At 71.7% G+C, this 52,505-nt stretch carries 75 protein-coding genes, 3 tRNA genes and 1 pseudogene (2 of these 79 running past the window's edge); 68 read left to right on the forward strand and 11 right to left on the reverse strand.

Going from position 1 to position 52,505, the window contains the following annotated elements; translation table 11 throughout:
* The 5 genes in view from serS to QMC84_RS16510 are tightly spaced (at most 18 nt apart) and all read left to right on the forward strand, a layout consistent with a single transcriptional unit that may run on beyond the window.
* On the forward strand, positions 1-730 hold the 3' portion of the coding sequence (serS, locus tag QMC84_RS16490; RefSeq protein WP_300376545.1) for a serine--tRNA ligase. 545 nt of this gene lie to the left of the window's left edge; the window shows 730 of its 1,275 coding nt (coding positions 546-1,275); its start codon lies beyond the left edge, outside the window; it ends in the stop codon at positions 728-730.
* Positions 727-1,614: an HAD family hydrolase gene (locus tag QMC84_RS16495; RefSeq protein WP_300376547.1), complete on the forward strand. Its 888-nt coding sequence runs from the start codon at positions 727-729 to the stop codon at positions 1,612-1,614. Before serS ends, QMC84_RS16495 begins: the two co-directional genes overlap by 4 nt.
* Positions 1,614-2,102 carry a GNAT family N-acetyltransferase gene (locus QMC84_RS16500; RefSeq protein ID WP_300376549.1) on the forward strand — a complete coding sequence of 163 codons (489 nt, stop codon included), beginning with the start codon at positions 1,614-1,616 and terminating at the stop codon, positions 2,100-2,102. The genes QMC84_RS16495 and QMC84_RS16500 overlap by 1 nt, the downstream gene beginning before the upstream one ends.
* A 10-nt stretch (positions 2,103-2,112) precedes the next feature.
* Complete coding sequence (locus QMC84_RS16505; protein WP_300376551.1) at positions 2,113-2,916, forward strand: HAD family hydrolase; 804 nt, start codon at positions 2,113-2,115, stop codon at positions 2,914-2,916.
* A gap of 18 nt (positions 2,917-2,934) precedes the next feature.
* Positions 2,935-3,519, forward strand: coding sequence for a hypothetical protein (locus QMC84_RS16510; protein WP_300376553.1), 585 nt, complete (start codon positions 2,935-2,937; stop codon positions 3,517-3,519).
* A gap of 64 nt (positions 3,520-3,583) precedes the next feature.
* Here QMC84_RS16510 and QMC84_RS16515 read toward each other — a convergent pair whose 3' ends face one another.
* Genes QMC84_RS16515 through QMC84_RS16530 form a run of 4 tightly spaced genes read right to left on the reverse strand, consistent with a single transcriptional unit; the run spans position 3,584 to position 6,225 of the window.
* A complete protein-coding gene (locus tag QMC84_RS16515; protein WP_300376555.1) occupies positions 3,584-4,171 on the reverse strand; it encodes a bacterial proteasome activator family protein in 588 nt (195 codons plus the stop codon).
* A gap of 29 nt (positions 4,172-4,200) precedes the next feature.
* Positions 4,201-5,199, reverse strand: coding sequence for an NAD(P)H-quinone oxidoreductase (locus tag QMC84_RS16520; protein ID WP_300376557.1), 999 nt, complete (start codon positions 5,197-5,199; stop codon positions 4,201-4,203).
* A 35-nt stretch (positions 5,200-5,234) separates the two neighbouring features.
* Positions 5,235-5,603: a DUF6457 domain-containing protein gene (locus QMC84_RS16525; protein ID WP_300376559.1), complete on the reverse strand. Its 369-nt coding sequence runs from the start codon at positions 5,601-5,603 to the stop codon at positions 5,235-5,237.
* 52 nt (positions 5,604-5,655) lie between these two features.
* Positions 5,656-6,225, reverse strand: a complete 570-nt coding sequence (locus tag QMC84_RS16530) for an NTP transferase domain-containing protein (protein WP_300376561.1) — start codon at positions 6,223-6,225, stop codon at positions 5,656-5,658.
* Positions 6,226-6,259: 34 nt separating this feature from the next.
* Here QMC84_RS16530 and QMC84_RS16535 point away from each other — a divergent pair, with 34 nt between their 5' ends.
* The 3 genes from QMC84_RS16535 to QMC84_RS16545 are packed head-to-tail and all read left to right on the forward strand — an operon-like array spanning position 6,260 to position 8,394.
* Positions 6,260-7,045, forward strand: a complete 786-nt coding sequence (locus tag QMC84_RS16535) for a carbon-nitrogen hydrolase family protein (protein ID WP_300376563.1) — start codon at positions 6,260-6,262, stop codon at positions 7,043-7,045.
* 11 nt (positions 7,046-7,056) lie between these two features.
* The gene (locus QMC84_RS16540) at positions 7,057-8,127 is read left to right on the forward strand and encodes a hypothetical protein (RefSeq protein ID WP_300376565.1); all 1,071 of its coding nucleotides are present in this window, start codon (positions 7,057-7,059) and stop codon (positions 8,125-8,127) included.
* A gap of 33 nt (positions 8,128-8,160) precedes the next feature.
* Positions 8,161-8,394 carry a biotin/lipoyl-binding carrier protein gene (locus QMC84_RS16545; RefSeq protein ID WP_300376567.1) on the forward strand — a complete coding sequence of 78 codons (234 nt, stop codon included), beginning with the start codon at positions 8,161-8,163 and terminating at the stop codon, positions 8,392-8,394.
* Positions 8,395-8,518: 124 nt separating this feature from the next.
* Here QMC84_RS16545 and QMC84_RS16550 read toward each other — a convergent pair.
* Positions 8,519-8,603: transfer RNA gene (locus QMC84_RS16550), tRNA-Ser, on the reverse strand.
* A gap of 61 nt (positions 8,604-8,664) precedes the next feature.
* On the reverse strand, positions 8,665-9,048 hold the full coding sequence (locus QMC84_RS16555) for a hypothetical protein (RefSeq protein ID WP_300376569.1): 384 nt from the start codon (positions 9,046-9,048) through the stop codon (positions 8,665-8,667).
* Positions 9,049-9,158: 110 nt separating this feature from the next.
* On the opposite strand from QMC84_RS16555, the gene QMC84_RS16560 reads away from it, so the two are divergent.
* The 3 genes from QMC84_RS16560 to QMC84_RS16570 all read left to right on the forward strand — a co-directional run bounded on the left by QMC84_RS16560 (position 9,159) and on the right by QMC84_RS16570 (position 10,658).
* Positions 9,159-9,632 (forward strand): hypothetical protein, encoded by a 474-nt coding sequence (locus QMC84_RS16560; RefSeq protein WP_300376571.1) that lies wholly within the window; start codon positions 9,159-9,161, stop codon positions 9,630-9,632.
* A gap of 52 nt (positions 9,633-9,684) precedes the next feature.
* Positions 9,685-9,777, forward strand: a tRNA-Ser gene (locus QMC84_RS16565).
* A 116-nt stretch (positions 9,778-9,893) separates the two neighbouring features.
* On the forward strand, positions 9,894-10,658 hold the full coding sequence (locus QMC84_RS16570; protein ID WP_300376573.1) for a helix-turn-helix transcriptional regulator: 765 nt from the start codon (positions 9,894-9,896) through the stop codon (positions 10,656-10,658).
* A gap of 583 nt (positions 10,659-11,241) precedes the next feature.
* Here the strand turns inward: QMC84_RS16570 and QMC84_RS16575 are convergent.
* Both QMC84_RS16575 and QMC84_RS16580 read right to left on the reverse strand, forming a co-directional pair.
* The gene (locus QMC84_RS16575; RefSeq protein WP_300376575.1) at positions 11,242-12,261 is read right to left on the reverse strand and encodes a LuxR family transcriptional regulator; all 1,020 of its coding nucleotides are present in this window, start codon (positions 12,259-12,261) and stop codon (positions 11,242-11,244) included.
* Positions 12,262-12,400: 139 nt separating this feature from the next.
* The gene (locus tag QMC84_RS16580; RefSeq protein WP_300376577.1) at positions 12,401-14,260 is read right to left on the reverse strand and encodes a phosphoenolpyruvate carboxykinase (GTP); all 1,860 of its coding nucleotides are present in this window, start codon (positions 14,258-14,260) and stop codon (positions 12,401-12,403) included.
* 430 nt (positions 14,261-14,690) lie between these two features.
* Here QMC84_RS16580 and QMC84_RS16585 point away from each other — a divergent pair.
* Positions 14,691-14,763 (forward strand) — tRNA-Arg (locus tag QMC84_RS16585).
* On the opposite strand, the gene QMC84_RS22430 is transcribed toward QMC84_RS16585, so the two are convergent.
* A complete protein-coding gene (locus tag QMC84_RS22430; RefSeq protein WP_366145761.1) occupies positions 14,722-15,072 on the reverse strand; it encodes a helix-turn-helix transcriptional regulator in 351 nt (116 codons plus the stop codon). The two genes, QMC84_RS16585 and QMC84_RS22430, sit on opposite strands and share 42 nt — an antisense overlap.
* A gap of 124 nt (positions 15,073-15,196) precedes the next feature.
* Between QMC84_RS22430 and QMC84_RS16590 the strand changes: the two genes are divergently transcribed.
* The 43 genes and pseudogenes from QMC84_RS16590 to QMC84_RS16800 all read left to right on the forward strand — a co-directional run bounded on the left by QMC84_RS16590 (position 15,197) and on the right by QMC84_RS16800 (position 44,676).
* Positions 15,197-15,430: a helix-turn-helix transcriptional regulator gene (locus tag QMC84_RS16590; protein WP_300376579.1), complete on the forward strand. Its 234-nt coding sequence runs from the start codon at positions 15,197-15,199 to the stop codon at positions 15,428-15,430.
* Positions 15,430-15,798: a hypothetical protein gene (locus tag QMC84_RS16595; RefSeq protein ID WP_300376581.1), complete on the forward strand. Its 369-nt coding sequence runs from the start codon at positions 15,430-15,432 to the stop codon at positions 15,796-15,798. Before QMC84_RS16590 ends, QMC84_RS16595 begins: the two co-directional genes overlap by 1 nt.
* Positions 15,799-16,018: 220 nt before the next feature.
* Positions 16,019-16,711: a hypothetical protein gene (locus tag QMC84_RS16600; protein WP_300376583.1), complete on the forward strand. Its 693-nt coding sequence runs from the start codon at positions 16,019-16,021 to the stop codon at positions 16,709-16,711.
* 56 nt (positions 16,712-16,767) lie between these two features.
* A complete protein-coding gene (locus QMC84_RS16605) occupies positions 16,768-17,208 on the forward strand; it encodes a hypothetical protein (RefSeq protein WP_300376585.1) in 441 nt (146 codons plus the stop codon).
* The gene (locus QMC84_RS16610) at positions 17,205-17,492 is read left to right on the forward strand and encodes a hypothetical protein (protein ID WP_300376587.1); all 288 of its coding nucleotides are present in this window, start codon (positions 17,205-17,207) and stop codon (positions 17,490-17,492) included. Before QMC84_RS16605 ends, QMC84_RS16610 begins: the two co-directional genes overlap by 4 nt.
* On the forward strand, positions 17,489-17,980 hold the full coding sequence (locus QMC84_RS16615) for a hypothetical protein (RefSeq protein WP_300376589.1): 492 nt from the start codon (positions 17,489-17,491) through the stop codon (positions 17,978-17,980). Before QMC84_RS16610 ends, QMC84_RS16615 begins: the two co-directional genes overlap by 4 nt.
* 860 nt (positions 17,981-18,840) lie before the next feature.
* Positions 18,841-19,095 (forward strand): annotated as a pseudogene (locus QMC84_RS16620) (DNA translocase FtsK); the annotation flags it as partial.
* Positions 19,095-19,448 (forward strand): hypothetical protein, encoded by a 354-nt coding sequence (locus tag QMC84_RS16625; protein ID WP_300376590.1) that lies wholly within the window; start codon positions 19,095-19,097, stop codon positions 19,446-19,448. The pseudogene QMC84_RS16620 and the gene QMC84_RS16625, both read left to right, overlap by 1 nt.
* Positions 19,445-20,107, forward strand: coding sequence for a helix-turn-helix domain-containing protein (locus tag QMC84_RS16630; RefSeq protein WP_300376592.1), 663 nt, complete (start codon positions 19,445-19,447; stop codon positions 20,105-20,107). Before QMC84_RS16625 ends, QMC84_RS16630 begins: the two co-directional genes overlap by 4 nt.
* Positions 20,104-21,369 carry a hypothetical protein gene (locus QMC84_RS16635; RefSeq protein WP_300376594.1) on the forward strand — a complete coding sequence of 422 codons (1,266 nt, stop codon included), beginning with the start codon at positions 20,104-20,106 and terminating at the stop codon, positions 21,367-21,369. The genes QMC84_RS16630 and QMC84_RS16635 overlap by 4 nt, the downstream gene beginning before the upstream one ends.
* The gene (locus QMC84_RS16640) at positions 21,369-21,524 is read left to right on the forward strand and encodes a hypothetical protein (RefSeq protein WP_300376596.1); all 156 of its coding nucleotides are present in this window, start codon (positions 21,369-21,371) and stop codon (positions 21,522-21,524) included. Before QMC84_RS16635 ends, QMC84_RS16640 begins: the two co-directional genes overlap by 1 nt.
* Positions 21,521-21,685: a hypothetical protein gene (locus tag QMC84_RS16645; RefSeq protein ID WP_300376598.1), complete on the forward strand. Its 165-nt coding sequence runs from the start codon at positions 21,521-21,523 to the stop codon at positions 21,683-21,685. The genes QMC84_RS16640 and QMC84_RS16645 overlap by 4 nt, the downstream gene beginning before the upstream one ends.
* Positions 21,682-21,819: a hypothetical protein gene (locus QMC84_RS16650; RefSeq protein ID WP_300376600.1), complete on the forward strand. Its 138-nt coding sequence runs from the start codon at positions 21,682-21,684 to the stop codon at positions 21,817-21,819. Before QMC84_RS16645 ends, QMC84_RS16650 begins: the two co-directional genes overlap by 4 nt.
* 145 nt (positions 21,820-21,964) lie before the next feature.
* The gene (locus tag QMC84_RS16655) at positions 21,965-22,198 is read left to right on the forward strand and encodes a hypothetical protein (RefSeq protein ID WP_300376602.1); all 234 of its coding nucleotides are present in this window, start codon (positions 21,965-21,967) and stop codon (positions 22,196-22,198) included.
* 32 nt (positions 22,199-22,230) lie between these two features.
* Complete coding sequence (locus QMC84_RS16660) at positions 22,231-23,691, forward strand: ParB N-terminal domain-containing protein (RefSeq protein WP_300376604.1); 1,461 nt, start codon at positions 22,231-22,233, stop codon at positions 23,689-23,691.
* Entirely contained in the window at positions 23,688-24,002 is a 315-nt protein-coding gene (locus QMC84_RS16665; protein ID WP_300376606.1) for a hypothetical protein, read from the forward strand. The genes QMC84_RS16660 and QMC84_RS16665 overlap by 4 nt, the downstream gene beginning before the upstream one ends.
* Positions 23,995-24,330: a hypothetical protein gene (locus QMC84_RS16670; RefSeq protein ID WP_300376608.1), complete on the forward strand. Its 336-nt coding sequence runs from the start codon at positions 23,995-23,997 to the stop codon at positions 24,328-24,330. Before QMC84_RS16665 ends, QMC84_RS16670 begins: the two co-directional genes overlap by 8 nt.
* Positions 24,327-24,641: a hypothetical protein gene (locus QMC84_RS16675; protein ID WP_300376610.1), complete on the forward strand. Its 315-nt coding sequence runs from the start codon at positions 24,327-24,329 to the stop codon at positions 24,639-24,641. Before QMC84_RS16670 ends, QMC84_RS16675 begins: the two co-directional genes overlap by 4 nt.
* Positions 24,638-24,973, forward strand: coding sequence for a hypothetical protein (locus tag QMC84_RS16680; protein WP_300376612.1), 336 nt, complete (start codon positions 24,638-24,640; stop codon positions 24,971-24,973). Before QMC84_RS16675 ends, QMC84_RS16680 begins: the two co-directional genes overlap by 4 nt.
* A 502-nt stretch (positions 24,974-25,475) precedes the next feature.
* Positions 25,476-25,793, forward strand: a complete 318-nt coding sequence (locus QMC84_RS16685) for an HNH endonuclease (RefSeq protein WP_300376613.1) — start codon at positions 25,476-25,478, stop codon at positions 25,791-25,793.
* An 84-nt stretch (positions 25,794-25,877) separates the two neighbouring features.
* Positions 25,878-26,270 carry a hypothetical protein gene (locus QMC84_RS16690; protein WP_300376615.1) on the forward strand — a complete coding sequence of 131 codons (393 nt, stop codon included), beginning with the start codon at positions 25,878-25,880 and terminating at the stop codon, positions 26,268-26,270.
* Positions 26,227-27,804, forward strand: coding sequence for a hypothetical protein (locus QMC84_RS16695; RefSeq protein WP_300376617.1), 1,578 nt, complete (start codon positions 26,227-26,229; stop codon positions 27,802-27,804). The genes QMC84_RS16690 and QMC84_RS16695 overlap by 44 nt, the downstream gene beginning before the upstream one ends.
* A gap of 17 nt (positions 27,805-27,821) precedes the next feature.
* Positions 27,822-29,129: a hypothetical protein gene (locus QMC84_RS16700; RefSeq protein WP_300376619.1), complete on the forward strand. Its 1,308-nt coding sequence runs from the start codon at positions 27,822-27,824 to the stop codon at positions 29,127-29,129.
* Positions 29,126-30,451: a head maturation protease, ClpP-related gene (locus QMC84_RS16705; RefSeq protein ID WP_300376621.1), complete on the forward strand. Its 1,326-nt coding sequence runs from the start codon at positions 29,126-29,128 to the stop codon at positions 30,449-30,451. Before QMC84_RS16700 ends, QMC84_RS16705 begins: the two co-directional genes overlap by 4 nt.
* Before the next feature lies 1 nt (position 30,452).
* The gene (locus tag QMC84_RS16710) at positions 30,453-30,878 is read left to right on the forward strand and encodes a hypothetical protein (protein WP_300376622.1); all 426 of its coding nucleotides are present in this window, start codon (positions 30,453-30,455) and stop codon (positions 30,876-30,878) included.
* An 11-nt stretch (positions 30,879-30,889) separates the two neighbouring features.
* Positions 30,890-31,804 (forward strand): hypothetical protein, encoded by a 915-nt coding sequence (locus QMC84_RS16715; RefSeq protein ID WP_300376624.1) that lies wholly within the window; start codon positions 30,890-30,892, stop codon positions 31,802-31,804.
* Entirely contained in the window at positions 31,774-32,280 is a 507-nt protein-coding gene (locus tag QMC84_RS16720; protein WP_300376626.1) for a hypothetical protein, read from the forward strand. Before QMC84_RS16715 ends, QMC84_RS16720 begins: the two co-directional genes overlap by 31 nt.
* Entirely contained in the window at positions 32,280-32,489 is a 210-nt protein-coding gene (locus QMC84_RS16725) for a hypothetical protein (protein WP_300376628.1), read from the forward strand. The genes QMC84_RS16720 and QMC84_RS16725 overlap by 1 nt, the downstream gene beginning before the upstream one ends.
* 19 nt (positions 32,490-32,508) lie before the next feature.
* Positions 32,509-32,964 (forward strand): hypothetical protein, encoded by a 456-nt coding sequence (locus QMC84_RS16730; protein WP_300376630.1) that lies wholly within the window; start codon positions 32,509-32,511, stop codon positions 32,962-32,964.
* Positions 32,964-33,383: a hypothetical protein gene (locus QMC84_RS16735; protein ID WP_300376632.1), complete on the forward strand. Its 420-nt coding sequence runs from the start codon at positions 32,964-32,966 to the stop codon at positions 33,381-33,383. The genes QMC84_RS16730 and QMC84_RS16735 overlap by 1 nt, the downstream gene beginning before the upstream one ends.
* Positions 33,380-33,934, forward strand: a complete 555-nt coding sequence (locus QMC84_RS16740; protein ID WP_300376634.1) for a hypothetical protein — start codon at positions 33,380-33,382, stop codon at positions 33,932-33,934. Before QMC84_RS16735 ends, QMC84_RS16740 begins: the two co-directional genes overlap by 4 nt.
* 34 nt (positions 33,935-33,968) lie before the next feature.
* Positions 33,969-35,096: a hypothetical protein gene (locus tag QMC84_RS16745; RefSeq protein ID WP_300376636.1), complete on the forward strand. Its 1,128-nt coding sequence runs from the start codon at positions 33,969-33,971 to the stop codon at positions 35,094-35,096.
* Positions 35,093-35,500: a hypothetical protein gene (locus QMC84_RS16750; RefSeq protein ID WP_300376638.1), complete on the forward strand. Its 408-nt coding sequence runs from the start codon at positions 35,093-35,095 to the stop codon at positions 35,498-35,500. The genes QMC84_RS16745 and QMC84_RS16750 overlap by 4 nt, the downstream gene beginning before the upstream one ends.
* Positions 35,500-35,991 (forward strand): hypothetical protein, encoded by a 492-nt coding sequence (locus QMC84_RS16755; protein ID WP_300376640.1) that lies wholly within the window; start codon positions 35,500-35,502, stop codon positions 35,989-35,991. The genes QMC84_RS16750 and QMC84_RS16755 overlap by 1 nt, the downstream gene beginning before the upstream one ends.
* Positions 35,992-36,056: 65 nt before the next feature.
* Positions 36,057-36,239: a hypothetical protein gene (locus QMC84_RS16760; protein WP_300376642.1), complete on the forward strand. Its 183-nt coding sequence runs from the start codon at positions 36,057-36,059 to the stop codon at positions 36,237-36,239.
* Between the two features lie 6 nt (positions 36,240-36,245).
* A complete protein-coding gene (locus tag QMC84_RS16765; protein ID WP_300376644.1) occupies positions 36,246-38,261 on the forward strand; it encodes a hypothetical protein in 2,016 nt (671 codons plus the stop codon).
* 44 nt (positions 38,262-38,305) lie between these two features.
* Positions 38,306-38,803, forward strand: a complete 498-nt coding sequence (locus QMC84_RS16770) for a hypothetical protein (protein ID WP_300376646.1) — start codon at positions 38,306-38,308, stop codon at positions 38,801-38,803.
* Positions 38,800-40,089 (forward strand): NlpC/P60 family protein, encoded by a 1,290-nt coding sequence (locus QMC84_RS16775; RefSeq protein WP_300376648.1) that lies wholly within the window; start codon positions 38,800-38,802, stop codon positions 40,087-40,089. The genes QMC84_RS16770 and QMC84_RS16775 overlap by 4 nt, the downstream gene beginning before the upstream one ends.
* 13 nt (positions 40,090-40,102) lie before the next feature.
* On the forward strand, positions 40,103-40,909 hold the full coding sequence (locus QMC84_RS16780; protein WP_300376650.1) for a hypothetical protein: 807 nt from the start codon (positions 40,103-40,105) through the stop codon (positions 40,907-40,909).
* Positions 40,910-40,913: 4 nt separating this feature from the next.
* Positions 40,914-41,240: a GPW/gp25 family protein gene (locus QMC84_RS16785; RefSeq protein WP_300376652.1), complete on the forward strand. Its 327-nt coding sequence runs from the start codon at positions 40,914-40,916 to the stop codon at positions 41,238-41,240.
* Between the two features lie 3 nt (positions 41,241-41,243).
* A complete protein-coding gene (locus QMC84_RS16790) occupies positions 41,244-42,386 on the forward strand; it encodes a baseplate J/gp47 family protein (RefSeq protein ID WP_300376654.1) in 1,143 nt (380 codons plus the stop codon).
* Positions 42,386-43,018 carry a hypothetical protein gene (locus tag QMC84_RS16795; protein WP_300376656.1) on the forward strand — a complete coding sequence of 211 codons (633 nt, stop codon included), beginning with the start codon at positions 42,386-42,388 and terminating at the stop codon, positions 43,016-43,018. Before QMC84_RS16790 ends, QMC84_RS16795 begins: the two co-directional genes overlap by 1 nt.
* Positions 43,018-44,676 (forward strand): right-handed parallel beta-helix repeat-containing protein, encoded by a 1,659-nt coding sequence (locus QMC84_RS16800; protein WP_300376658.1) that lies wholly within the window; start codon positions 43,018-43,020, stop codon positions 44,674-44,676. The genes QMC84_RS16795 and QMC84_RS16800 overlap by 1 nt, the downstream gene beginning before the upstream one ends.
* Before the next feature lie 144 nt (positions 44,677-44,820).
* Here QMC84_RS16800 and QMC84_RS22435 read toward each other — a convergent pair whose 3' ends face one another.
* Entirely contained in the window at positions 44,821-45,447 is a 627-nt protein-coding gene (locus QMC84_RS22435; RefSeq protein ID WP_366145759.1) for an SEC-C metal-binding domain-containing protein, read from the reverse strand.
* 143 nt (positions 45,448-45,590) lie between these two features.
* On the opposite strand from QMC84_RS22435, the gene QMC84_RS16805 reads away from it, so the two are divergent.
* From QMC84_RS16805 to QMC84_RS16825, 5 genes are all read left to right on the forward strand, one after another.
* Positions 45,591-46,013: a hypothetical protein gene (locus QMC84_RS16805; protein WP_300376660.1), complete on the forward strand. Its 423-nt coding sequence runs from the start codon at positions 45,591-45,593 to the stop codon at positions 46,011-46,013.
* Positions 46,014-46,687: 674 nt separating this feature from the next.
* A complete protein-coding gene (locus tag QMC84_RS16810) occupies positions 46,688-47,413 on the forward strand; it encodes a hypothetical protein (RefSeq protein ID WP_300376662.1) in 726 nt (241 codons plus the stop codon).
* Between the two features lie 4 nt (positions 47,414-47,417).
* Complete coding sequence (locus QMC84_RS16815; RefSeq protein WP_300376664.1) at positions 47,418-47,624, forward strand: hypothetical protein; 207 nt, start codon at positions 47,418-47,420, stop codon at positions 47,622-47,624.
* Positions 47,624-48,379: an endonuclease/exonuclease/phosphatase family protein gene (locus tag QMC84_RS16820; RefSeq protein ID WP_300376666.1), complete on the forward strand. Its 756-nt coding sequence runs from the start codon at positions 47,624-47,626 to the stop codon at positions 48,377-48,379. Before QMC84_RS16815 ends, QMC84_RS16820 begins: the two co-directional genes overlap by 1 nt.
* Positions 48,376-48,702 carry a hypothetical protein gene (locus QMC84_RS16825; protein ID WP_300376668.1) on the forward strand — a complete coding sequence of 109 codons (327 nt, stop codon included), beginning with the start codon at positions 48,376-48,378 and terminating at the stop codon, positions 48,700-48,702. Before QMC84_RS16820 ends, QMC84_RS16825 begins: the two co-directional genes overlap by 4 nt.
* Positions 48,703-48,909: 207 nt before the next feature.
* On the opposite strand, the gene QMC84_RS16830 is transcribed toward QMC84_RS16825, so the two are convergent.
* Positions 48,910-49,098, reverse strand: a complete 189-nt coding sequence (locus QMC84_RS16830) for a hypothetical protein (protein WP_300376670.1) — start codon at positions 49,096-49,098, stop codon at positions 48,910-48,912.
* 171 nt (positions 49,099-49,269) lie between these two features.
* Between QMC84_RS16830 and QMC84_RS16835 the strand changes: the two genes are divergently transcribed.
* The 8 genes in view from QMC84_RS16835 to QMC84_RS16870 are tightly spaced (at most 3 nt apart) and all read left to right on the forward strand, a layout consistent with a single transcriptional unit that may run on beyond the window.
* Complete coding sequence (locus QMC84_RS16835; protein ID WP_300376672.1) at positions 49,270-49,695, forward strand: hypothetical protein; 426 nt, start codon at positions 49,270-49,272, stop codon at positions 49,693-49,695.
* Positions 49,692-50,204, forward strand: coding sequence for a hypothetical protein (locus tag QMC84_RS16840; RefSeq protein WP_300376674.1), 513 nt, complete (start codon positions 49,692-49,694; stop codon positions 50,202-50,204). The genes QMC84_RS16835 and QMC84_RS16840 overlap by 4 nt, the downstream gene beginning before the upstream one ends.
* Positions 50,201-50,539, forward strand: coding sequence for a hypothetical protein (locus tag QMC84_RS16845; protein WP_300376676.1), 339 nt, complete (start codon positions 50,201-50,203; stop codon positions 50,537-50,539). Before QMC84_RS16840 ends, QMC84_RS16845 begins: the two co-directional genes overlap by 4 nt.
* Entirely contained in the window at positions 50,536-50,877 is a 342-nt protein-coding gene (locus tag QMC84_RS16850; protein WP_300376678.1) for a hypothetical protein, read from the forward strand. Before QMC84_RS16845 ends, QMC84_RS16850 begins: the two co-directional genes overlap by 4 nt.
* The gene (locus tag QMC84_RS16855; protein WP_300376680.1) at positions 50,874-51,344 is read left to right on the forward strand and encodes a hypothetical protein; all 471 of its coding nucleotides are present in this window, start codon (positions 50,874-50,876) and stop codon (positions 51,342-51,344) included. Before QMC84_RS16850 ends, QMC84_RS16855 begins: the two co-directional genes overlap by 4 nt.
* 3 nt (positions 51,345-51,347) lie before the next feature.
* A complete protein-coding gene (locus QMC84_RS16860) occupies positions 51,348-51,917 on the forward strand; it encodes a DUF1643 domain-containing protein (protein ID WP_300376682.1) in 570 nt (189 codons plus the stop codon).
* A complete protein-coding gene (locus QMC84_RS16865) occupies positions 51,914-52,234 on the forward strand; it encodes a hypothetical protein (protein ID WP_300376684.1) in 321 nt (106 codons plus the stop codon). Before QMC84_RS16860 ends, QMC84_RS16865 begins: the two co-directional genes overlap by 4 nt.
* Positions 52,231-52,505 carry the beginning of a tyrosine-type recombinase/integrase gene (locus tag QMC84_RS16870; RefSeq protein WP_300376686.1) on the forward strand. It continues 532 nt past the right edge of the window, so the window shows 275 of its 807 coding nt (coding positions 1-275); it begins with the start codon at positions 52,231-52,233; the stop codon falls past the right edge of the window. Before QMC84_RS16865 ends, QMC84_RS16870 begins: the two co-directional genes overlap by 4 nt.

Raw genomic sequence — 52,505 nt, forward strand, 5'->3', positions numbered from 1 at the left:
GCAGCAGGCCCGCGAGGCGGGCTTCACGCCGGTCATCGCGCCGTCGATGGTCAAGCCGCGCGCGATGGACGGCACCGGGTTCCTCGGCCAGGCCGCCGACGACGTCTACCGGATCGAGGGCCAGGACATGTACCTCGTCGGGACCTCCGAGGTCCCGATGGCGGCCTACCACTCCGACGAGATCCTCGATGGCGCCGCGCTGCCGCTGCGCTACGCGGCGTTCAGCCCGTGCTTCCGCAAGGAGGCCGGCTCGCACGGCAAGGACACCAAGGGCATCATCCGGGTGCACTGGTTCGACAAGGTCGAGATGTTCGTCTACACCACGACCGAGGAGTCGTACGCCGAGCACCAGCGGCTGCTCGCGTGGGAGAAGGAGTTCCTCGAGAAGCTCGAGCTGGCCTACCGCGTGATCGACGTGGCCGCCGGCGACCTGGGCCTCTCGGCGCAGCGGAAGTTCGACTGCGAGGCGTGGATCCCCACCCAGGGCCGCTACCGCGAGCTCACCTCGACGTCGAACTGCACCGAGTTCCAAACCCGGCGCCTCGACACCCGGGGCCGGTTCGGGTCGGAGATCAAGCCGATCTCGACGCTCAACGGGACGCTCTGCGCGATCACCCGCACGATCGTCGCCGTACTCGAGACCCACCAGCAGGCCGACGGCTCGGTGCGCGTGCCGAAGGCGCTCCAGCCGTGGCTCGGCCGCGACGTCCTGGAGCCGGTCACCACGTGAGCGCGCCTGCGGACGGCTGGCGGCCCCGCCTGGTCGCCCTGGACATCGACGGCACCATCTTGAAGTGGGTTGAGGGCTCGGGCACCACCCGCGAGGAGATCTCCCCCGCGGTCAAGGCGTCGGTGCGCCGCGCCCTGGACGCCGGAGCCCACGTGGTGCTGGCGAGCGGTCGCTCGCCGCACGGCATGACCAACGTGGCCGACCTGCTCGAGCTGCAGGGCGCCGACCGCGACCGGCTGTGGGTGGTGGCGTCCAACGGCGCCGTGGTGTTCCGCTACCCGCCCCTCGAGGTCGTGCACGAGGAGACCTTCGACGCCCGGCCCGCGGTCGAGGCGATCCTCGACCGGCACCCGACGGCGCTGGTCGCGGTCGAGGAGCGCGGCGTCGGCTACCGGGTCAACTCGCACTTCCCCGACGGCGAGCTCTCCGGCGACATGATCGTCACCGGGATCGACGAGCTGCTGGCCATCGAGGTCAGCCGGGTCATCATCCGCGACCCCGAGTCGACCGCCGACGAGTTCGTGGCCCTCGCCGCGGGGCTCGGGCTGCAGGGCACCAACTACGTCGTCGGCTGGACCGCGTGGCTCGACCTCGCCCCGGTCGGCGTCTCCAAGGCGTCCGGGCTGGAGTACGTCGCCAAGGAGCTCGGCGTCTCCTCCGACGAGACGCTCGCAATCGGTGACGGCCGCAACGACCTCGAGATGTTCGAGTGGGCCCACCGCGGGGTGGCGATGGGCCAGGCCATCGAGGACGTGCTGGCCGCCGCCGACGACGTCACGGGCACCGTCTACGACGACGGCGTCGCCACCGAGCTCGACCAGTGGTTCGGCGACGGGCGCAGCACGCCCTCCTCGACCCAGGGGCTCGGGGACGGGCGCTCCTGATGCTGCCCGAGGTCGTCACCAGCGAGCGGCTCCGGCTGCCGCTGTGGACGCCGCAGGACGCCGCCGACATCCGCGCGGGCCGACACCGGGACGGCTGGCACCGCGACTACCCGCGGCGCGACGACCGGGACGCCGCGACGATCTACCGGCCCGACGACCCGTGGGCGCCGCGCCACGTGGTGCGGGGCGAGACCGCGCTGGGGTCGATCGGCTTCTTCGGGCCGCCGCAGCCGGCCGGCGACGGGGTCCCCGAGGCCGAGGTCGGCTTCGGCCTCGTGGCGGAGGCCCGCGGCTGGGGGTTCGCGACCGAGGCGCTGCGCGCCCTGCTCGCCGAGACCGACCGCGTGGGCGTCCGGGTCCGCGCCAGCGTCGACCCCGCGAACACCGCGAGCGTCCGGGTGCTCGCGAAGTGCGGCTTCACCGAGCTGCGCGGCAGCAACGAGGACGGCGAGCTCGTGATGGCGAGGCCGCTGCCGACCGGTGGCTGAGGTGCGGGCGGTGCGAGCCTCGAGACCACCGCGCCTGGTCGCCACCGACCTCGACGGCACCCTGGTCCGCTCCGACGGCACGGTCTCGCAGTACACCCGCCAGGTCCTCGCCGCCGTCGAGGCGACCGGCACGGTCGTGGTGTTCGTGACCGGCCGGCCGCTGCGCTGGGCCGAGGAGGTGTTCGACTACGTCGGCGAGCACGGCCTCGCGGTCGTCGCCAACGGCGCCCTCGTCTGGGACGTCGGCCGCCACGACGTGCACCTGCTCCGCCCGATCGACCCGCGGCTCGGGCTCGAGGCGTGCGAGCTGCTGCGTGCCGCCCTGCCCGGTACGACGTTCGCGGTCGAGACCGTGGACGGCATCGGCCTGGAGCCCGCCTTCCTCGAGCGGCACCCGCTGCCGGACGACGCCCGGCGGGCACCGCTCGCCGAGCTGTTCGACCGGCCGGCGGTCAAGCTGCTCGCCCGCCACGAGGAGCTGGCGCCGCAGGAGTTCTGGGACCTCGCCGAGGAGGCGCTCGGCGGCCGGCTGGTGATCACCTGGTCCTCCGCGAGCTCGCTGCTCGAGATCAGTGCCCCCGGGGTGACCAAGGCGTCCACGCTCGCGCTGCTGTGCGCGGACCTCGGGGTCGAGGCGGATGAGGTGATCGCCTTCGGGGACATGCCGAACGACCTGCCGATGCTCGCCTGGGCCGGCACGTCGTACGCCATGGCCGACGCCCACCCCACCGTCACCGCAGCCGCCGACCACGTCGCGCCCGGGCACGACGAGGACGGCGTGGCCCGGGTCCTGGCTGGTGTCTTCGACCTGTGATCTGTTGAGATGGTCGCCGTGTCCCCGACCCGTCTGCCCCGAGTCCTGCTGGCCGCGCTGCTGCTGGCCGGCGGCGGGGTCGTGGCGACCGGTGCCACGGCTGCGCCCGCCCTGGCCTGCCCGGCGTCGCGGACCGGCCTGGGCCAGCAGGCCATGCAGGCCGACGACGTCTTCGCCGGCTCGGTCGAGGAGCGGGCCGAGCAGGGCCGGACGGTGGTCTACACGGTCCGCATCGACCGGCTCTACAAGGGCGACCTCGACGGCACCGAGGCGACGGTCACGAGCCCGGCCCGGTCGCGAGCCTGCGGGCTGCCGGACCTGAGCACCGGCACCGACTACGTGTTCTTCACGCAGGGCGCCGACCTCGAGACCACCAGCACCGCGGGGACGGCGCCCGCGACCGACGCCCTGGTCCGTCGCGTGGAGCGGCTGCTCGGCGAGGGCCGTCCGGCCACGCCGCCCGAGCCGCCGGAGGCCACGTTCACGGTGGTCGGCGAGCAGCCCACCAGCTTCGAGCGGGTCGCCGCGCCCGGGGCCGCGCTCGTCATCGCGGGTGTGCTCGGTCTGCTGCTCGTCGCCGGCCTGGGCCGCCGTCGGGCCTAGCGATCCGGGCGCTTGCGGGTTCCGGCCGCCAGGTGCGAGCCGGACGACCACCTGCTGGGACGGACTAGAGGTACATGCCGCCCGAGTCGCCCGGGCGCGGAGCCTGCCCGTCGGCGGTGGGTTGGCCGGGGGCAGGGGTCATCCCCTGGGGGAGCGCCCGGCGGATCTGCTCGAACTGGGCGCGCGCGGCCATCTGCTGGGCGTAGATCGCGGTCTGGATGCCGTGGAAGAGGCCCTCGAGCCAGCCGACCAGCTGGGCCTGCGCGATCCGCAGCTCCCCGTCGGAGGGGACCGTGTCCTCGGTGAACGGCAGCGTCAGCCGGTCCAGCTCCTCGACCAGCTCCGGCGCGAGCCCGGCCTCGAGCTCCTTGATCGAGGCCTGGTGGATCTCCTTGAGCCGGTTGCGGCTCGCCTCGTCGAGGGGCGCGGCCTTCACCTCCTCGAGCAGCTGGCGGATCATGCTGCCGATCCGCATCACCTTCGCCGGCTGCTCGACCAGGTCGGTGAGGGCCCGCTCGTCGTCCTCGTCGCCGCCCTCGCCGCCCTCGCCGCGGTCGAGCGCGGACGCCGGGACGGAGCCCATCGGCTGGCCGTCGGGGCCGATGATCACGACCTGCTGCTCCTGCTCGTCCTGTCCGGGCTGCTCGCTCATGGGACCACCGTATCCACCCGGTGCGCGCTTCACCCGGGGTCGGCCTCGGGCCGGACGGTGAGCAGGATCTTCCCGCTGTGCTCGCCCGACTCCATCAGGGCGTGCGCGGCAGCGACCTCGGCGATCGGCCGGGTGCCGTGCACCACCGGCCGGACCAGGCCCTCGGCCACCAGCGGCCACACGTGCTCGACGACCGCGGCGCAGATCGCCGACTTCTCCTCGGTGGGCCGGGCCCGCAGCGTGGTGGCGATGATCGCGGCGCGCTTGCGCAGCAGCTTGTTGATGTCCAGCTCGGCCCGGGTGCCGCCCTGCATCCCGATGATCACCAGCCGGCCCTCGGTGGCGAGCGCGTCCAGGTTGCGGTCCAGGTACTTCGCCCCCATGTTGTCGAGGATCACGTCCACGCCCCGCCCCTCGGTCGCGGCCCGGGCCTCCTCGACGAAGTCCTGGTCGCGGTAGTCGATCGTGACGTCGGCGCCGAGGGCCGCGCACGCGGCGCGCTTCTCGGCGGTGCCGGCCGTGGTGAGGACCCGGGCGCCGAGCCGGTGCGCGAGCTGGATCGCGAAGGTCCCGATGCCGCCGGCGCCGCCGTGCACCAGGATCGTCTCGCCGGGCGTGAGGCCGGCGACCATGAACACGTTCGACCACACGGTGCACGCCACCTCCGGCAGCGCGGCGGCGGTGACCAGGTCGACGCCCTCGGGCACCGGCATCAGCTGCCCGGCCGGTACGGCGACCAGCTCGGCGTACCCGCCCCCGGCGAGCAGCGCGCACGCCCGGTCGCCGACCGTCCAGCCCTCGACCCCCTCGCCGACGGCGGCGACGGTCCCGCTGCACTCCATGCCGATCACGTCGGAGGCGCCCGGCGGCGGCGGGTAGAAGCCCTGCCGCTGCAGCAGGTCCGCGCGGTTGAGGCCGGCGGCCGCGACCGCGAGCACGACCTCGCCGGGGCCCGGCTCGGGGTCGGGGAGCTCGGCGACGGACAGGACCTCGGGGCCGCCGGCCCCGCTGGCGATCACGGCACGCATGGGGTCAGCCTAGGAGTCGGCTGCGCAGGCCGGCGTCAGTCCTCCCGGTCGTCGCCGGCGTCCCCGTCGTCCGCGGCGCTCTCGTCGTCGAAGACGTCCCCGGTGTGGTCCACGACGCTGTCGTCCGGGACCGGGTCGTTGATGTCGTCGGGGTCGGGCGCGTTCGCCGGACGGTCCCAGCCGTCGGCGAGGGCCTGTGCCTTGGCGGCGAGGGCCTCCACGGCGTCGGGGTCGGCGTCCTGCGACCCGGCGGCGAACCCGAGGAGGAACGTCGTGATCGGCGCCGCCGGTCGCGCGACGTTGTGGGCGGCGGCCCGGGCCAGGTCGAGGATCAGCGCCTCGTCCAGCTCGGTGTCCACATCGAGCACGTCGCTCAGCTCGTCGATCCAGTCGTGGAGGTTCACAGGGGCCAGATTTCCGGTAACCCGGCCGGCTCGCAACCCCTCGTCAGCAGCGTCACAGGTCGCGCAGGTCGGTCCACGTGTCGACGTCGCGTCCCTCGTCGCCCTCGGGGGGCACGTCGACGAGGTCCAGACCGCTCAGCAGCCGGCGCAGGGCCATGCCGTGCTGGCCCTCGTAGTCGGGTCGCACCTGGTCGAGACGGGCGGCGTCGAGGACCCCGGCGAGCTGACGGTACCCGTCCTGGTCGGTCAGGAACGCCCCGTCGCGCCCGACCGCGGCCTCGTGCAGCCGCCGGAACGTCCACGAGGTCACCCGGGGCATGTCCACCGCGAGCACGCCGAGCGTCCGGGGCGTGCGGACCAGGGCGTCGCGGCCGGTGAGCAGCCCGGCGACCGGGCCGCCGTACCGCGGGCTCTCGCGGGTGAACGTCACCGGCCGGGTGGTCGGCACCGGGTCGCCGACGACCACGACCTCCGAGGCGTCCAGGAGCGCCTCGATCGCGTGCTCGAGGAGGGTCCGGCCGCGGTACTCGACCGACGCCTTGTCCGCGCCGTCCAGGCGCTCGGCACGGCCGCCGGCGAGGACGATCGCGCAGAAGCCCGTGGTGCCCGGGGGGAGGACCATGCGGTCAGTCTTCCACCGGTGGCACCCTGGGTGCGTGCCCCCCGTCGCCCCCGCACCCCGCCTGCGGATCACCCTTGTCCAGCACGCCTCCGGCCTCGAGCCCGAGGCGAACCGCCGGCTGCTGGCCGAGCTCGCTCCGGCCGGCTCCGACCTCGTGGTGTTCCCCGAGGCGTTCGCCCGCGACTTCGGGGAGGCGGGCTCGGACGTGAGCGCGTACGCCGAGCCGCTCGACGGGCCGTTCGCGGTCGAGGTGGCGCGGGTGGCCGCCGAGCGCGGGACCACGGTCGTGGCCGGGATGTTCGAGGCCGGCGACGACCCGGCCCGGCCGTTCAACACCCTGGTGCTGCGCGGCGCCGCGGACGCGTCGTACCGCAAGGTGCACCTCTACGACTCCTTCGGCTACCGCGAGTCCGACCGGCTCAGCGCGGGACCGACGGGGCCGGCGGTGGTGGTCGGGATCGGCGGGGTCCGAGTGGGCCTGATGACCTGCTACGACCTGCGCTTCCCCGAGATGGCCCGGGCGCTGGTCGATGGCGGGGCGCAGCTGCTCGTCGTGCCGTCGGCCTGGGTCGCCGGGCCGCGCAAGGTCGACCACTGGCGCACCCTGGTGCGCGCCCGGGCGATCGAGAACACCGTGTTCGTCGCCGCCGCGGGCCAGCCCGGACCGCGCTACGCGGGGCACTCGATGGTGGTCGACCCGCTCGGCGACGTGCTGGCGGAGGCCGGCGAGGACGCGGCGGTCCTGACCGCGACGGTCGACCTCGAGGAGCTCGCGGCCGCCCGCCGGACCAACCCGTCCCTGGCGAACCGGCGTCTGTAACCTCACCTCTCGTGTCCAGGTCCGCCCCGCGTCGTCGAGCCGAGCGGCCGCCGTCGCGCCGGACGCGGGCCGCGACCGGGCTGCGCACCCGTGCCGAGCGGGTCGCCAGCTCGTGGGTCCCGGTCGTCGTGTGGGTGCTGGTCGTGCTCGCCGGGCTGGGGGCGCTCGTGTCCTGCCTGGCCGAGGTCGGCCCCGGCTGGCTGTGCGGCTACGGGTCGGTCGCCGTGGTGACGGCGTACGCCTGGGCGCTCGCGGCGCGCACCGGCGGCCGTCCGGTCGTGGTCGGGCTGCTGGCCCTGGTCCTCGGGGTGGTCGTGGTCGTCAGCGACGACGACTCGCTGCGCACCGGCGCGGCCGTGCTGACCTGTGCGGTCTCGGCGGTGCTGGCCGTGATGGCGACGGTGCCGGCGGTCCGCTTCGTGCACGTGGTGCGCGAGGTGTCGCTCGCCGTCGTCGTCGCCGCGATCGGCGCCCTGGCGACCGTCGGGTTCGAGCCGGTGGTCACCGTGGAGCGGTTCGAGTACGCCACCCTGTCGCTGTCCTTCTTCGGCGCCCTGGTGATCGTCTACCGGCTCGGCGCCGGCCTGCACGGGCTGGGCCGGCGCGGCGTGGTGACGGTGCTGATGGGCAGCGTCCTGCTCGCGGTGACCTTGGCGTACGCCGAGCTCCTGCGCCGCTACGGCACCCCGGGCCTGGTCGACAGCCTGCTCGGCGTCGTCGACTGGAGCCGCGACCACCTCGGCGCGTTCCCCCGGCCGCTCGAGGCGCTGCTCGGCGTCCCGGCGCTCGCCTGGGGCACCCACATGCGGGCCCGGCGACGGCAGGGCTGGTGGGTCTGCGCGTTCGGGGTGGCGGCGACGCTGCCGGTCGCGGTGGCGCTGGTGAACCCGCGGATCACGCTCCTGGAGAGCGGGCTCTCGGCGGTGTACGGCGTGGTCGTCGGCCTGGTGCTCGGCTTCGTCGTGATCCGGCTCGACCTGGCCCTCACCGGCCCGCGCGGCGGCGGGGGCCGTCGCGGCCGGCGCGCCGAGGAGGCGACCGCGCTGCGCCCCGAACCGAGCCGCACCCGGGCGCTGCGGTGAGCCTACGGGCGAGTAACGACTAGGTTCACGATCATGGCGCGTGAGCAGGTGACCGAGGTCGTGGCGGAGATGGTGGCCAACGTGCTGAGCGTTGCCGTGGCTCCAGGCGATCCGGTCGCGGCGGGGGACACGGTCGTGCTGCTGGAGTCGATGAAGATGGAGATCCCGGTCCTCATCGAGGCGTCCGGCACCGTGCGTGCGGTGAAGGTCGCCCCGGGCGACGTGGTCCAGGAGGGCGACGTGCTCGTGGAGATCGTCGCCGGCTGACCTCCTCCGCTGCGGCGGTCGGTCTCGATATGCCGGTCGCGGCCTCGTCCCTCGGCCGCGCGGCTACTCGACCTCGCTGCTGGACCCCGGACTCCGCGGGCTCGGTCCGGGGCAGCAGACAGCGCAGAGGGGGCGGGATTCGAACCCGCGGTAGGTCTCCCTACGACCGCTTTCAAGGCGGTTCCGATCGGCCACTCCGGCACCCCTCCGTGCCCGGGCGGGCCCGGGACACCCGACGAGTGTAGGGGCGTGCGGCCGAGAGCTCGGTGGCTACTCCGAGCCGCCGAGCTCGAGCTCGACCTCGTCGTAGGCCAGGTCGTGCAGCCGCTGGGCGTGCCGACCGAGGTCGACCAGCAGCCGGTCGAGCTCGGCGCGGACCGCGTCGACCTCGTCGCTCTCGAGCACCGGGGTGCCGAGGGCACTCAGCCGGGTGAGGAGCATCGTGCGCTCGCGGAGCACGCTGCCCTTGCGGGCGACCAGCCAGCCCTCGCCGGCGTGCTCCGCCTCGGCGAGGAGAGCGTCGCGGACCCCCGCCATCTGCTGGCGGACCGACCACCGCCAGCTGCCGAGCGAGGCTCCCGGCTCGCTCAGGGAGTCGAGGGCCTGGCGCAGGCCCTGCAGCGCGAATGACATCCCGGTCGTGGTGACGGTCATCGGAACCTCCCGGCGGCCCGGAGCGGTGGGGGGACTTCGAGTGTCACCCCGGTCGGGCGAGACCACAACCCGCTGCGGGGTGCGAATCCGGTGTCTTGTTCAATCAAGCCATGGCTGACGGCTCCGCTGCCCCCCAGGTGTCCGACTATCGGCTCGCGCCGGCCTTCGCTGCCCGGTTCGTGGGGGGACTCCTGGTCTCTCTCGCCGTGCTGCTGGTGGTGGTGACGGTGCTGGTCGTCGCCCTCCGGCTGCCGGGCGTGCTCCTGCTGGCCGTCGCGGTGGTCGGGGCCGCGGCCACCCTCACCGCCGCCTACGTGATCTCGCAGCGGGTCGCCGTGGTCCACCTCGGGGCCGAGGGCTACCGGGTCCGGCTGGTGCGCGGGGCGGGCGTCACCGCCGCGGGCTGGCGGGAGGTCGAGGAGGCGGTGACCGCCTCGCCGGGCGGTGTCCCCGTGGTCCGGCTGAGGCTGACCGAGGGTCGCACCACCACGATCCCGGTCCACGCCCTGGCGGCGGATCGGGACGAGTTCGTGCGCGACCTCCAACGGCACCTCCAGCACGGCCAGGGCCTGCGGCCGCTGTAGCACCCTGATTGGTCGTCCGCGCCGGGGCCTTGTAGCCTGTGCGGGCTGTCGGGGAGGCGTCGCCTAGTCCGGTCTATGGCGCCCGCCTGCTAAGCGGGTTGAGGGCAAACCCCTCTCGCGGGTTCAAATCCCGCCGCCTCCGCCAGCCGAACCGCCCCGGCGCCGCCTCGCGTGTCGGGGCGGTTCTCTCGTTCTTCCGCGCCCGCCGAGGCCCCCGGCTACGGTGAGGTGCAGCGAGGATTTCGGGGGTTCCAACGTTCGATGGTCGAGCAGGTCGGGGTCGGTATCGGCCCGCACAGTCGGATCCGCGAGGCACAGCGTCAGGCCGCGCTGGACGCCGCCGCCGCGCTCCAGGTCCGGCGCAGCGAGGTCGCCGCGGCGCTCGCTCGTGGGGAGTCGCGCGGCGCGGAGGTCGTTGCGCGCACCTACTCCGGCATCAACGAGTGGATGCGGGAGGACATTCGCGGTTGGCGCGAGCTGATGTCGGTGCGTCCCTCCGGGACGATGCCCCAGATGCGGGTCAGCGTGCCTTACAACCGGTGGCTGATCGAGCACGGCCTGCGGATGGTCAGTCTGTTCGACCACGACGGTTGCGACCCAGAGGCGCGACTGTTCCTGGCCAGCGAGGAGCCGGGCTGCTACCGCTTCGGCGTCGGCCCGGTGCAGATGAAGATCGTCGACCGGCGCTACGTCCTGCTCCAAGGGCCGTTCATCGACGACGAGCCGACGCTGATGGCCGTGACCGCGCCCGGCTGCCTGGCTGCGGCGTGGCACTACTGGCATGTCGCGATGACCTCCTCCTTCCCGGCCGAGGAGGCGGTTGCCGGCGGGTTGTCCCAACTCACCCCACGGCAGCGCCAGGTGGTGGTCCTGCTCGCGGAGGACACGAGGGACGCGGCGATCGCGGAGGCGTTGGGTGTGAGCGTCCGCACCGTCCGGTCCGACCTCGCCGAGCTCATGGAGGCGCTGGGTGTGCGCTCGAGGTTCGCCGCCGGGGTTCGGGTCAGGGCGCTTCTCCGCGCCTGATCGCTGAGCGGATTGCAGGTTGTTGCAACTCGGGCGACGTCCGGCCGCTCTCCCCGGTACGCTCCCGACCGGCGTCGGCGCAGCCGGCGATGGGACTGCCACGGGGGACAGTCCGACCGCCAGGCACCCGACTTGCCACCGGATCCGGGCCCATAGCGCCCCGATCCGGGCTGCAGAACCCTGCAGGATTGCAGAAACATGCAATGCAGAATCTTGAGGCACCTGTTCGTTCACAGGTTTGCCGCGTGGGCGCCCACACTAGGGGCACCGGGTCTTCCGTGGGACTCGATGACTTAGAAGGTGGAGAGGGACATGAACATTGCACGAAAGGTTGCCATCGCGGTCGTCACCGCAACGATGAGCATCGGCCTTCTGGGGATCTCGGCTCCGGCGCACGCTGACACCAGCTGGGGCTGGCGCTCGACCCGCTAGGGGCGGCGACCAGCTCGGTCGAGTCGGGGACCCAACTCACCCCCACTTGTTCGGTCCCAGCGCCACCCCCCCGGCCCGACTCGACCTCGCGAGGGCAGTGACCATCGGTCACTGCCCTCGCTGTATTTCCGGTAGTCGTGCTCCTAGGTCGTCAGCCCGCCTCGTCCTCGTCGTCGAGCGGCTCCTCCGTCCCGGAGACGCCCAACCGTCCGATCGTGTAGCCGAGCTGGAACCGGGTCTCCGCCTCGAACTCCTCCTTGAGGTCCGCGACGTACCCGGCATAGGTCCGCGGGCTCACCCCGAGCCGCTTGGCCGAGACCGGGTCGGAGTGACCCTCGATCAGCATCCGCAGCGTCATCGAACGCTGCTCGGCCGCGATGTCCTTCATCACCGAGGCCTCCCGGCTGGTGAACGGGCGGGCCCGCTCCCAGGAGCGCTCGAAGACGTCGACGAGGTAGGCGACGACCGAGGGCTCGCGCACCGCGATCGCGACCTTGAGGTCGTTCGGGCTGGGGATCACCGCCACCCGCCGGTCGATCACGATCATCCGGTTGAAGAACTCGTCGAGGGTGCGCACCTCAGCGCCCCGCTCGGTCACCGCCGCGACGTACTCGCGGGTGACGCTGCTGCGCCGGGCGCTGTGCTGGTAGAGCGTGCGGATCTTCGCGCCGCGCTCGAGGAGCGCGGTGTCCCGGAGGACCGCGAGCGCCAACTTCCCGGAGTCCCGGCCGGCCTGCGGCTGCGCGGTGAGGGCCTCTTCCTCGCACTCACTCACCAGGGCGGCGATGAACGGGTCGATGGCGTGCTCGTGCAGGTAGGTGAACGGGCCGGTGTCGCCGCCCTGCGGTGCGCGTCGCCAGGCCTGGGTGAGCACGCCGAAGGCGTGCGCCCAGTGGGAGGACTCCTCCAGCAGCTTGGCGCCCTCCTGGCTGAGGGGCGAGACCACCCTCGACTGCACGCTGCTCGGATCCTCCGCCACCCAGGTGTTGGTCTCGTCGTCGTGGCGGATCAGGTTGAGGTCGCTCAGCTGCCCGAAGGCCAGGTGCAGCTCGCCGCCCTCGAGGATCCGGGCGTCACCGTCCGGAAGCCCACCCGCGGACACGATCTCCTCGTAGAGAGCCGTGCCCCCCGACTCGAAGAGAGCGCGGTCCTCCGGACCGTAGGTCTCCACCCTGACCCTCCCCTTTCGACCCAACCCCCCGTAGCGCCGAACCTGTGAGCCGATGATCCCACAGGCGGACGACGGAAGGACGCCGTCCGGGTTCCGGACGGCGTCCTCTCGAGGTGATCCCGGCTACTCCGGGCCTGGGTCAGGAGCCGAGGCGGGCGCGCAGGCCGTCCAACTCGGTCCAGAGCACGGCGGGGAGGTCCTCGCCGAACTTCTCGAACCACTCCTGGATCTGGGGGATCTCGGCCTGCCACTCCTCCGGGTCGACCGCGAGCGCCGCGGCGAGGTCGTCGGCCGACAGGTCCAAGCCGTCGGTGTCGAGCGACTCCGGCGTCGGGACGTAGCCGATCGGGGTCTCCACGGCCGCGGCCTGGCCCTCGATCCGCTCGACGACCCACTTCAGCACTCGGCTGTTCTCGCCGAAGCCCGGCCACAGGAAGCCGCCGTCCTGCCCAGAATCCAGCTGAGCGCGACGGAACCAGTTGACGTAGAAGATCCGCGGGAGCTTGGCGGCGTCGTTGTCCTTGCCGATGGTGATCCAGTGGTTGAAGTAGTCGCCCGCGTTGTAGCCGATGAACGGCAGCATCGCCATCGGGTCGCGCCGCACCACGCCGACCGCGCCGACGGCGGCGGCCGTCGTCTCGGAGGAGAGGGTCGCGCCGAGGAACGTCCCGTGGGTCCAGTCGCGGGCCTCGTAGACCAGCGGGACCGTGGTCTTGCGTCGCCCGCCGAAGAGGATCGCGTCGATCGGTACGCCGCGCGGGTCGTCGTACTCCGCTGCGAGGATGTCGCACTGCTTGATCGGGGTGCAGTAGCGGCTGTTGGGGTGGCTGGACAGCTCCTCGGACTCCGGGGTCCAGGGCTCGCCCTTCCAGGAGGTGGCGCGGGCCGGCGGGTTCTCCAGGCCCTCCCACCACACGTCGCCGTCCTCGGTGAGCGCGACGTTGGTGAAGACCGAGTTGCCCTTGTTGATGGTCGTCATCGCGTTCGGGTTGGTGTGTTCGTTGGTGCCCGGCGCGACGCCGAAGAAGCCGTACTCGGGGTTGACCGCCCACAGCCGGCCGTCCTCGCCGATCCGCATCCAGGCGATGTCGTCGCCGAGGGTCTCGACCGTCCAGCCCGGGATGGTCGGCTGGAGCATCGCGAGGTTGGTCTTGCCGCACGCACTCGGGAACGCAGCCGCGACGTACTTCACCGTGCCCTGCGGCGAGGTGAGCTTGAGGATCAGCATGTGCTCGGCGAGCCAGCCCTCGTCGCGGGCCATCACGCTGGCGATGCGCAGCGCGTAGCACTTCTTGCCCAGCAGCGCGTTGCCGCCGTAGCCGGAGCCGTAGGACCAGATCGCGCGCTCCTCGGGGAACTGCACGATGTACTTGGTGTCGTTGCACGGCCACACGACGTCCGCCTCGCCGGGCTCGAGCGGGTGGCCCACCGAGTGCAGCGCCGGCACGAAGTCCGCCTCGAGCTCCTCCATCCGCGCCAGCACGTGGCTGCCCATCCGGGCCATCACCCGCATCGACGCGGTGACGTAGGCGGAGTCGGTGATCTCGACGCCGAACATCGGCTTCTCGGCGTCCAGGTGGCCCATCACGAACGGGATGACGTACATGGTCCGGCCGCGCATGCACCCCCGGTAGAGGTCGCGCATCAGCGCCTTCATCTCCTGCGGGTCCATCCAGTTGTTGGTCGGCCCCGCATCCCGCTCGTCCACCGAGCAGATGAAGGTGCGGTCCTCGACGCGCGCGACGTCGATCGGGTCGGAGGCGGCGTGGAAGGAGTTCGGCTTGAGCGCCGGGTTCAGCCGGGTGAACGTCCCGGTCGACACCAGGGCGTCGGTGAGGACGGCCCACTCCTCGTCCGAGCCGGTGCACCAGTGGATGCGGTCCGGCCGGGTCAGCTCCGCGACCTCGGTGACGAAGTCGAGGATGCCCGGGTGGCTGGTCGGCGGACCCGACACCTCGGTCGTGGGCGTGGTGATCGGAGCCTGTGTCTCGGCGGTCATTGCCTGGTTCCCTCTCGCGGATTCGCGGTGGCCGTCCGAGGAGTCGGGGCCTCCGGCCGTCGACACGGTCGACGGGCTGTCGTGGAGTCGGTCTGGATCGCTCGGCGTCGTTGGCGGCGACATCGTGTGCCCGGGAGCCGACGGTGGACCGACGTCGGGGGCCCGGGGTGCGGCGACAGTACCCGTGCCGATCACGGGCAGCACATTGGATCGTTCAACGCCCCGTGGGCCGGATCACAGCGTCGGCCGAGGAGTACGAATCAGGCTCTGTTGAGCCTTTTCGGGATCAAAGTCTGACCTCATCGAGGTCGTGTTCCGAGGCCCGCGGCGGGACCCGCCGACCGGTCTCCGAACCGGGGTCGGCACCGATTTCAGCCGTGACCGAGCGGTCGGCTATCCTCGTCGGGTCGCTCACCCCGGTGTGCGGCGAGCGCCCGTAGCTCAACGGATAGAGCATCTGACTACGGATCAGAAGGTTTGGGGTTCGAATCCCTACGGGCGCGCAGCTGGTCCCGGCCCTCCGAGACCGCGAACATGGAGCCTCCGCCAGGCGCAACCCGGCGGGGGCTCCTGTCATTTGTCAGCCCGAGCAGGTACTCGATCGACGTGCCGAGCACATCAGCGAACGCCGGCAGCTCGTCGACGTTGACCGGCTTGATCCCGGCCTCGCGGTCGGAGACCGCCGTGCGGGAGAGACCCACCTGACGGGCCAGCTGAGTCTGGTTGAGACCAGCCTCAGCGCGCAGGCCGCGGATGCGTGCCGCGGCGACGGAGCTGAGAGACCGGACGCTCTCGGCGGCTGTTGAGGTCATACCCGCACGCTACCGGATAACCCGGCACCCCGCGACGCCTTGACTCGGAATTCCCCAATTTGCGACACGCTGATGCGCGGCCCCTTCCCACAATCTGCCGGATATTCCTGCAATCGTCGCCGTCATGCCGCAAGTCACCGACCAGGAGGCGATCGCCGCGAACGTCCGCGCCGCCAAGGCGCGCCGGCGTGTCACCGACGCTGACATCGCGAACGCCATCGGCGCATCCCGCTCCGCGATCAACGACCGGATGAACGGCCGCGCCAAGTTCCAGATCGACGAGCTCCAGCGCATCGCCGCCTTCCTCGACGTCCCGCTCGAGCAGCTGCTCGCACCGGCCGAGGCGGCGGTCTCCTGATGCGTGGGAACTGGCGAGCCGCGCCCGACGGCGGCGTGAACTTCGTACTCGACCCCGACCACGAGGACGAGGTCACCTACGAGCAGATCCTCAGCACCCTGGTCGAGGTACGTCGCCGGTCGCTCGCCGACCCAGGAGACCGGGTGATCGGCCCGAGCAACCAGCTCGCCGACAGGCTCGCCGAGGAGATCGCGAAGATCCTTCCCGACGTCGACCGCGAGCTCGTGTGCCGCGTCGGCCTGCTCCTGCTCTCGCGGGCCGGAGCGATGCTCGTCGAAGGCGTCCCGCCCACGACGTTCATGAACGTCTCGGCGATCGCGCTGGCCAAGCACGCCGGCCACGTCCCCCCAGGAAACCGCGTCCGATGACCGGTCTCCTCCTCCAGCACCCGTCCGGCGTCAGCGTCTCCATGTGCCGTCGCCGGACGGGCCAAGCCGCGCACACCCGCCGGGCCGCGACCTTCCACCAGCGGTGCACATCGCTGGGTTCTCGCGTCCCCGGTTCGTCGTGGTCGTGCGCCCGCCACGCGGTGACCCTGGCCTCCCCCGTCCAGGGTCACCGCCTGGCCACCAGCACGAGGCGGCCGACGTGACCATGCCCGCCGCCCTGGTCGCCGCGCGAGCACACGCCGTGCTCGTCGCCCGCCCTCGCTCGTCGGTGTTCCACGCCTACACCGGCCCGATCACACCATCTGGACGTACTTCCCGGGGCGTCCGGCCGGTGTGCGAGGCGCGAACCCGTCCCCTGCTCGTGCTCGAGCGTCTCGCTGCTGCGCTCGACCTCGCAGGCCGGCGGATCTGCGCACGCTGCTCGGCCCGGCTGTCCGCCACAGCGCGCCGGGCCGAGCAGCCCCCGAACCGTCTCGACGACCGAGCCCGGTTCTTCGCCGGCCTGAGCATCGACGACCTTCTCGTAGCGGTCGCGATAGCCGGCACCGTCGACGACACCTACGCGGTCGGCCTGGTCGCGAACCAGCTGCACGGCCGCGTCCCCACCATCACCCGCCACCGACCGGACGACCCGGCCGCGGCCGACCGGTTCGACCTCGAGGTCGCGATCATCCGGCGCCGCGACCACCTCCGCGTCGCCGGCCTCACCCCCGAGCAGCGGGCGGCCCGCGACGCGGCGCACGCGGCCGAGACCGAACGGTCCCTGCGCGCCCAGGCCGAGCGCCGCAAGGCCGCCGCGATGGACCGCGCGATCGACAGGGCGAACACAGGCCGCTACCTCACCCGGCGGGACCGCGAGCTCGCCGCGGCCGCCGGCATCGACACCAGCTGACCCGCCCGCGACCAGCCGACCTCAACCACTTCGAGACGACAACCAAGGAGCCCCCCTTGAAGACACGACACAAGCCCACCGCCGCCCAGCGATACGAGAAGCGCCTGAAGCGCGCCGAGCTCCGTGCCGCCGCCGCCCGGAAGGTCGAGGCGCTCCGCGAGTGGCGCGCAGCCCGCGCCCAGGCCGCCAACGACAAGGCCCGGGAAGCCGCCGCGGCCCGCAACGCCCAGCCCCGCGGCGTCGACCGGGTCCCCGCTCACCTGGACGGCAACCCGCTCCAGCGGAACCCGCGGCCCACCAGCGCGGAGACTCGTCAGCAGCGGCGCCAGGCCGAGCGCCAGGCCGAGCCGAAGCAGCGCGGCGACGAAGTCACCCTCCGCGACCCCACGCCGCACCGGCGTCCCCCGCGCCGCAGGTTCATGCCCGCCGCCGAGGCCCGCTGCCTCGAGCGGGCCCGCAAGCAGTGGCTCGCCGCGCAGGACGGACCGAAGTCGTGACCAGCCGCCCGTTCTTCTCCCCGTGGTGGGACGACGCCATCACCCTGGCTCGCGCGCTCGCCGACCAGACCATGCTGCGGCACAAGGTCACGGCCGTCCGCGACACCGTCGAGGGCGAGGTCGTGATCGTCGGCTGGCTGGTCGACCTCGCGGACGGCGAGCACCGCCGTGCCGCCGCCACGGTGGACGCCGAGTTCTGGGCGATCGTCGGCACCCCGGCTGAGCGCCGGTCTCACCTGGACAAGACGATCGCCGGCGCCTCCTCACCGGAGCCGGCCCCGTGACCGCCACCGCGGTAGAGACCGCGCCGATCACGCGGGCCCGCGCCAGCGAGCTGATCGCGGAGGCGTGCGCGCTGCGTGACGCCGGCATGGCCCAGGCCGAGGAGAACGCCTCGGACTGGGACAAGGCGCTGTACGACCAGGCGATTGGCTGGATGGCGCAGACGGGGCAGCCGTTCTCCGCGAACGACATCCGCGACCTGCTCCCGCCCGACATCAACTGCCGCGGCCTCGCCGGCGGCCGGTTCTCCGCGGCCTACACGCGCCAGGAGATCCGGCCCGTGGGGGAGCGGTCCTCGCTCAAGCCGAACACCCACAACAAGCGGATCAACGTGTGGGTCGGCGCGTGGGTCGACGACACGCAGTCGCCGCCGGTGCCTGCCGGTTCCGTGTCCGGCGACGTCGCCGACGACGACTGCTGCCCGTCCCCGCGGCCGCCGGTACCCCAGACCCGGGACCGCGATGCCCACATCTCCAAGGGAGTCCGCTGATGAGGTTCGATGCCCCCACCCTGGCCCACGCGTGGCTCGCGGTCGCGAACGCCGCCGGCACCGAAAAGCTGTTCCCGCTGACGTTCAAGACGGTCGCGATCGAGGAGTACGACGCCGGCGTCCGGCTCATCGCCACGGACCGCCACACCATGCTCCTGACCGCCTGGGTCCCCGAGCTGCGCGAGTGGGCCAACGAGCCCGAGATCTCCGAGCTCCCCCTGCGCACCGTGGTCGCCGCGGACACCGACGGCCGCGGCCGGTCCATGCTCGGCTACCTGGTCTCGCTCGCGAACCGCTACCCGCCCGAGGAGTACGTCGAGGGCCAGGTCGAGGCCGAGCTGATCTTCGACGTCCGCCTCCCGGCCGGCCAGCAGGGCACCCAGGCGACCCTCGAGGGGATGGAGCCGACGTTCTGCGTCATCGACTCCAAGGACGTCGAGCGGGTCTACCTGCCTGTCGTCGAGGCCGACTACGTGGACTGGCGCCGCGCCCTGGACGCCTTCACCCCCGGCACCACCCGCCGGGTCCTCATCGACCCGTCGGTCGCCGAGCGGCTCGGGAAGGTCGCCAAGCACGCACCCGGCCCCATCCAGTGGACGTTCTCCACCGCCCGCGGCGCCGCCCTGGTCGTGTTCACCAAGAGCGACCCCGAGGTCCGCGGCCTGGTGCTGCCGGTGCCCCCGGAGAACCCTGACGAGCAGGAGTGCTCGACGTGCGCCGAGGGCGGGTTCTGCCTACGCCACGCGGCCGGCGTCATCACCGCCGGCGACGTTCCATCGAACGTCACCAAGCTCCCGACCAGCGTCACGTTCACCAAGGACGACGTCCCGAAGCTCGCCGCGATCGCGGATGCGCTGAAGGGCGGCGACGTCGACCTCTACCGGCAGGCCGCCGAGCTCGTGGTCTCCACGCAGTTCGGGTCCGCGTCGATGCTCCAGCGCAAGCTCCGGGTCGGGTTCGCGAAGGCCGGCGCGATCATGGACGAGCTCGAGGCCCAGGGCATCGTCGGCCCCTCCGACGGCCCCAGGGCTCGCGATGTGCTCGTGCGCCCGGACCAGCTCGAGGAGGTCCTGGACGCGGCGTGGCCACGCCATGACCCCGCCGGGGGCACCTGATGGTCACCGGGCGCACCACCAGGAACCGGCGGACCCGTGGGCGGCTGATCCGCTGCCACGGCTGCCACTTCCCGATCAAGTGGTTCCGGTACGGCGTCCGGGGCGGCTGGCGCAAGTACGAGCCCGCCCCGGTCGACGGCCGCACCCACGCCGGCGCGCCCGCACACCCCGTCGAGGGCATCCGCGCCTGGCCCGTCCGCGACCTGGTCGAGGACCTCATGGTCCGCCGCCGGATCGGGTGGGCCGAGGCCGAGGACGAGGTCTACGCGATGCCCTGGCACGTCCCCCACGTCTGTCCGCCCGCCGGCGCGGCACCGATCACCAACTTCGAGACCCGGAAGGACCCCCAGTGAGCGTCGAGGCGATGGCGGTCGTGCTGCATCACAGCCTGGCCGCAGGGACCGAGAAGGTCGTCATGATCGGCATCGCCAACCACGACGGCGACGGCGGCGCCTACCCCAGCGTCGCGACGCTCGCGAAGTACGCCCGCGTCACCGAGCGCACCGTCCAGCGCGCCATCAACCACCTCCAGCTGCCCAAGGGCGAGCACTGCGCCACGAGCTGCTGCCCCAAGCCCAAGCCCGGCCTCGGGGAGCTCCAGGTCGAGCTCCAGCAGGGCGGCGACCGGGACACACCCGAGCACCTGCGAGCGAACCTCTACAAGATCCTCGTGCGTTGCCCGGACGACTGCGACGGCACGACCCAGCACCGCTCGAAGAGTTATCCACAGGGCCGGGGACGAAAGGCCCGGGACCGGGTGACACAGATGTCACCGGGTGACATAGATGTCACCCCCTCCGGTGACACAGATGTCACCCCACCGGGTGACACAGATGTCACCCAAACCATCCCTACCAACCGTCCCCACAACCGGCCCTCTCCTCGTTCTTCTGCTTCAGTAACTGGTCCGCGCGCGCGAGAGCTCGAGCAGGCCAACCAGCACGCCTCTGCTGCCCGCGCCGAGATCGCACGTCGCCGCCGCGACGCCCAGACCGCCCGGAGCGCGTCGTGAGCCGCCTCGTCGACCGGGCGCTCATCGACGCCGAGTTCGCGACCGCCGCGGTCTACCGCACCGAGATCCACTCGCTGCTCGCCGACCTGCGGATCCTGGCCCCCGACCTGGCGCTCCTGGCCGACACCCGGCAGCGCGGCCAGGGGTTCCTCACCGCGGAAGGCCGCGACGCCCTGGACCGGATGACGACGATCGAGCGCACCGAGCGCCGCTCCCAGCCGCTCCGCCGCGACGACACCGGCCAGCCGATCATCGGCCTGAAGTGGCTCAACCGCACCAGCATCGCCGCCGGCACCGGTGAGATCCCCGCACCCGGGAACTTCCGCGGCATCGCCACCGAGGCCGACCTGGCGTTCGCCCTGCTGGGCCACATCCACCGGATCCGCCGCGTCCTCCTTGCCTCCGGGCACCCCGACCCCGAGCCCGAGCTCCTCGCCGGCGCACGCACCGCGGTCGCGGCCGCGGCCCGGCCGGCCGGGTTCATCGGCCCCATGCCCGCCGTGACCACGATCGTCCCCGCCGACGCCACCGACGAGATCCCGCAGCTCCTGGACCGGCTCGACCGGCTCGTCGACGCCGCACCCTCGGTCACGCTCCTCGCCCCGATCCAACGCGACCTCGAGCAGCTCGCCGACCAGGTCTCGGTCGTCGTCGACGGCAACGACCGATCCCACCGCCCCGACCCGTGCCCGCACTGCGGCAACCACACCCTGATCCGCTACGAGGCCACCCGCCGCCGCCCCCAGCCGTTCATCCGCTGCGAACGCGACCCCCGCTGGACCTCCAAGCACTTCCGCCCCTGCGTCTGCCCCGCCGCGATCTGCCAGTGCAAAACCAACCCCGTCACCTACCGCCACGAGTGGTTCGACAACCCCAAGGACAAGACCCAGCGGCCCGTCTGGGACCTCATCGACCGGATCAAGCTCATCAAGGAGAACACCGTGCTCGAGACCAAGGCCCAGGACGCCGCACGACGCGTCCGGGACCTCCACCAGCGCACCGTCATCTACCAGTGGGCCGAGAACTGCCCCGGCGAGCACTTCGAGCCCGACGAGGCCGAGGCAGCCGAGCGCGGTGTCGAGCAGCAGCTGGTCATCCACCAGCACATCGACGACCCCCAAGGATCCGGCGGCGAAGTGTGCGTCACCTGCGAGCCCGCCGTCATCGCCTGCACCCACTGCACCCACGACACCGACCAGGTCTTCACCGCCTGGCCTTGCGACACCATCCGCGCCCTCGACGACGACCCCAAGGACTCCTGATGAGCAACCTCTTCGACGACCAGCCCAAGACGCCGGCGGCCGCCGACCAGAGCGGCCCGCGGGACGCGATCGCGTTCCTCCTCTGGGTCGTCGAGTTCACCGCCCTCACGATCGCGCCGGCGGTCGTGTACGCCACCTGGCGGTGGTTCCTGTGAGCGAGATCCGCGCCTGGATCACCAGCACCGGATCCGAGGCCCTGACCGCGGGTGAGCTCAAGGCCTACCTCGAGCACGTTCCCGACGCGGCGTCGATGTGCGACGGATCCGACGCCGCTCTCACCTCGGTCGAAGCCGTCTGGGAGGTGAGCAGCGAATGAGGAACCTCCTCGCCTGGCTCGCCGACCTCGTCCTCGGCCCCGCCTGCCCGATCGGCTGCGGCTACCGCGCCCGCGGCTGGCGAACCCTGGCCTGGCACTGCGACTACGACCACCCAGGCGAGGCCACCCGATGACGGCCCCGACGTTCGTGTGTCCGTCCACCACCGGACCCGGGTCCTGCATGAACACCAGCCCGCACACGGCGCCTCGCGACTGCGTCCACCACTCCACCTCCGGTATCCCCGACCGCCACGACAAGCCCGGAAGAGGCGACCACGAATGACCACCACGACCACCAGGCCGCTCCAGGCCCAGGAGAACGCCGCCCGGTTCGCATCACGCGCCGACACCACCGAGACCGCGGTACGACACGACACCGTCCGCACGGCCCTCGCCCTGCTCCGCGGCACCCGAGACACCGTCGGCGCCCACCTGATCCTCACCCACGGCGTCGAACGCCAGGCCCGCATCGCCGGCCTCGGCTCCCTGCACCTGCCGATCCTCGGCGACTGAACACCCACCCACCCGGAAGGAAGCCCCTCCTCATGACCACCACCAACGCGATCGAGCCCGGCACCACCGTCCACGTCCCACCCGGGACCCTGTTGCTCGAGCGGAACATCCGCGACGCCCAGCCCGACCCCGACCTCGTCGCCTCCGTCCGCGCCGTCGGCGTCCTCCAGCCCATCACCGCTCGCGTCGCCCAGGACGGACGCCTCGTCGTCCGCATGGGCTTCCGCCGCACCCTCGCCGCGATCGAGGCCGGCCGCGACAGCGTCCCCGTCTACGTCGCCGGCCACGTCGACGACACCGACGCCGACGAGATCGACCGGATCATCACCCAGCGCGACGAGAACACCCACCGCGCCGGCCTCACCGCCGGCGAAGAGATCGGCGTCGTCGAGCAGCTGGCCGCGTTCGGCCTCTCCGCCGACGAGATCGCCGCCCAGGCGCGCATGGCCAAGGACAAGGTCGAGACCGCCACCCGGGTCTCCGGATCCAAGCTCGCCCGGAAGGCCGCCGCGAAGTACGAGGCCCTCACCCTCGACCAGGCAGCCGTCGTCGCCGAGTTCGAGGACGACACCGAAACCGCGAAGACCCTCATCGTCACCGCGATCGAGCAGCCCGGCCAGTTCGCCCACACCGTGCAGCGCGCCCGCGACGAGCGTCTGATCGACCGCCTCAGCGCCGCGCTGATCGCCGACCTCGAACAGGCCGGCGTCCCCGTGGTCAAGCACCCCAACTACGACGACAAGACCAAGCCCCTGGACCGGCTCCGCAACGACAAGGGCAAGGAGATCACCGCGGCCGCGCACAAGACGTGCCCCGGCCACGTCGCCTGGCTCACCACCAGCTGGAAGTGGGTCGACGCCGACGGCAACCCCTGTCAGGGCAACGAGCGGCCTCCTGGCTCCCGGAACCTCCAGGTCCCCAGGGTCGTGTACGGCTGCAAGGACCCCAAGAAGCACGGTCACACCGACTCATGGGCGAGCAGCAGCGGCAGCCGCCCCGCCGCCGACGACATGACCCCCGAGCAGCGCGAGAAGGCCCGCAAGGAACGCGCACTGGTCATCGAGAACAACAAAGCCTGGGACTCCGCCGAAGCGGTGCGCCGCGACTGGATCGGCAGCTCGCTCGCCAAGCTGAAGACGCCACCCAGGGGGACCGGGGCGTTCATCGCCCGCACCCTCTCCGAGGACCGCTACGTCCTCACCCACGAGGGCAACCAGACGTCCCGCGAGCAGCTGTGCACCACATGGGGCCTCCCGATGAAGGCACACGGCTACGGCCACCGCGTCGAGATCCCGAAGGGCACCACTGAGAACCGAGCACTCGTGATCGCGCTCGTCCAGATCATCGCAGCCCACGAGGCCTCCACGGACCGCATGTCCTGGCGGCGCGACGGCACCAAGAACCGCCACGGCTACTACCTGCGGTTCCTCCAGTCCGCCGGCTACGGCCTCTCCGACGTCGAGAAGTACGCCATCTCGAGCAAGACCGCGTGAAGGGACCCACCGCCGTGACTCACCAGCAACCCGACTACGTCGACGCCACGTTCTATGCCGTCGTCGAGCCGATCTGGGGCCGCCGCCGCGACAGCAGCGGACGCCCAGTCCTTGACGGCGCCAAGGTCGAGCGGATCACCAAGAACCGGCCTCAGCAGATCCGCGGGGACGCGGTCGTCACTCGGCTCACGGTCCGGGTCGACGCCGCTGCGCTGCTGCCGCTCCAGCCCGAAGCCGTCATCCACATCACCCCGACGGACGTCGACGTGATCCACGTCGCGGCCCAGCACCCGGACGGCGAAGATGCCTGACGCGCCGCTCACCACCGAGAAAGCGCAACTCGTCTGGATGCGCTCCGGCGACCGCGAGGGCAACGCGGCGATCTTCGACGGGCACGGTCACACGGCCGAGCACGTCGCGCTGCTGGCGGATCCCGTGATCGGCTCGGGTCCCTACGACGTACACGAGGTGTGGATGCACTACACGCCACGGGTCAAGTGGTGTGAGCGCATCGACGGGTGGGGGTGCGAGAGCAACGGCGAATGGCACGGCCACTGGTCGGAGACGCAGCGCAACCCGTTCCACCCCGAGTCGGGCGCGGTGTCTGTGGTCTTTCCGTCCGGAGGGGAGCGCTCATGACCACCGAGAATGTGCGGGTCTTCGCGGCCACCCGATCGAAAGGGCCGTGCGCTCACACCTGGGTCGAGGGGTCCAAGGTGTGCTCGATATGCGGCGCGGCCCTGACGTTCGAGGATGACTCGGATGGCCTGATTGACGACCTGATCGAAGCCCTGGAGCAGCGGCTCGGCGAGGTTGCCTATGACGGCCTTCGGGCGGTCATCGACCACGTTCCCGAGGCCGAGCGACGCGCGCACCTCATGGAGGCCAGGAAGCGGGTCCTGCGAGACCTCGGACTCGGTGTCATCAGTTCGACCGGAGCGCAGTCATGAGCGGCGTCCAGGTGGGCAGCCGGGTCGAGCAGTTGGAGAGGCTGCTCGCCCGTGTGGAGCAGGAGCTGGCCGCGGAGCGGCTCAAGTTGCGCACCGACGCGGTCGACACGCGTGGAGGCATCCGCACCCACACGGCCGCACCGGCCTCCCGGATCGTGGCCGCGCAACGGCGCGCGAACGAGCCGGTCCCGCTCTGCTCCCGCGTCATCAAGGTCTGGGCGCACGAGCAAGGCCTGATCGAGTACGTCCCCCGCGGCAGGGTGCGTCCGGAGCTCGTCGAGGCCTACGAGAAGGCCCACGGCATCAAGGTCACCATCGAGGCCGCGCGTTGACCGACCGGACCTACACCACCGAGGAGGCCGCACAGGTCCTCGGTGTGCCGGCCGACCTGATCTCGACGTGGCGACACCGCAAGCGCGTCACCCCGGCCGGCCTGGTCCCCGGCCGGGGACGCGGCGGCCTGGTCCCGACGTACCGCCTTGAGGACCTCAGACCGCTCGCCGATGCCCGGGCAGCCCGGCTAGCACGACGCGCCGACAGAGCCGATTCCGGCGGTTAGCGGACAGGAGTAGGTCCGATGATGCAAGATATTGCCAGCGGGAGATCTGTCTCCTCACGAACCCTGAGCCGCATCAGCGCTCGGGGTTCTGTCGTTCTACCCCGTGACCGGAGGGGCTTCCGGCTCGCGGGGTTGGACTGTCTGGTGGTCCGGCGTCGAACGGTGGCCACGTCCCCGGTGCGGATCCACGTGGTGCTCGCGTCGTCAGCAGCCCCGGGACCGGTCAAGACTCGGGCGTGGCATCCGCCGACGCCGGACCACCAGCAGGAGCAACGGTGACCGGTCGTCGCGTGTATCGGTACGCCGGCCGCGACTGGCCGGACCCCCGAAACACCAGGGCATGGCGGACGCTGCGCGACCAGGTCGTGCTCGAGGAGCCGACGTGCCAGCTGCGCATCGCGGGGATCTGCACCATCGTGTCGACCACCGCGGACCACATCGTCCCCGTGGTCCAGCGTCCCGACCTGGCCATGACGCGGACCAACCTCCGCGGCGCGTGCCGCGCATGCAACGACGCCCGCCGCGACCTACCCGACGGGACGCTCGTCACCGACCGCGACCATCGGCCGCCCGCGCTCGACCTGTTCGGCTGAAAAATCTGACGGTCGCAACTCGCCGGAGTGCAAGCTCTCCCCTCTTCTCTCCCCGAGAGGTCGATGTCACGCTAAGGAGCCGCGGTGCAGAAGGCTTGCGCGCAGTGTGGCGAGGCGTTCGAGGCCCGGCGGTCGACCGCGAAGTACTGCGGTGACCGTTGCCGGCAGCAGGCGCGGCGCCGGGCCAAGCCCGAAGACGTCGACCCTCGGCTACCGCGGATCGTCGACCTCACCACCAAGGAGCTCCGCCGGATCGGGAAGCTCGACACCGTGCTCGGCCAGCAGGCGCTCACCCTCGCGCACCGGATGTGCTCGACGAAGGACACGGCCTCGTCGATCGCCGCAGCGTCGCGCGAGCTCGACCGCCTGATGCTGCGACTCGCCGTTGGCGCCGCGAAGCAAGAGGACCAGCTCGCGTCCGCGAGGAGGCGCCGTGACGAGAAGAGGCGCGCGGCGGCCGAAGCTCGCCAAGCGTAAGAACCCGGCGGCCTGGTGCCACGAGGTCGAGTACGTCTACACGCTGGGCCCGGAGGTCGCCGACGTGACCGCGGAAGCCGGTCTGATCCCGGACGGGAACCAGCAGTGGATCCTCGACCAGACCTTCGGCGTCGACGCGCTCGGCCGGCCGGCCGCGTTCGAGATCGACCTGGTCGGGCCGCGGCAGAACATCAAGACGTCCTCCATCATCATGATGGAGATCGGGTGGATGTACGTCACCGAGGAACCGTTCATCCTCCACACCGCGCACGAGCTCGACGCCACCGAAGAGGCGTTCATCGACCTTCGCGAGCGGCTGCTCGACACCCCGCTCCTGCGGGCCGAGCTCAACCCGGCGAAGGGTGACCGCGACACCCCGGGCATCTACACCGGCAACGGGTCCTGGGAGATCTGGCTCCTCAACGGCACCCGGTTGAAGTACAAGGCGCGCGGCAAGGACTCCGGTCGAGCGCTCGCCGCGGACAAGCTGGTGCTCGACGAGGGGTTCGCGCTGCAGAACTCCCAGGTCGGATCGCTCTACCCGATCCTCACCACCATCCCCGACGCCCAGGTCGTGGTCGCCTCATCGGCAGGGAAGCTCTACTCCCAGGTCCTGCGCGACCACCGGCACCGCGGCCGCAACGGGCTGACCGCGCGCCAGTTCTACGCCGAATGGGGCGACCGGCAGCCGTGGATCGGCTGCAAGTCCCGGCACTGCCGGCACGCCAAGGACGCGGTCGGGTGTGCGCTCGACGACGAGAAGCGGTGGGCGGAGATCATGCCCGCCTGGGGCCTGCGCGTGTTCCCCGAGACCATCCGCAACATGAGGCAGGCGATGCCGCCGATGGAGTTCGCTCGCGAGTTCATGGTCTGGTGGGAGGACCCGCCGAACGTCGAGACGTCCGGGGTCATCGACCTCAACCAGTGGGCGAGGCTCAAGGACGCCACCGCGCCGGCACCCGACCAGGTCGTGCTCACCCTCGAGGTCGCACCTGACCGGTCGACCGCGACGATCGCCGCGGCGGGCGCGGGGCCGGACGGCAAGACGCTGGTCATCACCACGACCAAGCCCGGCACCTCCTGGATCGTCGCCGCGCTCGTCGGGCTGTACGGGAAGCGCAACGTCCTCGGAAAGGTCGGGCTCCGGCCGAACACCCCGGCCGGTGGCCTGGTCGCGGACATGACGAAGGCCGGGATCGGCCACGAGCCCATCAACTCCGTGAAGGCCGGCCAGGCATGCGCTGCGTTCATCAAGGCCGTCGAGGAGAAGACGCTCGTGCACGTCGGCCAGGAGGAGCTCGACGCCGCGATCCCCGGCGCGACCACGCACCTCACGAAGAGCAACGCGGAGGTCTGGGACGACGAGGTCGGCACCCCAGTCGTCGCCGCGTCGACGGCCGCCTACCAGTGGATGACCACGGCAAAGCCGCCGCCGCCCGCACCGGTCGGCATCTCCGAGGGGGGCGATGTCGACCGCACCGCCCTGAGCCGTGACCTGCTCGACGCCCCCGACTGGAACAACATCCCGCTCTGACACAAGGAGGACGCCCCGTGGTCGATGCTCCTCCTGCACCCCCGCAGACGACCCCGGTCCCGCAGCGCGAGCTCGGCATCGGGAACACCGGCGCACCCTCGGCCGACTGGTGGGACTCCCTCACTCTCGAGAAGGTCCCCGAACTCCGGTGGCCATTCGCGTACCAGGTGTACGACGACATGCTCACCAGCCCGAACGTCTCGGGCGTGTTCTCCGCTGTCGTCCAAACGATCCTCGGCACCGGGTGGCGTCTCGACGGCACAGGCGTCGACCCCGAGATCACGCGGCACTGCGCGCGCGACCTCGGTGTCCCGATCGTCGGTGTCAGTGACGAGGACGACGACACCAGCTCGCCCTTTGAGGACAAGTTCTCCTGGGACGACCACGCCCCGATCGCCGTCGACGAGTACCTCCGCTACGGCCACTCGATCTTCGAGCAGAAGGCCATCGGTGGCCCCGACGGTCCGGACGGGCTCTGGCACCTGGGAAAGCTCGGCTGGCGCTCCGGGCGCACCATCTCCCGGTTCAACATTGCCGACGATGGCGGACTGATCTCGCTCGAGCAGACCCCCACGAGCCGCCTCCTCAGCACGACCGCCAGGAACAAGCCGCGGTCGCTGCCTGTGTCCCGGATCGTCGTCTACGTCCGCAACCGCCGCGGCGGGAACTGGCGAGGCGAGTCCCTCCTCCGCCCGGGCTACGGCCCATGGATGATGTCCAGCCGCGCGCAGCGCCTGGAGCTCATCCTCGGTGAGCGCGCCGGCGCCCCGATCGTCGTCTACGAAGCCGCCGACGGTGAGACCGACCTGTCCAAGGGAAAGGCGATCGCCACGTCGGTGCGCGTGGGCCGCGAGGCCGGAGTCGCGATCCCGAACGGTGCCAAGCTCACGCTCCAGGGTGTGGAGGGCACTCTCCCCGATCTCGACAAGACGATCCGGCGCCACGACGAGCGGATCGCCGGGTCGATGCTCGCGAACTTCCTCAACCTCGGATCACAGTCCGGGACCGGGTCCTACGCCCTCGGGTCGACGTTCTTCAACGCCTTTCTCCTCGCCCTGCAGAAGACCGCGAAGGACATCGCCCGCACCGCCAGCCGGCACGTCGTCGCCGACCTCGTGCGGTGGAACTGGCCCGGCGAGCGGGCCCCGCGCCTGGTCTTCGACGAGATCGGCGCACGCCGCGACGCGCTGGTCCAGGCCCTCGCCGCCCTCGTCCAGGCCGGCGTGCTGACCGCCGACAAGGACCTCGAGGAGTTCGTCCGCGCCGCCATCGGCATCCCCGCGAAGCAGACCGGCCGACCCGCGGCCCGCCAGGAGGAATCGTGACCAAGCCCGCCACCGTGCTCGCCCCCAAGTACCGGACCCCCGCTCAGCTGCGCGCCGACGCCGCCATGCTCGCCGGCACCCGGTCCCGCGTCGCCCTGGCCGCGGCCGGCGACGACGCTCCGGAGCCCGAGACCGGGACCGTCGCGGAGCTCTGGCTCTACGGCGTCGTCGGTGGCTGGTGGCGCGGCTTCGACGCCGAGTCGGTGTCCCGGGCGCTGCGCGAGATCGACGCCGACGTGATCTACGTGCGGATCCACTCCCCGGGCGGCGTCGCCTACGACGGGGTCGCCATCAGCAACCTGCTGCGCAACCACCGCGCGAAGATCGTCGTCGTCGTCGACGGCCTCGCCGCCTCAGCCGCATCGGTGATCGCGATCGCCGGCGACGAGATCGTGATGTGCCCGGGCTCCCAGATGATGCTCCACGACGCGTCCACCGGCATGTACGGCAACGAGGCTGAGCTGCACCGCGCCGCCGTGTGGATCGGTGGCCAGAGCCGCAACTACGCCGGCGTCTACGCGGGCAAGGCCGGCGGCACCCCCGAGCAGTGGCGCGAGGTCATGCTCGCCAACGACGGCTGGGGCACCTGGTACACCGCAGAGGAGGCCGTCGCCGCGGGCCTTGCCGACAGCGTCGGGAACCGGATCGCCATCGGCAGCCCCCCGGTCGCACCTGAGGACGAGTTCGACGAGCTCGACGAGGAGATGCTCGCCCGCGCGGCGCACGACCTCCAGATCCTCGAGCAGAACGTCCACCCCGCCGCCCGTGCCGCATGGCAGGGCGAGCGCCCCAAGCCCCCGACTGCATCCGCGGGCGGGTCCGTCACCACCGAAGGAGGTCCTGCCGTGGCTTTCAGCGACGAGCAGCTCACCACCATGCGGGACAAGCTCGAGCTCCCCGCGGACGCGGACGAGGCGGCCATCGTCGCCGCGGTCGCCGCAGTCGTCGAGGAGAACCTCGAGGAGCGTCCCGCCAGCCCCACGGCCGCCGTCACCCCCGGTGACGTCGTCGTTCCCGAGGTCCGCCTCCGGGACCTCGAGGCCGCGGCCGCGGCCGGCGTCGCCGCAGCGAAGAAGCTGCACGACATGGAGCGCGACGCGTTCCTCGACGCGAACAAGACGAAGTTCCCGGCCACGTCCCGCGCGGACTGGGCCACGCGCTTCGACAAGGACCCCGAGGGCACGCGCGAGCTGCTGTCGGCCGCCGCCGACCTGGTCCCCACCGGCGAGCACGGTCACGGCGACGCGCCCGACGGCACCGAGGGCCCCACCTCGCTCGCCGAGATCCGTGAGGACCCCACCTACAAGAACTGGGAGATCTGACATGGGTGCCATCCCGCAGGTCCGGCAGACCGGACCCAAGTCCTACCCTGCCCTCGAGGCCATCACTGGTGGCCAGCTCGTCGAGGGCCGCGCCACCGGCACCGGTGGCGCCGGCGTTGCCGCGGCCGGCTCGGCCAAGGTCCTTGGCGTCGCCCTGAACGACGCCGTCGCGACCCTGGTCACCGACCCGGTCAACGGCGTCCTCGACACCGCCCCGACCGGCACGCGGGTCAACGTCGCCAAGAGCGTCGAGGTGCCCGTCACCTACGCCGCGGCCGCTGCGTTCGGCGACAAGCTCGTCGCCGCCGCGAACGGCCACGTCACGCCCGCGGGAGCGACTCCCGACGCCCGGACCATCGTGGGCGAGTGCACCGAGGTCGGGGGCGTCGCCGCCGCCGACACGGTCGCTCTGGCCTGGATCTACTGAGGGAGCACGAGATGACCCAGCTCACCCTCGATGGTGGTCGCAAGATCACCGTCGACGACATCCGCCGGAACCCGCTGTTCCTGCCGGCGCGCATCCTCGAGCTGCTCGACGGGCAGTTCATCGACGACATCATCCTGCGCTACGAGGGCGACGCCTCGACCGTCGCGTTCGAGGAGGGCGCCTCGGTGTTCCTCGACGGGGAGGTCTCCGAGCTCATCGAGTTCGAGGAGATCCCGGTCCTGGGCACCCAGCGCGGTCTCCCGCGGCTCGCGGTCGCCACCAAGAAGGGCGCCGGCGTCCGGATCTCCGAGGACATGAAGCGCGAGAACAACATCGCTGCCGTCAACCGGCAGATCACCGCGCTGACCAACAGCATGATCCGCGCGCGCTTCGTCGCCATGCGGGAGCTCCTGCTGAACCCGGCGATCCCGGCGATCCCGGCCTCGGCCGCGTGGGACACCGCCAGCGGTCGCCCGCGCCGGGACTTCGCCGCCGCCGCCGAGGTCATCGCCTCCGCCGGCGACGACACCGCCGGCACCACCTACGGCTACGAGGCCGACACCACGGTCGTGCCCGGCAGCCTCACCCCCGTCCTGCTCGACAACGAGGACTTCCTCAAGGTGTACGGCGGCAACATCGCCGGCGAGAACATCGCCTACACCGGGAAGCTCCCCCAGGACGTGATGGGGATGCTCGGTCTCAAGGCGCGGTTCTGGCCGCAGGACCGGGTCCTGGTGCTCAAGCGGAAGACCGTCGGGTTCTACACCGACCCGCGGCCGCTCGAGGTCACGCCGCTCTACCCGGAGGGCAACGGCCCGAACGGCGGCCCCACCGAGTCGCACCGGTCCGACGCGACGATGAAGCGCGCCTCGGGCATCGACGAGCCGCTCGCCGCGTGCTGGATCACCGGGGTGGTGACGCCCTGATGGACCTCAACGACGTCAAGGCCGGCAAGTACCAGCTGGTCGCGCCCCGCTGGGACCAGATCACCTCCAAGCCCGGCGAGCCCCTGGAGTTCATCCGGCACCGCCGCGGCGCGATCGTCGAACTCAACACAGAGGACGCCAAGCGCCTCGTCGGGGCCGGCGCCGTGGTCAAGCCCGGCCAGCTCGAGAAGACCAAGGCCGAGCAGGCCCGGGCCATCGCCGAGCGTGCCGCCGCGGAGTACCAGGCGATCCTCGCCGGCCTGCCCGAGGACGTGCGCGCCGACGTCGCCCCGACGACCGTCGCCAAGGACGAGGGCCCGAAGCCGGGCTCGATCGAGGCGATCCTCGCCGAGGTCGGAGACGACGCAGACAAGGCGACGGCCGCGCTCGAGGCCGAGGTCGGCGAGGGCGGCAAGAACCGCGCCGGCCTCGTCAAGAAGCTGCAGGGAGTCATCGAGCGCAGCCAGGGCTCCTGATGGCTCACGTCGTCAACGACTCCCTGGTCGCGTTCGTACGGCTGGCCACCGGCGGGACGGTGAAGCTCCACGCGGGTGACACCGTCCCGGCCGAGGCCGACCCCGCCCACGTCGCCGGGCTCGTCGAGCGCGGCGTCCTGACCGAGGTCAAGGAGCCGAAGGGCAGCCGCGGCAGCGGCGGCGCGGGCAGCTCTGGCGACCAGTCCTGACCGGGGAGAGGAGCAGCGCATGGCGCTCGAAGGCCTCGCGGCCGACGTGGACGTTCAGCAGGTCCACGCGCTGCTCCTCGCCCGTCAGCCCGCGATCCTCGACCCCGCGAGCGAGGAGTACGCGCTCTTCGAGTCCGAGGTCAAGGGCATCACGACCGAGGTCGTCGCGGTCACCGGCGCCGAGCCGCCAGCCGGCGCGTACCGCGACCTCGCCGTGCGGACGATCGAGATCGGCGTGGCCGCGCAGATCGAGTACGCCCTGTTCCCCGAGCAGCAGCTCGGCGACGGCAGCCGCGGCGCGATTCTCCAGGCGCGCTACGAACGGCTCCTGGCCCAGCTCGGCGCGTCGAGCAGCGCCGGCGGCGACGTGCCCACGACGCCCGTCCCGCAGGGCGACTTCCCACCCGCCTGCCCCGACCCACTCGGGTTCTGGCCCTGCTACCCGAACTACTACACACCCGGGTACACCACCTGATGCTCGAGATCGAAGTCGAGGACCGTGCCGCGCTCCGGCTCCTCGACAACATCGGTGACCGCCTCGAGCACCCCGACGGGCTGCTCGGCGCGCTGGTCGAGGAGATGCACGACTACGAGCGCGACGTCTTCGCCACCAGCGGCCACGGCGCCTGGCCGGCGCTGAGCCCGAACACGCTTCGGCAGAAGAGCGGCGGCCAGGTCCTCGTAGACAGCGGCGACCTGCTCCACGACCTGACCAGCAGCAAGGACCTCCTCGGCGACGAAGCGTCCGTCACCACCGACGCCGACCACGCCAGGTTCCACCGGTACGGCACCAGCCGGATGCCGCGCCGCGACCCCACCCCGACCCCGCCGTCCCACGTCGTCGAGGAGTGGGCCCGCACCGCGCTCGACTACATCACGGACGGCCGGCTGTGACGTTCCGGCTGGTCACCGCCGACGACGTCTGCACGGGCGCCGAGACCGTGCTGGTCGCGGCCCTGCCGGTGCTGATCGAGGCACTCGGGCTCGACGAGCCGGCCGACACCAAGCCGTTCGTCATGCCGACGACCTGGTCGCAGGTCCCCACCCTGGAGGCGCTCCAGTCCGCCCGGTTCCCCGCCGCGGCAGTCACCACGACCGGCACCGTCGGTGACACCAGGGAGTCGAGCACCGGCGTCGACGCCGAGTGGCTGGTGCGCGTCGGCATGTTCGACCGCGGCGCCGACTACAACGACACCGCGCACCGGATCCGCACTTGGGCGGCGCTCATCCGCGCCGGCCTGCTGCGCCACCGCACCCTCGGCGGGATCGCCTCCGGTCTCCGGCTCGCCGGCGAGTCCTACAGGAACCTCCCGCAGACCAGCGCCGCGCGCACACTCGGCGGCTGCACCGTCGACGTGCGAGTGAAGGTCCGCAACATCGCCGACCTCGCCGACCTCACGGCGCCGGTGGTGAAGTCCACCGACTCCGCTCTGACCGTCAACTGAACAACTCCGCTACCCGCACCCACCAGGAGTAGGTATGTCCCGTCCTCAGATCATCGTGAACGTCACCGCTGCGCTGCAGCGACGTGGCGCGCCCACGGACACCGGCACCGCCTTTCTGGTGTACGCCGGAGTCACCGGGCCATCGGCGCCGACGAAGTGCCTGTCAGCCGCAGACGCCCTCGCGGCCAACGTTCCTGCCGTCCAGGCCGCGTGGGTGGGCGACGCTCTCACCCAGGGCGCCCCTGCCGTCTACGTCCTCAGGGCCGCAGCGGTCGACAACGCTGCGGTCACCGAGGCGGAGTGGACCACCGCGCTGGATCAGCTCACGGCTGACTTCGGGCCCGGCCAGGTCCTCATCCCCGGCGTCGAAACCGCCGCAGCGCACGCCGCCCTCCTCGCCCACGCCGACGCGACGAAGCGTTGTGTCCTCCTCGACGCTGCCAAGGATGCGACCGCCGCCGACCTGACGACCGCGGCCGCCGGCCTCGCCGCGGGAGCCGGCGCCGAGCGCGCCGGCCTCATCGCCCCGTGGGCCACGGTGCCCGGAAGCGCCGGCCTGGCCCGCGAGGTGCCCGGCTCGGTGATCGCGGCGGGCCTCGCCGCCCGCAGCGACGCCCGCGTTGGTCACGCCAACGCGGCCCCGGCCTTCGACCAGGGTGTCGGCGCGGGTGTCATCTCTCGCGGCATCGCCGTCACCGCGACCTACACCGACGCCGAGCTCGACGACCTGCACGACGCCGGCGTTTCCGTGATCCGCAACATCCGCGGCGTCCCGACGCTCTACGGCTGGGTCTCGATCTCCTCGGATCCGAACTTCCGCCAGCTGAACTGGGGCCGCATGGCCATGCAGCTGCACTACGGGATCTCGGCGCTGGTCGAGCAGTTCCTCGGCCGCCAGATCGACGGCCAGGGCAAGCTCTTCGCCGAGCTCGAGGGCACCCTCCGCGGCTACTTCCTGCCCCTGTGGCAGCGCGACCCCAACCCCGCGCTGTACGGCTCGAGCGCCGACGAGGCCTTCGACGTCGACACCCGCAGCCCGAACACCGGCACCACGATCGCCGCTGGCGAGCTCCACGCACTCGCCGCGGTCGCCCTGACCCCGCACACCGAGAAGGTCATCATCGACGTGACGACCGCGATCGCCGAAGGAGTGGCGGCATGACCACCTCTCAGCAGTTCCTCATCACGGCCACCGTCGACGGACGCCCACTCGGGACGTTCGACACCGCCTCAGGCGGCGAGCCGACCGCGGACGTCGCGAAGCACCGCCCTGGCGGCATGGTGGGTGAGAACTCCTACGGCGCGCTGCCGACATATGGCGACCTCACCGTCGGACGCGAGCTCGACCGTGTCCGCGACGTCGAGGTCTACCGCTCCCTGGTGCCGCGCGTCGGCAGGGCGCTGGCCTCGGTCTCCAAGCAGCCGCTCGACGACGACGGGGCACCCGCCGGCAAGCCGTTCACCTACACGGGCCGCCTCGCCGGCATGAGCGACCCGGACGCCGACTCCAACGATGCGTCGGTCTCCATGTGGCAGATGACCATCGTCGTCACCGGCCGCGCCTGATGGCCACCGAGCACGAGCCCGACGAGGGCGAGCGCGCCGCTGCGCCGGGCTCAGCCCTGGCCGGACTGCGCCGCCGGCGCGAGGAAGCAGCCGCGAAGCTGTACCTGGACCTCGCGGTCCCCCGCCTCGACCCTCCGGTCTACGTCCGCTACAAGCCCGTCGACCAGCGCACCCTCGACCTGGCGAACAAGCGCGCCCGCGAGTCCAAGGACCCTGACCGCCTCGTCATCGCCAACGCCGTCGCCCTCTCGCACGCGTGCATCGGGGTCTTCGGCGAGGTCGACGGCCAGCCCGAGGGCAACCCCGAGGACTGGCCGAAGTTCGACAGCCGGCTCCGGGAGCTGCTCGGTCTGCCCGAGGACGCCAGCGCGGTCGAGACGGTGCGCACGCTCTACCTGACCGACGGCGACGTGATCGCGGCGGCTAGCGAGCTCGCCGAATGGTCAGGCATGGTGGCGCGCCGTACCGACGAGGAGATCGCGGGAAACTGACCGGCGACCCCGCCATCGAGCTGGCCGGGGTCGCAGTCCAGTACGGCCTCGACCCCCTCAGGGTCTTGGCTCTCGCACCACACGACGCCCAGATCACCGCGGCGGCTCTCGCGGCGGCGAACCGCCAGCGGTCCGACGAGATCCGTGGGTGGTTGGACTACCTCGCCCGCACGACAGCGGCGAGCACCACGACCGGCTTCGGCCAGGTCATGCGCGGATTCCTGAAGGTGATGGCGAGGCGGAGGTGAGTCGTCGTGGCTGCTGAGGAAGAGGTTGGCCTCCGGCTCTCCCTGAAGAACCGCCACGAGACCGTGTCCGGGCTCGACGACGTCGGCGACAAGCTCGACCGGGTCGGCGACGAGGCCGACCGTGCAGGCCGCAAGGCCAGGTACGGCGCCGCGGGCCTGCTTTCGTTCGGCCGGAGCGGGAGGATCGCTGGCCGCGCCGTCGTCTACGGGATGGGGGCGGCCGCGGCCGGGGTCGTCGGCGCGGGCATCGCGCTCACGAAGCTGTCGAAGGACTCGATCGCGGAGGCCCGCGAGTCGCAGAAGGTGGGCGCCGTCACCCGCTCCGAGATCAAGGCCACGGGCCAGGTCGCGAACGTCACCGCTAAGCAGGTCGGGCGTCTCGCCGGCGCGATCTCGGACAAGGTCGGCGTCGACGACGAGGAGATCCAGGCCGGCGCCAACATGGTCCTGACGTTCAAGAACGTCCGCAACGAGATCGGCAAGGGCTCGAAGATCTTCAGCCGCGCGACCCGCGACGCCGTTGACTTGGCCAAGGCCGGGTTCGGGTCGATCACCTCGCAGTCGAAGATGCTGGCGAAGGCGCTCAACGACCCGATCAAGGGACTCTCCGCGATGTCCCGGTCCGGGGTGACGTTCACCCAGCAGCAGCAGGACCGGATCAAGGGCCTGGTGGAGGAGGGGGACCTTCTCAAGTCCCAGAAGATCATCCTCGGTGAGGTCGAGTCCCAGGTCGGCGGCGTCGCCGAGGCACAGGCCACCTGGGGCGACAAGGCGGCGGTCTCGATCGGCAACATCAAGGAGCGCATCGGCCTGGTGCTCCTCCCGGCACTCGACGGCGTCGAGAAGTGGTTCGTCCAGAAGGGCGCACCCGTGCTCGACCGGTGGGTCGGGGTCTTCGAGGACCGGGGCATCCCGGCCATCGAGCGGTTCGCCCGCAAGGCCGTCCCCGCGGTCGGTGACTTCCTCGAGGAGGCCCGCCCGCTCGCGGAGTCGGTGATCCCCGCGATCGGCACCGGCCTGGAGACCGCCGCTGACGCGTTCAAGGTCATCGCCCCCAAGGCGAAGGCGGTCTTCGAAGCCTTCAACAACCTCCCCGACTGGGCCAAGCAGGGCATCGCGATCGCCGCGCTCGGCGGCCTCGCGGCCAAGAGAATCGGGGCGTTCGACCGCGGCAGCCTTCTCGGGTCGATCGCTACGACGGCCAAGCCGCTCCCCGTGTGGGTGGTCAACGGCGGTGGCGGTCTCCCGACCACGGGGAAGCCCGGCGGCCCCACCCCCTTCGGCGGACCTGGGGGCGGCGGGCCGAAGTGGGTGCCCGGCATGGTCGGAAACACCTTGGGGACCGCGCTGACGGCGCTCGGATTCGCCATGGCCAACAGCGACCCCGACAACGTCCACCCAGGGCTGCCTGGCCTCGACGTCACCAAGGTGATGTCGCAGGAGGAGCTGCTGGCTCAGGAGCGCCGGCGCAACGTCGACGACTACAAGCGTCGGATGCGGGCGCTCGACGAGCTGCTGGTCGGGCCCCTCGGGAAGATCAAGGACGTCAACACCCAGTTCGACTTCCTCGGCACCAAGCGGCCCACGCCTAAGGTCGCCACTCCCGGGATGGACGAGGCCGTCCGCTCCGGAGACCGCCTGATCGGGATCCTCGGTGTGCTCGACCGCACCGAGTCCCGGCCGACCGTCGTGCTCGACGGTGTCGGCACTGCCGAGCTCCGCGTCCAGTCCTTGCAGTCCAAGCTCCAGCAGCTGAGCGGGCAAGGTGTGTTCCTCCCCGGCGGCTCCCCGACGCCGGGCAGCAGCGGCAACAAGTGGGACGGACTCCGCGCACCCAAGCACCCCCGGCCCGTGCCAAGCGCTGGCCGGGTCACGGTGCCACAGGGGCCTGACCTCCCCGACGTCGCGGGCTGGGCGGACGAGGTCGCCGTGCCTGACACCGTGGTGCAGCTGTACCTGGACGGCAAGGTCCTGATGGAGAGCACGGTGCGGAACCTGCAGACGAAGGCCGCCCGCGCGTGATCACGCCCTCTGGCGGCCTCCACCTCCCCCCGTTGACACACACCGTGCACGCAGGCACCCAGCGCCGGGTCCACATCAAGCCGACTCGACCGGCCGGCCCGGGTGTGTGGTTCGACCTCATCGGAGACGACGACCCTCGCGAGGGCTCCGCGGGCTGGCAGGACGTCTCGCGTCCCCGGCGCCAGTCGGGGGTGGAGTGGGTAGGGCAGTCCGCCTCGGCGTATGTTCTGCCGCTCTTGCTCGACGGGGTTGAGGTCTCGCCTGGCCGCGACCAGGTGATCGAGAAGGACATCCGTGCGGTCCGGTCGTGGTTCGTGAAGACCAAGAAGACCGGCGAGCCCCCGGTGTTGGCCATCACCGGGCCGTTGCACTTCCCGAAGTCCATGCGCTGGGTCGTCGCGGACATGGTGTGGGGCGCGAAGATCCGTGACCCTGGCGGGCGCCGGGTTCAGCAAGCGCTGACCCTGACGCTGAAGCAGTACCTCGAGCCGTCGGTCGTGAAGAGTCCCGCCAAGAAGGCCCGGCACAGGCAGGGCAAGTGAGCGGCCAGACGCTCTCCGACCTGGTCGAGGACCTGGTCCTGCTCAACCACCAGCGTGCCCGGAACCTCGTGCTCGACGAGGCCGTCGCCGACCAGCCCACCATCAAGCTCACCATGGACGGGGCCAACACCCTCGACGTGCCGGTCGTCGACGCGGAGCGCAAGGTACTGCGCTCCCCGCTGACGCAGTACCGCTCCTGGGCCGAGGTCGCCGGCGTCCGTTTCGAGCTCGTCGGCTTCAGCAAGATCGGGAGCAGGTTCACGCTCCACTTCGAGGACGGCATCGCGGCCGCGCTGCGCCGCCGTACGAAGCCACTCTCGGCGCCGGCGGGATCCACGACCCGGCAGGAGTTCGCCATCAGACTCGCCCGTGAGGCGAAGGTCCCCTATGCGGTGGACCCGACGAAGCGAGCCAAGGTCTCCTCGGTGCTGGAGCGCTCGGCGGCCGGCCAGAAGACGAACTCCTGGGACGTGCTGGGCGACATGGCCGAGGCGATCCACTGGCGCCGGTTCTCCACCGGCACGAGCCTCGTCGTCGGTGGCGACGAGTGGCTGATGGAGCGCGACCGCAAGCCGATCCGGCTGCGAGAGCACGCGGGTGGCGTGCACGACATCGACTTCGACCTCGACATCGCGAAGCGAGTCTCCGAGGCCACGCTCACGGTCGACTCCAAGCTGTGGACCCTGCGGCCGGGGTCGGTCTGCACGATGGGCGACGACATGGGTCCCGCAGAGGGGAAGTGGCTGGTCGGAGAGTTCACCCGGCCTCTGGCCAGCACTCGGGCGACCGTCCGCCTGATCCGTGCTCGCCACGTGCTCAAGGAGCCCAAGCGCTCTGGCCCCGGAGACCTAGGCGATCCTGACTTCGTGCCCGGCAGCGCCGGCTCATCCGGCGGGGGCGCGGCGGCCAACGCCGCACGTGAGCGCATGGTCCGGTTCGCGCTCTCCCAGGCCGGTGACGCCTACGTGTGGGGCGGCAACGGACCAAGCGGCTGGGACTGCTCGGGCCTGGTGTACGCCGCCACGCGGGTGGCTGGTCGTCAGATCCCGGCACGCACCTCGGCCGGTCAGTGGGCCGCTTGCCAGGCCGCCGGGCGCACGATCGCGGTCAGCACAGCGCTCAGGATCCGGGGCGCGCTCCTGTTCATCCAGACCACCGACACGCACCACGTCGCGATCTGCCTGGGCAACGGCTCGACGGTCGAGGCCAAGGGATCCGCCTACGGGACTGGCGTGTTCGGCGGTGCGGCCGGCGGCGGATGGACCGGGGCCGCGCTATGGGTGTGAGGGGGAACCGCGGGTGACGCTCGACCAAATCGTGGGCCAGGCGCCGCGGACCATCGACCGCCCGCCCGTGACCGCGAAAATCGTGCGCGTCGACGACTCCGGTATCTGGGCCGTCCCGATCGGTGGCGACCCCCGCACCCCCGTCGGCCCATGCCAGGGGCCCACCCAGGTAGCAGTCGACGAGCAGGTGGTCCTCACGTGGACTCCGCAAGGGCCCTGGGTGCAGCCGGCCGTCGACACCAGCGGCTTCGAGACCGAGGCGGGAGCCCTGGCGAAGGCGGACGCCGCCCGCGAGCAGGCCGAGGCCTACGCCGACAGCCAGCTGGGCGGCCACGCCGCCGACACCACCGAAGTGCACGGCATCCCCAACACGGCGGAGCTCGAGACCCAGGCCGGAGCCCAGGCCAAGGCGGACGCCGCGATTGCCGACCACGAGGACGCGACCGCACGGTTCCACGGCAACACAGGGGTCCGTCGTGTCGTCGACGCCGGCGACATCGTCGACCTCCCCGACCTCGAGCTCCTGGTCCGCCGCACGGGCGACGTGGTCGCGGTGTGGACCCGCGAGCCGGTCGCCGCGGCGTTCTCCGGCGCCCTCGACCTCTTCACGCTCCCCACCGAGTTCCGCCCCGACGCGAACGCCACCGTCAGCGGCGTCTACAACCCGGCGACCGGGGCGCCCGTCGCCGGCGCCAGCCTCATCGTCCGCCACGACGGCACCGTCCGCCTGATCGCGGTCTCAGGCGCCCGCCACGTCGCCGGCGTCACCGCCACCGTCAACGCCGCCTGGCCGGCCGCCTACCCAGGAACGGGGGAATGACCCGATGCCCAAGCACCTCGCCCTCCCGCTCCGCGTCTCCGGGTCCGGCGCCCTCAGCGCACTCGAACAGGACAGTGACCGGGAGATCACCCAGTCGGTCGCGCTGCTGCTCGACACCCGCCCGGGCGAGCGGCGCTCGGTCCCGGGCTACGGCCTCTCCGACCCCCTAGGCAGCGGCGTCAGCCACGACGTCATCGCCGACGCCGTCACCGAGTGGGAGGACCGCGCCGAGTCCGTGTTCGTCGAGCAGCTCGCCGAGACGCTCGTCGACCAGCAGGTCTCGGTCTACCCGCCGGATCCCACCCCTTCCGACCTCGAGGAGGAGGAGTAGTCGATGCCCTGGGACCCGCCCGAGATCGATACCGACGAAGACTCGGTGACCGACCGGATCCTCGATGGACTCGCTGTACGCCTCCCCGGTTGGGAGCCCGTGGAGGGTGCCCCCGAGGTCGCCCTGGCCGAAGAGCTCGGCCGCGAGATCGCGCTTCTGAACCAGACGACCATCACTGTCCTCGAGCAGGCCGTCGCCGGCCTCGGTGAGACCGCCTTCGGCTTCCCCGCCTACCTCGGCGTGAACGCGGAGATCCCGGTGACCCTCACCGTCACGGGCGCCGGAGCCGTCGTGCCCCAGGGCTTCACCGTCATCGGCATCAACGATGACGGCGCGGAGGTGGCCTTCGAGCTGCTCGAAGACGTGACCTCGGTCGGGTCGACCGTGGACGTCACCATGACCGCCACCAAGGCAGGGGACGCCGGCAACACTGTCCCCGCAGGCACGTTGACGATCGTGGTGTCCACCGCCACCGTGATCTCCGCGGAGGCGACCGCGCCGAGCACCGGTGGCGCTGATGCCGAGGTGCTCGGCGACTACCTTTCGCGCCTGGTCGACTACTTCGCCACCCTGCGCCCGGGCGGCGTCCGTGCGGCCGATCTCGCCGCCCTCGCCCGTTCGGTTCCGGGCGTGCACCGCGCGCTCGGTGTCGATCTGTACGACCCCGCCGACCCCGGCACTCCCGCCGAGCGCACCGCGACGGTCTTCCCGATCGACGACGCCGGCGCACCCGTGAGCTCGGCCGTGGCCACCCAGGTGCAGGCCGTGCTGGAGGCCTCCCGCGAGGTCAACTTCGTAATCCACGTCGAGGAGCCGACGTACACCGTGATCGACGTGGTCTACGACGCCGTGGCCGAGCCGGGCGCGGACCCTGCCGTGGTCGCCACGGCCATCGAGTCGGCGATTGCCGACTGGCTCTCCGCCTGGGGGACGACCGCGGACGACGAGACGGCGTGGGAGCCGGTCACTACCGTTCGCCTGCTGCAGCTCGCGCGCATCGCCGGATCTGCGCCAGGCGTGGCCTACCTGGCGTCGATCACGATCAACGGGTCCGCGGCTGACTTCGAGCTTCCCGGCGTGGCGCCACTGCCCGCGTCCCTCACCGATCCGGTCGCCCCCTCCACGATCACCGGGACCGTGTCCTGATGGCCGACCTCGTCGACCGGGTCCTCGAGGCGCTCGGCCGCGCGTTCGTCACTCGGGCCGGCGACGCGCTACCGAACCTGCTCGACGGCCTGGCCGACCCGCTGCGGGACGCCGACGACCGGCTCGCGGCCACGGATCGGGGATGGGCCGCGGCCTTCGACCTTGACGCCACACCGGAGCCCCGGTGGATCGGGTCGGCCACCGGGACCAGCGTCCCGGGCGGCCTCACCCTCGCCGAGCAGCGCGACTACGTCCGCGACCGCGCCACGTGGCGCCGCGGCACCCCTGAGGCCATCAAGGGCGCCGTGCGAGCGATCCTCCTCGCGACCAACAGCCGCCGGGTGGACCTGCTCGAGCGGGAGGGTTCGCCGTGGCGGCTCGGCGTCCGCGTGTGGGCCGCTGAGGTCCCCGCCGGCGGCAGCGTTGCCGTGCTCGCGGCCGCGAAGACCCAGACACCCGTCGGGATCCTCGTCGACGTCCACGTCGAGTCGGGCGCCACCTACGAGCACATGGCCGAGTACCACGGCCCGACCTACGAGGACGCGCTCGCCGCCTTCCCGCTCTACGACAGCGCCTCGCCCGTCGAGGCCACCAGCGTCTACCACGTGCCCGAGGAAGGAACCGACGTCTGATGGCGATCGCCACGACCCCCAGAGGTGTGCCCTACCCGGAGCCCGGCTCGGGTGAGCCCAACAACCCGCCGATCCACCTCAAGCAGCAGGCGGAGTGGGTCGACGAGAACGTCCCCAAGACCGCCGATCTCGCCGATCCTGAGACCGAGGCCGGAGCACTCCTGGCGGGATCGTTCGCTGGCAAGCCGACCATCGACGCCGACGACCTGGCGATCCTCATGCGGGACCGCACCGTCGCCAACGGCGTCTCGTGGACCACCCCCCACGAAACCATCGCCCGAGTGCTCGGCTGGGCGGTTGTCACCGACGCCCGTTACGGAGGCGGCGCCGACAACACCGGGGTAGACGACTCGGCCGCCGCGGTCCAGGCCGCTCACGACTCCCTGCCCACCAGCGGCGGCACCGTCTGGTTCCCAGCCGGAACGTTCAAGGTCGGCACGGCGATCACGGTCACCAAGCCATGCGCGATCCGGGGAACTGGGCCACGCACGAAGATCCAGACCACCAGCGCCACCGCCAACATCTTCACCGTCTCGGCCGGGCAGGTCACCATCGGTCACGTCGCCATGAGCGCCACGGTGACGAGGACGGCAGGCTGGTACGTAGACGTCCTCTCGACGGCATCCAACTTCCGCATCGAGCACTTCACCACGGCGGGTGCCATCGGCGGCGTTCGGACGGCCGCAACGTCCGCCGCAATCGCGCACGGTTCGATCCGCGACGGAACGGCCGGGACCGGCATCGCGGTGCGAGTCGACGGCGGGTTCGCCGTCGCGGTCGAGGACATCACCACCGACGCTGCCGCACAGACCTACGCCGGCATCTACGTCACCAACGTCGGCGACCTGGTCATCAAGGACTGCCAGCTCCTCCACGCCGGCACCGGCCTGCTGGTGCAGCCGGGCGCCGGGCAGAGCGTCACGAGCCTGTGGGCCGAGAGCACGTTCTTCGACAACTGCACCACGGGCGTCAGCCTCAGTGCAGCCGGGGGAGCGATCGCCCGCTCCAGCTTCTTGCGCTGCTGGATGGGCAGCGCGACGAACTGGGGCGTCCTGATGGCCACCTCGGGGGCGGGGACCATCGACGGCACGGACTTCCTCGGCTGCCACATCTTCCTCAACGGCTCCGGCGGCATCGCGATCAACGCCGCCGCGGTCAGCAACACCCGCATCGCCAACTGTGCGATCTGCGACAACACCGGGGACGCGGGAATCCTCGTCAACGGCGCCGTGTCGGGCCTGAGCATCACCGACAACCTGATCGGCGCCGGGTTCGGACTCGGCGGCAACGGCTACGGGATCTTCTTCAACGTCACGACCGTCAACGACCTGATCATCACCGACAACGATCTCACCGGGAACACGATCGCGGCCATCGCCGGGGAGCCGACATCGGGGACCAACCGGCTGATCGCCAACAACCTTGGTGACACTAGCCGCGGCGCTACCGCCGGCATCACCGTAGGCGCCAGCCCGTTCACCTACACCGCCGGGAGCCGGTACGAGACCGTCTACATCAACGCCGGGACCGTCAGCCTCGTCAAGGTCGACGGTGCTTCCGTTTTCCAGCAGACCAACTGCGCCGTGCGCCTAGCCCCTGGAAAGTCGGTGGAGGTCACCTACACCGTGGCACCCGGCATGTCGCGAACCAAGGACTGACGATGACCCCAGCGGGTGAGGAGCCTCATGATTGCCTGGTGGTGCGCGACCATCTGCATCGTCCTGGTGGTGCTGTCCTTGTCTGGTGTCTTGCGCCCATCAAGGCCGATCTACGTGGCGGTCGTCGCACTGGAACTCGTGCTCCTAGCGTGGGCCGTCGCCCTGCGGGCGAGCTAGCCGCTGCCGTACCGACTCCGGGGCTCCGTGACACTTCTTGGTCTTGCGGCCGCTGCCGCAAGGACAGGGGTCGTTTCGGCCGGCGCGACCAGCGCCCTGGGCTCGCTGGTCGCGCTCGACCTGGGCACACACCTGCTGTACGCGTTCGGGCGTCACCGGCGTAGTCCCTAGAGCCTTCATGGCGACCACAACGGCGATCACACCAAGTAGGACCTGTACAAACTGCCAGAGCCGCTGCTCTCGCAGTGACATGGACCCGTCTGGAACGCGATCGTCCGATAGTCCGGCTTGGGCCAGCGCTGCCTGAGCTAGCGCAGAATCCCGAGTGGCGATCGCCTCAGCCAGCTGACCGCGCACCACTTCCAACTCGTCTCGGCTCGCATGCGCGAGGCGTGCGACGAGACGGAGGTTCCCCCTCGCGTCCGATGAGTAGGTGCCGTCGACTCCGCCCGTCACGTCCTGCTCGTGGCCACACCGCGGGCAGCGCATCACGAAATTCCCTGCAGCGTTGTTCTGCAGCGTCATGTTCGTGAACGTGAAGCCGGGCATCCCGTAGCTGAGACCGCACCGCAGGCAGGTCGTCGACACAGTCATGTCTTGCACCCTAGGACGGACTGCTCGGGCGCGACCGAGAACTCGTACCGTCTCGCCTCGAGCCGCCCGGCGTCGGGGTCCCACGACACCCCTTCGTAGGAGGTCACCTTGTCGCGCGTTGAGCACCCGGCGGATGGCCCCAGATGAGCGCAGACGACCCGACGCCAGGCGAGCTCTACCGGATGATGAAGGACCTCGCGAACCAGATCCAGGGGATCGTTGGCCGGCTCGAGCGCCGAGACTCCTACATCGAAGAGAACTTCGTCCGCACCCAGGTGTGGTTCGAGGCGCGCAAGGCAGACCAGGGCATGGCTGCGAACCTCCACCAGGACATCGGTGCGCTCAAGGAGTCGAAGGCGGACCAGAGCGCGCTCGTCAACGTCGCCCAGGACCTTGAGACCCTGCAGAAAGAGCGCGAGACCGAGCGGGCCAACGATCAGGCCCAACGGCAGGCGGACCGCAACTGGCGGCGCCAGATGACCCTCACGATCGCCCTCACCGCGATCACCACGCTCCTGTCCATCGTCGGCCTCGTGTTGACGCTCGTCCTCTCTCTCACGGGGTGATGAACCATGTCCAGGCTGCGCGCGTGGGTGCCATCGACCCGGACCGTCACCGCGGCGATGGTCACGGCCGCGGTGCTCGGAGTGGGGCTGTTCGTGCTGCTGCTCGTCCTGGTCATCGGCCAGAAGGTGCAGCTCGACCAGGCCGCCCAGAACGATGAGGAGTCCCGGAGCGACCGAGCCGAGCTGCACGCGGCGGTCGACCACCTAGCCACCGCGCTAGCGAGAGCGAACGACCGGCTGATCGACGCCGGCCGGAGCCCGGTCGTCCCGCCGGCCGCAGGCCCTGCCGGTGTCCCGGGACCGGCCGGCGCCCCAGGGTTGGAGGGCCCGCGGGGGCCCGTAGGGGCCCGCGGGCCGGCGGGTGATCCTGGTGACCGGGGGAAGGCTGGGCGGCCGGGAGCAGCCGGACCAGCGGGCGCACAGGGGCCTCAGGGCCCTGTCGGTCCGGCTGGCCCCGCGGGTCCGACCGGGCCGCAAGGCGAGCGCGGCCCGGCGGGCGCTGACCCGTGGCCGTTCACCTTCGCCTTCACCGTCCAGACCAACCCGGTGCAAGCCACCACCTACACGGTCATGTGCACGGCCGACGGCTGCACCGTCACCGAGTCCTGAGCCTTCGTCTCCGCGTCGCCCTGCTGCTAGACGCCCTGTCCGCCTGCCCCAACGAGGAGTCCTACATGAACGCACCGCTCGGCCTGGCCGACCTGCAGCCGCCCGAGGAGATCGAGGAGCTCATCGCGCAGCTGCCCGTGCTCGACGACGGCGCCGAGCCGGCGCCGTACCCGCACGCCGAGATCCTCGAGCGCGACGCCCAGGACGACCTCGACGAGCTCGGCGCCCCCGGCGACGCCCCGCACACCTCCCGGGAGGCCGTGCAGCTCGGCTGGGAGTGGGTGCGCGGCGCGGTCTTCCTCGGCGTCGGCTACTGCCTCAAGGTCATCCGGTCCCTGTTCCTGGTCGACCCGCTCTACCCGGACGCCGAGACCGGCTGGGAGCAGGCCGGGCACCGGCACAAGACCGACGACACCGACCAGATCCCCTGGGGTGTCCCGGTCTGGTGGGTCAACGGCCGACACGGCCACATCGCGCTCTCGCTCGGCAAGGGCCGCTGCCTGACCACCGACTACGTGCGGACCGGCTACCTCGGCCTGGCGCGCATCGAGCAGCTGGGGCCGTGGTGCGGCGGTCGGCTAGTCGGCTGGTCGGCGGACGTCAACGGCGTGGTCGTGTGGCGGCGGAAGGCCAAACCGGAGAAGTGGGACATCGACGACCGGATCGCGTTCGTGCGGGCCGCGCTCCAGCGCGCGATCGCCAACGACGCCCCAGAGATCCGGGTGCGCGGCCTGCGGTCCTGGCTCAAGCAGCTGCGGGCCCGCCGAGACAAGCTCCGCGAACAGGGCTGAGCCCGTGCGCCGCTTCCGGCTCATCCGTGACGACGACATCTCCGGCGTCTCCGGCCGCGGGCACGTCGCTGACGGTGTTGAGTTCGACGATGGCCGGGTCGTCACCCGGTGGCGGGCCGCGATTGCGCAGACCTGCGTGTGGGACTCCATCGACCACATCCTCGCCGTGCACGGCCACGGCGGCGCCACCCGTATCGAGTGGATCGACTGATGCCAGCCGCTTCGGCCGGGCCCGTCGCCACCCGGGTCGGGACCTTCAACCTCTACCAGCGCTCCGACAACCACCGGGCGGACGCCGCGCTGCGCCGGTTCGTCGAGCACGTCGACCTGGCCGGCCTCCAGGAGTACGGCGGCCCCGCCCGACGCGCGTCGCTGGCGGACCTGCGGGATCTCGGGTTCGCGTTCTACAAGCCGCGCGACGTCGCCAGCGCCCCGCCGATCATCTGGGACGCCGACCGGTTCCAGCTGATGCGCGGCCGGTCCGTGCTCGCAGCCGACGGCCGCCGCGTCCCCGCCGTGCCCGGGAAGCGCGCGGTCCTCGACGACCTCTTCGGCACCGTGGTCGTGCTCCGCGACATGCTCCTGGACCGCGAGACCGTCGTGGGGAACATCCACACCCCCGCGCACGTCGAGCTCTGGCCCGGCCCCCGGCGCGCCATGTACCGCGAGGCCGTCGTTGCGGTCGTCGCGGACATGCACCTGCACCGCGAGCGCCCCGCCTACCTGGCCGGCGACTGGAACTGGTCGCTGCGCACACCCGACGCGCTCCCGCGTCGACTGCTCGCCCGCCGCGGCCTCGTCTCGTGTTGGTCGGGCAACCCGTCCCCGGTCGGCACCCACGGCCACCGGCTGATCGACGGCGTCTTCGCCCGCGACCGGGCCGACGAGGCCCACGTCCTGTCCGGCTTCCACGTCGGCGACCACGACCCGGCCGTCGCGACCTACACCACGAAGGAGCACCGATGACAGCCAACGAGCCTCAGGAGACCACCACCGTCACGACCCCCACGGGCGTCGTGGTCGGCGCAGCGGTCACCCCCACGCAGGTCCGCCGCCCGTGGCGCTCGACCATCCGCACAGTGTTCCAGGCGGCCGTCGCGGCCGCGGCCGCCGCACCGCTGGTCTACCAGGCGGCCACCCAGGACAGCCCCGAGCTCGCGACCGGCGCCGCAGGCGCCTTCCTCGCCGTCTCGGCCGGCGTCACCCGGGTGATGGCGCTCCCGGTCACCGAGCGGTTCCTGCGCCGGTTCCTCCCGTTCCTCGCCGCCGCACCCAAGCCGAAGGGCTGAACGTGCGCCGCCCGCCGCGGCGGCACCTGGTTCTCGGGCTGTGCTACGCCGGCCTGCTCTACCCCGTCCTCGACTACCTCTACTGGCACCGCCGCGGCGGCGCCTTCAACCACTGACCGGCGCCCGGGCCGCCCTCTCGTCGGCCCCGCGTGCGTCACCCCGGCCCGTCGTCCTCACGAAGGACGGCGGGCCGGGCCCTTCGTCGTCTCAGTCATCCGCCGGCCGGACGTGGTCGGCCGGGAGCCACTGGCTGGTGACGGTGACGTCGACGGTCCCGCCGCCGGTCGCGTACACCACCAGCGCCTCCCACCGGCCGGACCGGGTGCGTCGCCAGTCGAGCAGCACCCCAGGGGAGGCGAGCGACCCGAACCGGACCCAGACGTGCCGCGGAGACACCCGGCCACGCTGCCCGGTCCCGTCGCTCGCACGCGTCGTCACGGTCCCTGCGCTCCTCCCCGACCCCGCCTCGAGCACCCGTTCGGAAACTGACCGATAAGGTACGTTCATAGTATTCACGCGGCGTGGCGCCGTCGAACAGGCGTTCGACCGTGGCACCGTGGCGGGCATGTGCACCTCCCCGTGAAGACGATGCCGCCCGAAGAGGCGGCCCGCATCCGCGACGCGTGGCGCGCCGACCTGACCGTCGGGACCAGGGCCCGCTTCGACGACGGACTCGGCGACACCCGTCGCTGGTGGACTGTTCGTGCTACGTCGGACCGGTTCGCCATCCTGACCCGCCAGGCGGCCTTCGAGCCCAAGGGCGTGCTCTGCTACACGATCATCGACTGGGAGCTCGGGTTCCGTGGCCCGTGCAACCAGATCGGGCAGGGCTGGGGAGACGGGACGTTCGCCGACGAGGAGTGCGCCGCGCTGCTCGCCGCCCTCGAGGTTGACGAGGTCGAGGTCTCCTGGCGCAACCGTGTCCCGATCCGTCCGGGTCAGACCATCGCGGCGGCGACTGCGGGCGAGCACGCGCTCGAGGTCGACCGGTGAGCGGGCCGCGCGAGACCTTCACCGGGCCGGCCGGCACCGCGATCCGTCTCCGCATCGACCCCGCCGTCCGCGGGTCCGCCACGACCGTGACCTGGTGGCTGCTCACCGGGCCGTGGCACCCCCTGTGGACCCAGTTCGTCCTCAGCGTGGTCCGTCTCAGCCCAGTCGAGGGCTGGCCGCCCGCCGAGCTCCACTTCCCGGGCGCGACCCACGAGCTGCTCGTGTTCGCACTCAACCCGGGCGAGCCGCCGAAGGTCCACGCGGTCGAGACGCTGGAGGCCGGCGGCTTCGCCGCGGTCGGCGGCTACCTCACCCCGGTCGACGTCGTCCAGCAGTTCACCGCTACCGACGACGAGATGACGGAGCTCGCCGCCCTCTGCGCCCGCGGCTGCGTGGACGGCGCGCTCAACCCGTCGACCGACGACGCCCGGTCCACGCTCCGTGAGCACTGGCTGACCGCGTGCGTCCGGACCCTCGCCCACATCCGCGGCGAGGAGCACGCACCATGACGACCGGCCAGCTTCGGCGAGGCCTCGGCGCGCTCGGCGTGAGCATGGCCTGCCTCGGCACCGCGGCGGCCGCTGCGACCTTCAACGCGCCCGGTGACGGCCTCCTCGGCTCCGCGATCGCCACCGCGCTGATCTGGCTCGGCGCCCGCCTCGCGATCTGGGCGCTGTCTCCCACGATCGAGCCGGGCCCCTGCTGGGAGCGATCGGACATCGGCTGGCCCCTACCGGGCGGCGATGAGCGGCCAGTCTTCTGCGGCCTGCCCGCAGGCCACGCCGGCGCCCACGTCTGCGAGGACCTCCCGCACAGCGGCCGGATCACCTGGAGCGCGCGGTGAGCACCACCGACGACGAGCTGCTCGGGCTGTCGATGTTCCTCGAGCCCCGCCTCGGGCACCGACTACGGCAGCTGATCGACGCCGAGTCCCGCGTGCACCAGGTCATCGACCTCGAGCAGCGCACCCAGCGCGCCGAGGACCTTGCCACCGAGTGCCGGCGGCAGCTGCGCGTCCGCGACCGTCAGGTCACCGACCTCGAACGCGCTGCCCGCGAGCTGGCCAGCGAGGCCGCCAGCGCCGATTCCCAGACCGGCGGCACCGACGCCGATCGCCTCTACCGGCAGGCGCTCCGCGACGCGGCTGCGCACCGCCGCCTGACCTCCGAGGACCAGTCATGACCACCATCGATACGGAGACCCGCACGCGGGTCTGCCCGGGCTGCGGGCACCCAGCGACCGCCCACCTACCCGTGTTGCCCGACGACCAGCCCGGCACCTGCGCGGCCTGCGAGCGCGCCAACCTCGGCCCGTTCCAGTGCATCACCCTGCGCGGCGAGATCGACCCCGACTGGCGCCAGCCCACCGGCCGCATCGACGAGCACGAGCTCCGCCGCCTCCCCGGTCAGGAGACCGTCTGCTCGAGGTGCCGTTCCCGGGTCGTGTGGGCCGTCACCGCGGCCCGCGACACCGGCCCGGGCGGCAAGCCGATGCCGCTCGACCCGGTCGAGCACCCCGACGGCAACGTCGCGGTCTCGCCCGGCCACGCCGGCCGCCTGGTCGCCCGCGTCCTCAAGAAGGACGAGCAGCCAATCATCCCGACCGAGCTCCGCGCGATGCCCCACTTCGCGACCTGCGGGAAGGGCTGAGTGATGCCCCTCGACAGCGAGTTGAGCCTCTTCAACGCACCCGCAGCGCGGTCGGGCGGCGGCGTGTACCCGCCTAGCGTCGACGTCGCCCGGGCCGCGCGGCTCTCTGAAGACGGTCGCTACCGGTACGTGCTGGGCCGCCGCTGGGGCGACGGTCTCCCCGCGACGTTCGTCATGCTGAACCCGTCGACCGCCGATGCTGAGCTCGACGACCCGACCATCCGCCGGTGTGTCGGCTTCGCCCGCACGATCGGCGCAGACGGGATCCACGTCCTCAACCTCTACGCGTTTCGCGCGACCAAGCCCGAGGACCTGTGGAAAGCCGACGACCCGGTCGGACCCGAGAACGACGAGTACCTTGCCCGCCACGCCGCCGCGGCCGCCCGGCAGTGCAGGCCGATCATCGCCGCCTGGGGCGCCAACGCCCGGCCGGCGCGCGTTGCCCAGGTGCTCGCGCTGCCAGGCATGCGGACCGCCCTCCACGCTTTCGGGGTCACCAAGCACGGCCAGCCCAGGCACCCGCTCTACCTGCCAGCATCGGCGCGACCCCAGCCGTGGGAGGGACGACCGTGAGCCCGGTACGGCGAGCGAAGCACACCACGCCGTCGGTCGTCCTCAGCGCGACCGGCGACGTCGTCGAGGTCGGTGGAGGCTGCGGCCTGTTCATCGACCTGCCCGCCGAGGACCAGGCGCCCGCGGTCGGGGACTGGATCGCAACCGAGGCCGGCTCGAGGTACCTGGTCGACCAGGTCCGCGTCGTACGACGACGCAAGCCCGCGGCCACCACCGTGCGCTACCAGCTGCGCAACCTCCGGCTGCCGAAGCACACCCCGCCGCCCGACGACGTCCGTGTCATCTGGCTGACCTGGTATCCCCGGGGCCGCCGATGAGCCGACGAGCCGAGGAGATCACCGACCAGCTGACGGTCGCGTACCTGGACTGGTGCGTGCACGAGCGGGTCCCCGTCAACACGGTGGCCCGCCGGCGGGCGACGTTGAAGTCGGTCGGGAACGCCGGCGACGCGACCCGCGAGGAGGTCGAGGCCTGGTGGTCGGCCCGGGCGCACCTCAAGCCCGCGACCCGCGCGAATGACCTGGCGAACCTCCGCACGTTTTACAAGTGGTGCCAACGGTGGGACCACCGCGACGACGACCCGACCGT

Source organism: Nocardioides sp., assembly GCF_030019515.1.
Lineage (GTDB): Bacteria > Actinomycetota > Actinomycetes > Propionibacteriales > Nocardioidaceae > Nocardioides.

Bases quoted from the DNA above. Each gene is read 5' to 3' on its own strand.
- QMC84_RS16500 (WP_300376549.1), top strand. From the start codon at position 1,614: ATGCTGCCCGAGGTCGTCACCAGCGAGCGGCTCCGGCTGCCGCTGTGG.
- QMC84_RS16515 (WP_300376555.1), bottom strand. From the start codon at position 4,171: ATGAGCGAGCAGCCCGGACAGGACGAGCAGGAGCAGCAGGTCGTGATC.
- QMC84_RS16520 (WP_300376557.1), bottom strand. From the start codon at position 5,199: ATGCGTGCCGTGATCGCCAGCGGGGCCGGCGGCCCCGAGGTCCTGTCC.
- QMC84_RS16530 (WP_300376561.1), bottom strand. From the start codon at position 6,225: ATGGTCCTCCCCCCGGGCACCACGGGCTTCTGCGCGATCGTCCTCGCC.
- QMC84_RS16545 (WP_300376567.1), top strand. From the start codon at position 8,161: ATGGCGCGTGAGCAGGTGACCGAGGTCGTGGCGGAGATGGTGGCCAAC.
- QMC84_RS16555 (WP_300376569.1), bottom strand. From the start codon at position 9,048: ATGACCGTCACCACGACCGGGATGTCATTCGCGCTGCAGGGCCTGCGC.
- QMC84_RS16560 (WP_300376571.1), top strand. From the start codon at position 9,159: ATGGCTGACGGCTCCGCTGCCCCCCAGGTGTCCGACTATCGGCTCGCG.
- QMC84_RS16570 (WP_300376573.1), top strand. From the start codon at position 9,894: ATGGTCGAGCAGGTCGGGGTCGGTATCGGCCCGCACAGTCGGATCCGC.
- QMC84_RS16580 (WP_300376577.1), bottom strand. From the start codon at position 14,260: ATGACCGCCGAGACACAGGCTCCGATCACCACGCCCACGACCGAGGTG.
- QMC84_RS22430 (WP_366145761.1), bottom strand. From the start codon at position 15,072: ATGACCTCAACAGCCGCCGAGAGCGTCCGGTCTCTCAGCTCCGTCGCC.
- QMC84_RS16590 (WP_300376579.1), top strand. From the start codon at position 15,197: ATGCCGCAAGTCACCGACCAGGAGGCGATCGCCGCGAACGTCCGCGCC.
- QMC84_RS16595 (WP_300376581.1), top strand. From the start codon at position 15,430: ATGCGTGGGAACTGGCGAGCCGCGCCCGACGGCGGCGTGAACTTCGTA.
- QMC84_RS16625 (WP_300376590.1), top strand. From the start codon at position 19,095: ATGGTCACCGGGCGCACCACCAGGAACCGGCGGACCCGTGGGCGGCTG.
- QMC84_RS16640 (WP_300376596.1), top strand. From the start codon at position 21,369: ATGAGCAACCTCTTCGACGACCAGCCCAAGACGCCGGCGGCCGCCGAC.
- QMC84_RS16650 (WP_300376600.1), top strand. From the start codon at position 21,682: ATGAGGAACCTCCTCGCCTGGCTCGCCGACCTCGTCCTCGGCCCCGCC.
- QMC84_RS16655 (WP_300376602.1), top strand. From the start codon at position 21,965: ATGACCACCACGACCACCAGGCCGCTCCAGGCCCAGGAGAACGCCGCC.
- QMC84_RS16660 (WP_300376604.1), top strand. From the start codon at position 22,231: ATGACCACCACCAACGCGATCGAGCCCGGCACCACCGTCCACGTCCCA.
- QMC84_RS16670 (WP_300376608.1), top strand. From the start codon at position 23,995: ATGCCTGACGCGCCGCTCACCACCGAGAAAGCGCAACTCGTCTGGATG.
- QMC84_RS16675 (WP_300376610.1), top strand. From the start codon at position 24,327: ATGACCACCGAGAATGTGCGGGTCTTCGCGGCCACCCGATCGAAAGGG.
- QMC84_RS16680 (WP_300376612.1), top strand. From the start codon at position 24,638: ATGAGCGGCGTCCAGGTGGGCAGCCGGGTCGAGCAGTTGGAGAGGCTG.
- QMC84_RS16710 (WP_300376622.1), top strand. From the start codon at position 30,453: ATGGGTGCCATCCCGCAGGTCCGGCAGACCGGACCCAAGTCCTACCCT.
- QMC84_RS16715 (WP_300376624.1), top strand. From the start codon at position 30,890: ATGACCCAGCTCACCCTCGATGGTGGTCGCAAGATCACCGTCGACGAC.
- QMC84_RS16725 (WP_300376628.1), top strand. From the start codon at position 32,280: ATGGCTCACGTCGTCAACGACTCCCTGGTCGCGTTCGTACGGCTGGCC.
- QMC84_RS16730 (WP_300376630.1), top strand. From the start codon at position 32,509: ATGGCGCTCGAAGGCCTCGCGGCCGACGTGGACGTTCAGCAGGTCCAC.
- QMC84_RS16735 (WP_300376632.1), top strand. From the start codon at position 32,964: ATGCTCGAGATCGAAGTCGAGGACCGTGCCGCGCTCCGGCTCCTCGAC.
- QMC84_RS16745 (WP_300376636.1), top strand. From the start codon at position 33,969: ATGTCCCGTCCTCAGATCATCGTGAACGTCACCGCTGCGCTGCAGCGA.
- QMC84_RS16750 (WP_300376638.1), top strand. From the start codon at position 35,093: ATGACCACCTCTCAGCAGTTCCTCATCACGGCCACCGTCGACGGACGC.
- QMC84_RS16755 (WP_300376640.1), top strand. From the start codon at position 35,500: ATGGCCACCGAGCACGAGCCCGACGAGGGCGAGCGCGCCGCTGCGCCG.
- QMC84_RS16785 (WP_300376652.1), top strand. From the start codon at position 40,914: ATGCCCAAGCACCTCGCCCTCCCGCTCCGCGTCTCCGGGTCCGGCGCC.
- QMC84_RS16790 (WP_300376654.1), top strand. From the start codon at position 41,244: ATGCCCTGGGACCCGCCCGAGATCGATACCGACGAAGACTCGGTGACC.
- QMC84_RS16795 (WP_300376656.1), top strand. From the start codon at position 42,386: ATGGCCGACCTCGTCGACCGGGTCCTCGAGGCGCTCGGCCGCGCGTTC.
- QMC84_RS16800 (WP_300376658.1), top strand. From the start codon at position 43,018: ATGGCGATCGCCACGACCCCCAGAGGTGTGCCCTACCCGGAGCCCGGC.
- QMC84_RS22435 (WP_366145759.1), bottom strand. From the start codon at position 45,447: ATGACTGTGTCGACGACCTGCCTGCGGTGCGGTCTCAGCTACGGGATG.
- QMC84_RS16805 (WP_300376660.1), top strand. From the start codon at position 45,591: ATGAGCGCAGACGACCCGACGCCAGGCGAGCTCTACCGGATGATGAAG.
- QMC84_RS16810 (WP_300376662.1), top strand. From the start codon at position 46,688: ATGAACGCACCGCTCGGCCTGGCCGACCTGCAGCCGCCCGAGGAGATC.
- QMC84_RS16820 (WP_300376666.1), top strand. From the start codon at position 47,624: ATGCCAGCCGCTTCGGCCGGGCCCGTCGCCACCCGGGTCGGGACCTTC.
- QMC84_RS16825 (WP_300376668.1), top strand. From the start codon at position 48,376: ATGACAGCCAACGAGCCTCAGGAGACCACCACCGTCACGACCCCCACG.
- QMC84_RS16845 (WP_300376676.1), top strand. From the start codon at position 50,201: ATGACGACCGGCCAGCTTCGGCGAGGCCTCGGCGCGCTCGGCGTGAGC.
- QMC84_RS16855 (WP_300376680.1), top strand. From the start codon at position 50,874: ATGACCACCATCGATACGGAGACCCGCACGCGGGTCTGCCCGGGCTGC.
- QMC84_RS16860 (WP_300376682.1), top strand. From the start codon at position 51,348: ATGCCCCTCGACAGCGAGTTGAGCCTCTTCAACGCACCCGCAGCGCGG.